The organism is Enterobacter cloacae complex sp.6700776 (genome assembly GCF_048284255.1).
GTDB lineage: Bacteria > Pseudomonadota > Gammaproteobacteria > Enterobacterales > Enterobacteriaceae > Enterobacter > Enterobacter intestinihominis.
Genome location: NZ_JBLVYK010000013.1, coordinates 1 through 57,671 on the forward strand (window position 1 = coordinate 1; position 57,671 = coordinate 57,671).

Sequence of the window (57,671 nt, forward strand, 5' to 3'; positions counted from 1 at the left end):
CAGCAAAGCAGCAAGCTGCTTCCTGTTACCGTTCGACTTGCATGTGTTAGGCCTGCCGCCAGCGTTCAATCTGAGCCATGATCAAACTCTTCAATTTAAGTTTGATGCTCGTGAATTAAACTTCGTAATGAATTACGTGTTCACTCAGAGACTTGGTATTCATTTAGTGTCCGAAGACATTAAGAATCCATGTCACTTTGAGTGCCCACACAGATTGTCTGATAAATTGTTAAAGAGCAGTTGCAACGCGGCTTTCAGCTCATCGTTGCGAGGTCCCGTATATTACGTTTTCCTCATTCAGAGTCAAGCAATTATTTTCACTTTTCTCTGTTGGCGTTCATCTCTGAACCCCGCTGTCCCGGCGGCTTGTAAGCCGTTGTTCCGTGTCAGTGGAGGCGCATTATAGGGAGTTCTCAGACGTTGACAACCCCTCTTTGAAAAAAAACGTTCAACCGTCTCTTTTTTGCTCAAAACCGTGCTACAGCGCCAGTTTTTCGAGCGTTTCGAAGCCATAACGACGTAAAACGGGCAAAAGTTGTTCGGTTTCTTTTGTTATCGCCATACAGAAAGCGATGTTCGCATCCGCTGATTTCGCATCCGGCGCCTCGTGCTCCAGTAGCCAGGCCGTCCGACGCGCAATCGCAGCACCGGAATCCACCAGCCGGGTCCCTTCAGGCAAAACCTTTAACAGCTCTTCCTGTAATAGCGGGAAATGGGTGCAGCCGAGAACAACCGTATCCGGTGGTTCCTGCATCCGCAGCCATGGACGCAGAATGCGACGCAGCTCTTCAAGCGATACCGTCTCGCCGTGCAGTTTCGCTTCCGCCATTTCCACCAGCTCCGCGGAGCCGAGCATGGCGATCTGGCATTCATTGGCAAAGCGCTCAATAAGCTCACGCGTATAAGGACGTTTTACCGTACCGCGTGTCGCCAGCAACCCCACGATACCGTTCGCCGTCAGACGCGCCGCAGGTTTGATTGCCGGGACAACGCCCACAACCGGGAACGGGAATTTTTCGCGCAGGGCAGGAAGAGAGACCGTGCTTGCCGTATTACAGGCAATAACCGCCAGCGCCAGGGGATAGCGCTTTTGTACCGCAGTGACGATTTCAATCACACGCTCAACGATAAAGTCTTCACTCTTTTCCCCATACGGGAACGCGACGTTATCGAAGGCGTAGATGTAATGGAGATCCGGCAGGAGCTGCCGAATCTCATCATAGACCGAAAGCCCACCGACGCCGGAATCAAACACCAGCACGGTGGGACGCGGATCAGAAGGTGTAGCTGCCAGACAAGGTGTATTCCCGTCCTGCAGTTTGGTAGCCATAAACTGTCTCGTAATCTTTATCGAACAGGTTGGCTATTTTACCACGAACTGTGAGATGTGAGGTGACAGGATATGAAACCGCGACGTCCCACAGGCTGACGCCGCCCATTTTAACTTTCTCTGACGGATAGGTTCCAAAGTCGGTGTCGTAGCGCGTGCCGAGATAGTGATACGTCAGGCTCCAGTCAACATCATAGATCTGCGTATCAAGCTGATATTTCACCTGCTGTTTAGCACGACGGTCCAGAAGTTGATTGGTTGCCGCATTGCGGGCATCCACATAGTCGTAGCCCACAGTATGCGTCAACGGACCCGTATCAAACGACGCTGTCGCTTCTACACCTTTAATGCGTGCTTTGCCGACGTTGTAATATTGCTGCAGGTTATTGCTGAAGTCGATGAGATTATCAACGTCATTACGATAGCCGGATACGCGCCAGCTTACGCCTGCCGTCAGGCCTTCAAACGCCCCTTCCCACTGCTTGCTCTCTTCAGGATCAAGATGGGTATTGCCGTAGAAGCCATAGAGCTGACCCAGATTCGGCGCTTTATAGGCCGTGCCATAAGAGGCTATGAAGCGGTAACCGTCAACGAACTCCCAGGCTGCGCTACTTTGCCAGGTACCATGGCGACCAAACTGAGAGTTGTCATCGCTGCGGGCCGCCGCCTCCAGAGTGAAATCTCCAAACTGCTGCAACCCAGTCAGGTAGACGCCAGTGTTACGCAGGTCATAGGCGTTGGTTACGTAGTTGGTACCCGGCTCGGTGCTCTGTTTCTGCCAGTCAACGCCCGCGCCGATGTTGCCATGCCCCACGTCAACTGAGTTGGTCCACTGAACATTGTACTGTTTGATTTCATCCAGGGTTGCTGTGGAGTCATAGCGTCCAAGGTGCGGATCGTAATTGTAGTCTTTGCTGTGACTGTAGCTGGAGAGCAACTGTGAATGGAAAACATCCCGGTTAAACCGCAATCCGGCATCCCAGGTCTGGCTATAGAGTTGGCGGGTATCAACCAGCACATCAGGGGTGAATGAACTGTAATAGCCGTCATAGGCGGTACGGTTGCTGTAACCATAGCCGCGAACGAAACCGCTCCATTGCTCAGAGAAAGCATGCTCCAGTGCGCCGTAGAGCGTTTTATTCATAAAGCCGTCGCGATCGGTCTGGGCAAGGCCGCCGTTATTACCGTCAGCAACGACGTCAAAGCCTTTTGTGTAGGTGTAATCCCCCGCCAGCGTAACGCGCGTACTTTCACCCAATGTTTGCTGGGTGCTGCCACCATAATTCTGGAAGCCGTGTGTCCCAACGCCAGCATTCAGCGTTGTGCCATCCTTCGCACGCGTAGTGATAATGTTGACTACACCACCGATCGCATCCGAGCCGTACACCGCCGAACGCGGTCCACGAAGATATTCGATGCGCTGCACCAGGGAGATCGGAAACTGGCTGAGATCGGACGACCCCGTGACGCCCGCCTGGTTAAGGCGGATCCCATCGACGAGAATCAGGACATGGCTGGAGTTCGTACCGCGTATAAAGAGAGAAGAGAGCTGCCCCATCCCGCCATTTTGTGCCGTATCTACGCCAGGCAGGCGACGCATGACATCCAGAACCGTGGTGGATTGCCAGCGGTCGATATCGGCCCGCGTCACGACAGAAGTCGCAGCCAGAACAGATTTTTCAGGTTGTTCGAAACGGTTTGCTGTCACCACCAACGAGTCGGCGCTTTCCTGCGCCCAGCCCGAAAATGCCGTGACGGAAAACGCCGTCAACAGCGATACTTTTTTAATCATTGTTAAAGCATCCACAATATAAGAAGGATGCCGCAGGCCTCATCGATAGCACGCGATGATGAAACCAAATGCGACGTGATCCCGGCAGGTCTTCGGGCTGGGTGGCGTTATACGGATGAAGACTTCCCGTTTTCACAGTGTCTACAACTCTCATCCCGCCAGTCTTTACCGCTGCGCGTCAGCTCCAGATTTGCACTGGATTCCCTTTTCACTCTCAGGAGACCGGAAACAGAATGCTACAATTAGACACGTATAGATGTCCAGATAGCTATTAGCCATTAAATCTGGACATCCACTGCACAATCCCTACAATCCCCGCGTAATTCTTTATCACTCAGGACGCATCATGACCCCCGAACACCTCCCGACAGAACAGTACGACGCACAGCTGGCAGAAAAAGTTGTCCGCCTGCAAAGTATGATGACGCCTTTCAACGCGCCCGTTCCCGAGGTGTTTCGTTCTCCGGTCAGCCACTACCGTATGCGCGCTGAGTTTCGCATCTGGCACGATGGCGATGACCTGTACCACATCATTTTCGATCAGCAGACGAAATCCCGGATTCGCGTAGACAGTTTCCCGGCGGCGAGTGAGCTTATCAACCAGCTAATGACGCTGATGATCGACGGTGTGCGCACTAATCCGGTGCTGCGCAACAAGCTGTTCCAGATTGACTACCTGACCACCCAAAGCAATCAGGCCATTGTCTCTCTGCTCTATCACAAAGCGCTGACCGACGAGTGGCGCGAGCAGGCAGAAGCCCTGCGCGATGCGCTGCGCGCGCAGAACATCAACGTGCACCTGATTGGCCGCGCGACCAAAACCAAAATCATGCTGGACCAGGATTACATCGACGAGCGTTTGCCGGTGGCAGGAAAAGAGATGGTTTACCGTCAGGTGGAGAACAGCTTCACCCAGCCGAATGCGGCAATGAACGTGCAGATGCTGGAGTGGGCGCTGAATGCGACGGAAGGGTCGACGGGCGATCTGCTGGAGCTCTACTGCGGTAACGGCAACTTCTCGCTGGCGCTGGCGCGTAACTTCGAACGCGTGCTGGCGACGGAAATCGCCAAACCGTCGGTGGCCGCCGCGCAGTACAACATCGCCGCTAACCATATTGATAATGTGCAGATCATTCGTATGGCGGCAGAAGAGTTTACCCAGGCGATGAACGGCGTACGTGAGTTTAACCGCCTGCAAGGGATTGATTTGAAGAGCTACCAGTGTGAGACAATTTTTGTCGATCCGCCGCGCAGTGGCCTGGACAGCGAAACCGAGAAGATGGTGCAGGCGTACCCGCGTATTTTGTACATCTCCTGTAACCCGGAGACGCTGTGCAAGAATCTGGAAACATTAAGCCAGACGCACAAGGTTGAACGTCTGGCGCTGTTCGATCAGTTCCCATATACGCACCATATGGAGTGCGGCGTACTGCTCACGGCGAAGTAATGTGGGCCTTGTAGGGCAGGTAAGCGAAGCGCCACCTGCCAAAAAAGCCGGATGGCGCTTCGCTTATCCGGCCTACAATGACAAAACCCTTTACTCTGGTAACTGGCTCTTGCGGCTACGCATGCGCGAGCCAATCCAGAACACCAGCGCCACAGACAGCACCGCAGGCAGGAAGTTAGAACCGATATCCGGATACTCTGCACGCACCACGGTGCTGTACAACAGTACACCCAGAATAAAACAGGCTGCGGCCAGCCCCGGTAACCCAACCGGCATGGTGCGGTTCAGATAACGTTGATGCAGGCAATACACCGTCAGCACCAGCGCGATAATCGGGAAAATCGAGAACGGTACAATTGAGCTGAAAACCGCCGCAAACGTACCATTGATGGATAAGCCAGCGATCAATGCCAGCAACAGCGTTCCTTTATCCTGACCTGACTGTTTCATTACTCACCTTCACTCATCGTTTTGATGTGCCAACTTCTCTTGTTCACGGCGATACCAGTAGTACGCACCTTTAGAAATCATTCGCAGCTGCAATACCAGTCGCTCTTCGAGTTGCTTACGTTGCTCAATGCTGACATCCAGCGCTTCGGCACCCGCGCTGAAAACAATGGTCACCATCGCCTCGGCCTGTGCTTCCGTAAACGCACGCGGCATATGGTTTTCGAGTTCAAGATAGTCGGCAAGTTCCGCGATGAAATGCTGAATTTCACGCGCGACGGCGGCACGAAACGCCGCCGACGTGCCAGAGCGCTCGCGCAGCAAAAGGCGAAACGCGTTAGGGTTATTGCCGATAAATTCCATAAATGTCGACACGGAGGTGCGGATCACGCTGCCGCCTTTGGCAATACGCTGACGCGCCTGACGCATAAGCTGGCGCAGCATCAAACCGCTCTCGTCGACCATGGTCAGGCCCAGTTCATCCACATCACGGAAATGACGATAGAAGGACGTTGGCGCAATCCCGGCCTCGCGCGCCACTTCGCGCAGGCTTAAACTGGCAAAACTCCGCTCAGCACTCAGTTGACTGAATGCGGCTTCCACCAGCGAACGCCGGGTTTTCTCTTTTTGTTGTGCTCTTACGCCCATCACGATAGTTGAATCCTTCCAAAGGCCCGTTGGCACTATACCAGAGAATAAAATTAATCTGTTTACCTGGCTTTGTGAATGATTGTTTACGCGCGGTTTGTGCTCCACTGCCCGAAAAAAGCACAACGATAATTGGGTTACCCAGGCAATGATGTTATGATTCTGTTGCTTTTATGTATAAGAACAGGTAAGCCTTGCCATGCCACATTCCTACGATTACGACGCAATAGTTATTGGTTCCGGCCCCGGCGGCGAAGGTGCTGCTATGGGTCTGGTAAAACAGGGAGCCAGAGTAGCGGTTATTGAGCGCTACCATAATGTCGGCGGCGGTTGCACCCACTGGGGCACCATCCCTTCGAAAGCCCTCCGCCACGCCGTTAGCCGCATTATCGAATTTAACCAGAACCCTCTTTACAGCGACCACTCCCGACTTCTTCGTTCTTCTTTTGCCGATATCCTGAATCACGCAGACACGGTCATTAACCAGCAGACGCGCATGCGTCAGGGTTTCTATGAGCGCAACCACTGTGAAATTCTGCAGGGTAACGCGCATTTTGTGGATGAACACACCCTGGCGCTGGAGTGCCACGACGGTTCGGTTGAGACGCTCACCGCTGAAAAATTTGTGATTGCCTGCGGATCGCGCCCATATCATCCGGCAGACGTGGACTTCTCTCATCCACGCATTTACGACAGCGACTCCATCCTCAGCCTGCACCACGAGCCACGCCATGTGATCATCTATGGCGCGGGCGTGATTGGCTGTGAATATGCGTCGATTTTCCGGGGAATGGAGGTCAAAGTTGATTTGATCAACACCCGCGACCGGCTGCTGGCGTTCCTCGATCAGGAGATGTCAGATTCCCTCTCCTACCACTTCTGGAACAGTGGCGTGGTGATTCGCCACAACGAAGAGTACGAGAAAATCGAAGGCTGCGACGACGGTGTGATCATGCACCTGAAATCTGGTAAGAAGCTGAAGGCGGACTGCCTGCTGTATGCCAACGGCCGTACCGGCAACACGGATTCATTGCAGCTGGAGAATATCGGGCTTGAAACCGACAGCCGCGGTCAGCTCAAGGTCAACAGCATGTACCAGACTGCGCTGCCGCACGTTTACGCGGTCGGCGACGTTATTGGTTACCCAAGTCTGGCCTCCGCTGCTTACGATCAGGGCCGCATCGCCGCACAGGCGCTGGTGAAAGGTGAAGCGACGGCGCATCTGATCGAGGACATCCCGACGGGCATCTACACCATCCCGGAAATCAGTTCTGTCGGCAAAACCGAGCAGCAGTTGACGGCCATGAAGGTGCCTTACGAGGTGGGTCGTGCCCAGTTTAAACACCTGGCGCGCGCACAAATTGTGGGGATGAGCGTGGGTACGCTGAAGATCCTGTTCCATCGCGAGACGAAAGAGATCCTCGGTATTCACTGCTTTGGTGAACGTGCCGCGGAAATCATTCATATCGGCCAGGCGATCATGGAGCAAAAAGGTGGTGGCAACACCATCGAGTACTTCGTTAACACCACCTTTAACTACCCGACCATGGCGGAAGCCTATCGGGTAGCTGCGCTGAACGGCTTAAACCGCCTGTTTTAACGCGTTGTCGAAATGGCCATCCATTGCACCACGGATGGCCTCTGCCAGCTGCTCATAGCGGCTGCGCAGCGGTGAACCCGGACGATAAACCAGGCCGATCGTGCGACGCGGCTCTGGCTTAATACACGGCAGATAGACCACGCCATCACGCTTACGCTCGCGCGGCACGGCCAGCGCAGGCAGCAGCGTAATGCCACTTCCCGCCGCGACCATGTTACGCAGAGTTTCCAGGCTGGTTGCGCGGAAATGGGTATCTTCATCTGCACCCGCTTCGAAGCAGAAGCCCATCGCCTGATCGCGCAGACAGTGGCCGTCTTCCAGCATCAGCAGCTTTTCTCCGGCCAGATCGGCCATCGGCACGCGATCGCGGTTCGCCCACGGGTGATCTTCATAGATCGCCAGCATCATCGGCTCATCGAACAGCGGTACTTCAATAAACGCTTCACTCTCTTTAACGAGCGCCAGAATCGCACAGTCGAGCTTACCGCTGTCTAACTGCGCCAGCAGCTGATGGGTTTGCGCTTCATGCAGGTACATTTCGAGTTTCGGGAACGTCTGGTGCAGCAGCGGAATGATTTGCGGCAACAGATACGGGCCAACGGTTGGGATCAGGCCAATATGCAGCGGGCCGGACATCGCCTCCCCCTGCTGGCTTGCCATTTCCTTGAGCACTTTGACCTCGCGCAGTACGGTGCGCGCCTGATCCACCAGCAGCAGACCTGCCTGCGTGAACAGTACCTTACGACTGGTGCGCTCCAGCAGCATCACGCCCAGCTCATCTTCCAGCTTGCGGATCTGACCGCTCAGCGTTGGCTGGCTGACATGGCAGGAGTCTGCCGCGCGGCGAAAATGGCGATGCTCAGCTAACGCTACCAGGTATTCAAGATCACGAATATTCATTATTCATCCTCCGTCGCCACGATAGTTCATGGCGATAGATAGCATAGCAACGAACGATTATCCCTATCAAGCATTCTGTTGAATAATACATCACATAGACGAGGCGGCACGTGTTTGACCCAAAACGACCCCGCACCGTCAGCGAGTTTCTCTCAAAACTCGAAAAACTAAAGCCAACGTGAACTTTTGCGGACCCCGTGGTCCGCTTTTTTTTGCGTAAAAAAAAGCCCGGCACTAAGCCAGGCTCCGTTTTTCTCCCTCTCCCTGTGGGAGAGGGCCGGGGTGAGGGCATCAGCCCGCACTATTCAAACCAACCGGTTTTTCGCATCCGCAATCGCCTGCGCTACCTGCTTCGGTGACACGCCGCCTTTCGCTGCACGCTTATCCAGGCAGGATTGCAGGGCCAGAATCGGGTAGACATCATCCCCGATAACCGCGCTGAATTTTTGCAGGTCGGCAAGCGCCAGCTCTTCAAGGGCTTTACCCTGACGAATCGCTTCCACTACCGCTTCACCCACAATATGGTGTGCCTCGCGGAACGGTACGCCTTTCGCCACCAGGTAGTCCGCCAGCTCGGTAGAGTTAGCATACCCCTGCTGCGCCGCTTCCTGGCAGCGCGGACGCTTCACCTGAATGCCGTCCAGCACCAGCGCGCCCATATGCAGACAGTCGAGCCAGGTGTCGAGCGCGTCGAACAGCCCCTCTTTGTCTTCCTGCATATCTTTGTTGTACGCCAGCGGCAGCCCTTTCAGGGTCATCATCATGCCGGTCAGCGCGCCCTGCACGCGGCCACATTTCCCGCGGATCAGCTCCAGCGCGTCCGGGTTTTTCTTCTGCGGCATCAGGGATGAGCCGGACGTCACGCGGTCGGACAGCTCGACGAAGCCCGCTTCGCCAGAGTTAAAGAAGATCAGGTCTTCGGCAAAGCGCGACAGGTGCACCATCCCGATAGAGGCATTCGACAGCAGCTCCAGCACGTGGTCACGGTCAGAGACGCTGTCCAGGCTGTTGCGGGTGGCGGAAGCAAAGCCCAGCCAGCCTGCCAGCTGCTCACGGTCGATTTCATAAGCCGTACCGGCCAGCGCGCCGCTGCCCAGCGGGCTGACGTCCAGACGCGTTAAGGTATCCTGTAAACGGCTCTCATCACGCGCTAGCATCTCAACGTAGGCCAGACACCAGTGCGCAAAGGTCACCGGCTGTGCGCGTTGCAGGTGGGTATAACCCGGCATCACCGCATCCTGATTGTTCTGCGCAGTGTCCACCAGCGCGCTCTGCAGCTGACGATTCGCCGCCAGCAGTTCGCCGACGGTCTCTTTACACCACAGCTTCAGGTCGGTCGCCACCTGGTCATTACGGCTACGCCCGGTATGGAGCTTTTTACCCAGCTGGCCGACTTTGTCGATAAGTTTGCCTTCCACCCAACTGTGAATATCTTCGGCATCGCTCTGGAGGATTTGCTGCGGATCCAGACGCACCTCTTCCAGCAGATTATTCAGCGCCTCTTCCAGCTGCTGCTGTTCCTCTGCGGTCAGCACGCCCACGGTCACCAGCGCTTTGGACCAGGCCACAGAGCCGACAATATCCTGTTCGGCCAGGCGGTAGTCGAAGCGCAAAGAGTCGTTGAACTGTTTGAACCGCTGATCCGCTGCCTGTGTAAAACGCCCACCCCAAAGTGCCATAACGAATTTCCTTAATGATGATATTTTTGCCCGGTGGCGCTGCGCTTACCGGGCCTACAAAATTCCCGTAGGCCGGATAAGCGAAGCGCCATCCGGCACAGAATCTTAAGCCAGAATACGCGTACCAATCGGCGTACCGTTAAACAGCGCCGGGAGTTGCTCCGCGTGACGCCAGGAGGCGATATCCACCGGACGACCCAGCGTGCGCGCGGCATCCAGCGCCGCGTTCACCTTAACGATCATGCCGTCGGTGATAATGCCCTGATCGATCAGCTGTTCGGCTTTTGCGGCGGTCATTTCCGCAATGCGCTGGCCTTTGCCGTCCAGAATGCCGCTCACGTCGGAGAGCAGGATCAGGTCTGCGCCCAGCGTAGCAGCCAGCGCGGTTGCCGCCTGGTCCGCATTGACGTTCATCAGCTCGCCCTCTTCGGTCACGCCGATTGAGCTCACCACCGGCAGAAAACCACCTTCCAGCAGGGTGTTAATCAGCTTAGGCGAACCTGGCTGCGCCAGTCCAACATGGCCAAGCGCTTCGTCGAGCTGGGTCACTTTCACGCTATCGCCATCGCCCAGACAGAGACCAACGGACGCGATGTGGTGCTTCTTCGCCCACGCCAGCAGCGTTTTGTTCGCCGTCCCCGCCAGCGCACCAGTAATAATGTCAATCTGGTCGGCAGGCGTGACGCGCAGGCCATTTTTCTTAATCACCGGCAGGTTGAGCCCTTTCATCAGCTCGTCCACCACACAGCCGCCGCCGTGGACAATCACCAGCGGACGTTGATGTGATTCACGATAGTTCACCAGCGCGGTAAACAGGCGCTCCAGCGCTTCTTCGCTGTCCAGCAGTACACCACCGAGTTTGATAATTAATGGGTTCATCATCACACCTTAAATAAGAGCCTGCGTTTCAGGGAAGCCGAAACGAATATTTGCACACTGCATTGCCTGTGCGGCAGCGCCTTTGAGTAAGTTATCTTCCGCGGCGACCACAATCAGGTGCTCGCCCTGCACGGCAAAGCCGATGTCGCAGAACGGCAGGCCGACCACGTTTTTCAGCGCTGGTACGCCTTTGTCATACAGACGCACCAGTGGTTTATCCGCATACGCCTGCGTGAAGACTTCGCTCACCTGGTCTTTGGTCACGCCCGGCTTCAGGCGACAGGTAATGGTTTCAAGGATCCCGCGCGGGAAGCTACCGAGGTGCGGGGTGAAGATCACCTCCGCGCCCAGATGGGTGGTGATTTCAGGGTGATGACGGTGATTAAACACGCCATACGGCTGAAGGCTCACTTCGCAGAAGCTGTTGGAGATCGCGGCCTTGCGCCCGGCGCCGCTCACGCCGCTGGTGGCGTTGATCACCGGCCACTGGTCAAGATCCAGCAGACCCGCGTCGATCAGCGGCTTAAGGGAGAGCTGCGCCGCCGTCGGGTAACAGCCAGGCACGGCAATCAGATTCGCTTCTTTCAGTTTATCTGCGCTCCACTCCGCCAGGCCGTACACCGCTTTTTCGAGCAGATCCGGGTGCTGATGGGTGAAGCCGTAATATTTTTCGTAGAACGCGCTGTCGTTAACGCGAAACGCGCCGGAGAGATCGAAGACCACGCAACCGGCTGCCAGAAACTGCGGCGCCAGGTCGTGACTGACCTCGTGTGCGGTGGCTAAAAACACCACGTCAACGCCGTCGGTAAACTCGCTGATGTCAGACATAGCCTGCAAAGGCAAATCAACCACGCCCTTAAGTTGTGGATGCAAATCGGAAATTAACTTTCCGGCATCATTGCTTTGCGCTGACACGGTCAAAGCGGTTATGGTCATATGTGGGTGGCGATTCACGTAGCTTACCAGCTCTGCGCCCGCATAACCGCTAGCGCCTACAATCAGCGTATTCAACATCGGGTTCCTTTATGCTCAACGTTAATGTATTTTTATTCACATTTATTGCATGAATATTGATACTATCACGACCTAAGGTGTGTCAACAATGAAAATGAACTTACCGCCATTTATCGAGATTTACCGCGCCCTGATTGCCACACCGTCCATCAGCGCAACGGAAGAAGCGCTGGATCAGAGCAATGAGTCTTTAATCAATCTGCTGGCGGGTTGGTTTAGCGATCTTGGGTTTAACGTTGAGGTTCAGCCCGTCCCCGGAACACGTCACAAATTTAACCTGCTCGCCAGCACCGGACATGGCGCTGGCGGCCTGCTGCTGGCTGGTCACACTGACACCGTGCCGTTTGACGATGGCCGCTGGACCCGCGATCCGTTCACCCTGACAGAGCACGACAACAAGCTCTACGGTCTCGGCACGGCGGACATGAAAGGCTTCTTTGCTTTTATCCTCGACGCGCTGCGTGACGTGGACGTGACAACGCTGAAAAAGCCGCTCTACATTCTGGCGACCGCCGATGAAGAGACCAGCATGGCGGGCGCACGGTATTTCTCTGAAAACACGTCGATTCGCCCGGACTGCGCGATCATCGGTGAACCTACCTCTCTGCAACCGATTCGGGCGCACAAAGGCCATATTTCTACCGCAGTGCGCGTGCTGGGCCAGTCTGGTCACTCCAGCGATCCGGCGCGCGGCGTGAACGCCATTGAGCTGATGCATGACGCGATTGGCCGCATCATGACCCTGCGCGACGATCTGAAAGAGCGCTATCACTACGAGGCGTTCACCGTGCCGTATCCGACGCTGAATCTCGGCAGCCTGCACGGCGGTGATGCGTCCAACCGTATCTGCGCCTGCTGCGAACTGCATATGGATATCCGTCCTCTGCCGGGTATGACGCTGAGCGATCTGGATGGCTTACTGAACGAAGCGCTGGCCCCGGTCAGCGAGCGCTGGCCGGGACGTCTGACGGTCTCCGAACTGCATCCGCCGATTCCAGGCTACGAATGCCCGCCTGACCACCAGCTGGTTCAGGTGGTGGAAAAACTGCTCGGAGAGAAAACCGACGTGGTGAACTACTGCACCGAAGCGCCGTTTATTCAGACCCTGTGCCCGACGCTGGTTCTGGGCCCTGGCTCCATCAACCAGGCCCACCAGCCGGACGAATATCTCGAAACCCGCTTCATCAAGCCCACCCGCGAACTCATTACCCAGGTTGTGCATCACTTCTGCTGGCATTAAAACGGCCCCTCACCCTGCCCTCTCCCCAAAGGGGAGAGGGTTAGGGTGAGGGGAGTAAATCCCGCGATCTCCGTCACATTCCCATAAGCATCTCTTATCTGACGCAATACGAATTAAATTTCGTAAATTGCCCGCATTTATTCATCTGCTGAACCGTTTTCGCAGCAATTGACGACGGGGGTTTTACGTGGCTTTATAAAGGGAGATGACAAAATAATGTCCAGAAAATTTTCGCCTGGGCATAAACAAAAATGATGGGGTGACTGGGTTTTTATGAACGAACAATATTCCGCGTTGCGTAGTAATGTCAGTATGCTCGGCAAAGTGCTTGGAGATACCATCAAAGATGCGTTGGGGGAGAACATCCTCGACCGTGTTGAAACCATCCGCAAGCTGTCCAAATCTTCCCGCGCCGGTAACGAGGCCAATCGTCAGGAGCTGCTCACCACCTTGCAGAACCTCTCTAATGATGAGCTACTGCCCGTTGCCCGCGCCTTCAGCCAGTTTCTGAACCTGGCAAACACCGCTGAGCAATACCACAGCATTTCGCCAAAAGGCGAAGCGGCCAGCAACCCGGAAGTCATTGCCCGCACCCTTCGTAAACTCAAAGATCAGCCCAACCTCAACGAAGCGACCATCAAAAAAGCGGTGGAATCCCTTTCGCTGGAGCTGGTGCTGACCGCACACCCAACCGAAATCACACGTCGTACGCTGATCCACAAAATGGTGGAAGTGAACAACTGTCTGAAGCAGTTGGATAACAAAGACATTGCCGACTACGAACGTAACCAGCTTATGCGCCGCCTGCGCCAGCTGATTGCTCAGTCCTGGCACACCGATGAAATTCGTAAGCATCGCCCAAGCCCGGTCGACGAAGCCAAATGGGGCTTTGCGGTGGTGGAAAACAGCCTGTGGGAAGGGGTGCCAAATTACCTGCGCGAGCTGAACGAACAGCTGGAAGAAAATCTGGGCTATCGCCTGCCGGTCGACTTTGTGCCGGTTCGCTTCACTTCCTGGATGGGCGGCGACCGCGACGGCAACCCGAACGTGACGGCGGAAATCACCCGTCACGTCCTGTTGTTGAGCCGCTGGAAAGCAACCGATCTGTTCCTGAAAGATATTCAGGTGCTGATCTCCGAGCTGTCGATGGTAGAAGCGACGCCGGAACTGCGCGCGCTGGCCGGTGAAGAAGGTGCCAGTGAGCCGTACCGTTTCCTGATGAAAAAACTGCGCGGTCAGCTGATGGCCACGCAGGCCTGGCTGGAAGCGCGCCTGAAAGGCCAGCGCCTGCCGAAGCCGGAAGGTCTGCTGAGCCAGAACGAACAGCTCTGGGAACCTCTGTACGCCTGTTATAAATCGCTTCAGGCCTGCGGGATGGGCATCATTGCCAATGGCGAGCTGCTCGACACCCTGCGCCGCGTGAAGTGTTTCGGCGTGCCGCTGGTGCGTATCGACGTCCGTCAGGAAAGCACCCGTCATACCGAAGCGCTGGGCGAGCTGACCCGCTATCTCGGCATTGGCGACTATGAAAGCTGGTCCGAAGCCGACAAACAGGCGTTCCTGATCCGCGAGCTGAACTCCAAGCGCCCGCTGCTGCCGCGCAATTGGGAGCCAAGCAATGACACCCGCGAAGTGCTCAACACCTGTAAAGCGATCGTGGATGCGCCGAAAGGATCGGTGGCCGCCTATGTGATCTCCATGGCGAAGACCCCGTCCGACGTGCTGGGCGTTCACCTTCTGCTGAAAGAAGCGGGCATCGACTACGCTCTGCCGGTAGCACCGCTGTTTGAGACTCTCGACGACCTGAACAACGCCAACGACGTGATGACCCAGTTGCTGAACATCGACTGGTATCGCGGCTTTATTCAGGGCAAGCAGATGGTGATGATTGGCTATTCCGACTCCGCGAAAGATGCGGGCGTGATGGCAGCCTCCTGGGCGCAGTATCAGGCGCAGGATGCGCTAATTAAAACCTGCGAAAAAGCCGGTATTGAACTGACCCTGTTCCACGGACGCGGCGGTTCAATTGGTCGTGGCGGTGCGCCTGCACACGCGGCGCTGCTCTCCCAACCACCAGGAAGCCTGAAAGGCGGACTGCGCGTGACCGAGCAGGGCGAGATGATCCGCTTCAAGTACGGCCTGCCGGAAGTGACCATCAGCAGCCTGTCGCTCTATACCAGTGCGATCCTGGAAGCCAACCTGCTGCCGCCGCCGGAGCCAAAAGAATCCTGGTGCCGGATTATGGACGAGCTGTCTGACATCTCCTGCGATCTGTATCGCGGCTACGTGCGTGAAAACAAAGACTTTGTGCCTTACTTCCGCTCAGCCACGCCTGAGCAGGAGCTGGGTAAACTGCCGCTCGGCTCGCGCCCGGCCAAGCGTCGTCCTACTGGCGGCGTTGAATCCCTGCGCGCCATTCCGTGGATCTTTGCCTGGACGCAAAACCGTCTGATGCTGCCAGCCTGGCTGGGTGCCGGTGCGGCGCTGCAAAAAGTGGTGGAAGACGGTAAGCAGAGCGAACTGGAAACCATGTGCCGCGACTGGCCATTCTTCTCTACCCGTCTGGGCATGCTGGAGATGGTCTTCTCGAAAGCCGACCTGTGGCTGGCGGAATACTACGATCAGCGTCTGGTGAAACCCGAGCTGTGGGCGCTGGGTAAAGAGCTACGCGAGCTGCTGGAAGGCGACATCAAAGTGGTGCTGGATATCGCTAACGACTCCCACCTGATGGAAGACCTGCCGTGGATTGCCGAGTCTATCCAACTGCGTAACATCTACACCGACCCGCTGAACGTTTTACAGGCTGAACTGCTGCACCGTTCGCGTCTGGCGGAAGAGGAAGGTAAAGAGCCGGATCCGCGCGTTGAACAGGCGCTGATGGTGACGATTGCGGGCGTTGCGGCGGGGATGCGTAACACCGGTTGATCGGTTTTGCCGGGTGGCGCTTACGCTTACCCGGCCTACAATAGGCTTTTCGTAGGCCCGGCAAGCGCCAGCGTCGCCGGGCAATACCCTGGTATCCACACCATGCACCACGATATCCCCCACATCCTGAATGACCTGATCAACGGCACCTTGCCGCTGCGTCAGGTGCATTTCCCCCCTTCGGCTAAACCGCTCCCCCGAACGTCACCTTGCCTCGTGCTTAGCTTTGATACGGCCTGCGAAGCGTTATTTTTTTCATCCGGTAATATTCCGCTTCAACCCGCCTTTTCGCTCAACATCAGCTTCGGCAAGCAACAACTGACTCTTCAGCTCGAGCGCGACAACACGCTTTTGCAACAGCAACAGGTTGCCAGACGCGGGCCGCGAGTGGGCGCATTCCTTTTGCAGACGCTCGCTGAATTGCAAATGCAGCCAGACGATCGGGAAACGGCCAGACTGGTGGTATTAAGTTTGCTCAGCCACTGTCGCGATCTGCTGGGCAGCGATATCCATACCGCCAGCCGCAGCCGTGCATTATTTGAAGCGATTCGTCACTACATCGAAGAACATCACGCCTCTGCACTGACCCGTGAATCGGTGGCGCAGGCGTTTTATATTTCACCGAACTACCTTTCTCATCTTTTTCAAAAAACAGGCAGCGTGGGGTTCAACGAATATCTTACGCAAACACGCCTCGAGCACGCGCGTCAGCTTCTTAAAGGCTACGAGTTCAAAATCAAAGATATCGCTGCAAGCTGCGGATTTACGGACAGTAACTACTTTTGCCGTCTCTTTCGCAAGCACACTGAACGTTCCCCTTCCGAATATCGACGCCAGTATCACAGCCAGCTGATCGCCAAAAAGTAGCATTGTGATCGCTCTCTCACTTCGCCAGGGACATTACATTTATCCAGTATTTGGCAAAATTGACCTGTATTCGCCGCGACTGGGTGCGCCGTATCCTTTATTCAACCTTTCTGACTTAAGGAAAAATAATGGAACTGTACCTGGATACCGCCAACGTGGCAGAAGTTGAACGCCTGGCGCGCATTTTTCCCATTGCGGGCGTGACCACCAACCCAAGCATCGTAGCCGCCAGCGGCGAATCTGTCTGGGAGGTGTTGCCGCGCCTGCAGCATGCTATCGGCCCGGAGGGCAGGCTGTTTGCCCAAACCATGAGCCGCGACGCCGAAGGAATGGTGGCGGAAGCAAAACGGCTGAACAATGCCCTGCCGGACATCGTGGTAAAAATTCCCGTCACTGCACAGGGGCTCATCGCGATTAAAGCGCTGAAGAAAGAGGGAATTACCACGCTGGGAACCGCCGTTTACAGCGCCGCTCAGGGGTTACTGGCCGCGCTGGCAGGAGCGAAATATGTCGCACCGTATGTAAACCGCGTCGATGCGCAGGGCGGTGACGGCATTCGCACGGTACAGGAACTGCAATCCCTGCTGGAACAGCATGCGCCAGAGAGCATGGTGCTGGCTGCCAGCTTTAAAACGCCGCGCCAGGCGCTGGATTGCCTGTTGGCAGGATGTGAGGCAATCACGCTTCCCTTAGACGTAGCGCAACAAATGCTCGGCACGCCAGCGGTAGAGTCAGCCATAGAGAAGTTCGAGCAGGACTGGAAAAACGCGTTTGGTAACCTCAACCTCTAAGGGAGAAATGTTATGGACCGTATCATTCAATCGCCGGGGAAGTACATCCAGGGCGCTGATGTTCTCACTCGTCTCGGCGACTACCTGAAGCCGCTGGCGGCTCGCTGGCTGGTGGTAGGCGATAAATTTGTGCTGGGTTTTGCCGAAGAAACCCTGCGTCAGAGTTTTAAAAAAGCCGGACTCCATGCCGAAATTGCACCGTTTGGCGGCGAATGTTCGCAAAATGAAATCGATCGCCTGAAAAAACTGGCCGACAGTACCGACTGCCTGGCGGTGCTGGGTATCGGGGGCGGAAAAACGCTGGATACCGCCAAAGCGCTGGCGCACTTTATGGACGTGCCGGTGGCTATTGCCCCGACCATTGCCTCCACCGATGCGCCGTGCAGTGCCCTTTCCGTGATTTATACCGACAGCGGCGAGTTCGATCGCTACCTGATGCTGCCGCACAACCCGAACATGGTGATTGTCGATACCAGGGTGGTGGCGGGCGCACCTGCGCGCCTGCTGGCCGCCGGGATTGGCGATGCCCTGGCAACCTGGTTTGAAGCGCGCGCCTGTTCGCGCAGCGGCGCCACGACCATGGCGGGTGGCAAGTGCACGCAAGCAGCGTTAGCGCTGGCTGAGCTGTGCTACAACACGCTGGTTGAAGAGGGCGAGAAAGCGATGCTGGCGGCGGAACAACACGTGGTGACGCCTGCTCTGGAACGCATTATTGAAGCCAACACCTATCTGAGCGGCGTGGGCTTTGAAAGTGGCGGGCTGGCGGCGGCACACGCCATTCACAATGGCATGACGGCGGTGCCGGATGCGCACCATTTCTACCACGGTGAAAAAGTGGCATTTGGTACGCTGACGCAACTGGTACTGGAGAACGCGCCGGTAGAAGAAATCGAAACCGTTGCGGCGCTGTGCCATAGCGTCGGGCTGCCAATTACGCTGGCGCAGCTGAATATCAAAGAGGATATTCCGGCTAAAATGCGGCTGATCGCGGAGGCGTCCTGTGCCGAAGGGGAAACCATTCACAACATGCCTGGCGGCGTAACGCCGGATCAGGTCTATGCGGCGCTGCTGGTGGCGGACCAGTATGGACAGCGATTCTTGCAGGAGTGGGAGTAATAGAAAAGCCGGGTGGCGCTGCGCTTACCCGGCCTACATGGCACTTTAATTTGTAGGCCGGGTAAGGCGTAGCCGCCACCCGGCACAAGGGTTACTTCACGTCAAACCGATCCAAATCCATCACTCGCGCCCATGCGGCAACGAAGTCGCGGATGAACTTCTCTTGTGCATCGCTGCTGGCGTAAACTTCGGCCAGCGCGCGGAGGACAGCGTTGGAACCGAAGACCAGATCGGCGCGGGTGGCGGTATATTTCACTTCCCCGCTGGCGCGATCGCTACCGGCAAACAGCTCGTTTGAGTCGTCGGTCGCTTTCCACTGGGTGTTCATATCCAGCAGATTGACGAAGAAGTCGTTGCTCAGCACGCCCTCGCGGTTAGTAAACACGCCATTCTTGCTGCCATCGAAGTTTGCACCCAGCACGCGCAAACCGCCGATCAATACCGTCAGTTCCGGCGCGGTCAGGGTCAACTGCTGGGCTTTGTCGATCAGCAGCGACTCCGTGGTGGACACATCCACCTGTGCGCGATAGTTACGGAAACCGTCGGCAATCGGTTCGAGCAGGTTAAACATCTCGATATCCGTCTGATCCTGACGCGCATCCACACGACCTGGAGTGAACGGTACGTTGACGTAAACGCCTGCCGCTTTCGCCGCCTGCTCAACGCCCACGACACCCGCCAGCACAATGATATCGGCCAGTGACGCTTTGTTGGTGGTGCGCTGGATCGCTTCCAGAGCCGGTAATGCCCGCACCGCCGCGGCGTTAACGTCCCAGTCGCGCTGAGGTGCCAGCGCCAGACGCGCGCCGTTAGCGCCGCCACGCTTGTCGCCGCCGCGGAAGGTCGATGCCGACGCCCAGGCCACGGAAACCAGCTCGCTCACGGAGAGACCAGAGGCCGCGATTTCCGCTTTCAGGCTTTCAATATCTTCCTGCGTCGGATGGAACACCGGCTGAGGCAGCGGATCCTGCCAAATCAGATCTTCTTTCGGTACTTCCGGGCCGATGTACCGCGCTTTTGGCCCCATATCGCGGTGGGTCAGCTTGAACCACGCGCGCGCAAAGGCTTCGTTGAAGGCCTGCGGATCGTTCAGGAAACGATGGGAAATTTTCTCGAATTCCGGATCAAAACGCAGCGTCAGGTCGGTGACCAGCATGGTTGGCTTGCGTTTTTTCGACGGGTCGAACGGGTCAGGCATAATTTCCGGCGCATCCACGGCTTCAAACTGAATTGCGCCCGCCGGGCTACGCGTCTGCACCCATTCGTATTTGAACAGGTTCTCGAAGAAATAGTTGCTCCACTGGGTTGGGGTTTGAGACCAGATAACTTCCAGCCCGGAGGTGATGGCGTCAGCGCCAATACCGGTGCCGTGCGTGCTGGCCCAGCCCAGGCCCTGCGCTTCAATAGGCGACGCTTCAGGGTCAGTGCCCACGTGCGTGGCTTCGCCTGCACCGTGCGTTTTACCGAGCGTATGGCCGCCTGCAATAAGCGCAACGGTCTCTTCGTCATTCATGCCCATGTTGCCAAAGGTAGCGCGGATCGCCGCCGCCGCAGACAGCGGTTCACCACTGGCGTTTGGCCCTTCCGGGTTAACGTAAATCAGGCCCATTTCTGTGGCGGCCAGCGGGCGCTTCGCCAGCGCTTCCGGGTCACGGTGAGTCAGCCAGGCTTTTTCATCGCCCCAGTTCACGTCCAGATCCGGTTCCCAGACGTCTTCACGCCCGGCACCGAAACCAAAGGTGCGGAAGCCGGAGTTCTCCAGCGCCACGTTACCCGCGAGGATAAACAGGTCGGCCCAGGAGATTTTTTGTCCGTATTTTTGCTTAATTGGCCACAGCAGACGGCGAGCCTTATCCAGGCTGACGTTGTCAGGCCAGGAGTTCAGCGGCGCAAAACGCTGCTGACCGCGACCGGCACCGCCGCGACCATCAACGGAGCGATAGGTACCCGCACCGTGCCAGGCCATACGGATAAACAGACCCGCATAGCTGCCCCAGTCGGCAGGCCACCACGGTTGTGAGTCGGTTAACAGTGCTTTGAGATCGCCCTTTAGGGCGGAATAGTCGAGCTTACTGAATTCTTTGCGGTAGTCGAAGTCTTCACCCAGAGGGTTTGAACGGCTGGAGTGTTGATTAAGTAAATCGATGCGGAGTTGTTTAGGCCACCACTCTTTGCTGCCGGTACCTGCACCCGCGCTGTGATCGACGCCGCCCTGGTGGAACGGACATTTGCCGGCGGATGCCGCGTTATTGGTCTCGTCTGACATGCTCATCGCTATGCTCCCTTTACAGTGTTACCGTTACGATATACACCACTAGCGATAAGAGATAGTTGAATTAATCCACAGATTCGATAGCTAATACCTTTTAACTTTCTGTTCGAGTAAAAAACCCTCACTTTATGAGGGTTTTTTACTTTATAACGCCGGGCGGACACCCAGCGTATGGCAAATGGCGTAACTCATCTCCGCGCGGTTAAGCGTATAGAAGTGGAAATCCTTCACCCCTTCACGGCTTAAAATCTTCACCATATCCATCGCGATATTGGCCCCCACCAGCTTGCGTGTTTCCGAGTCATCGTCCAAACCTTCGTACATTTTGGACATCCACAGCGGAATGCGCACGTTGGTCATATCCGCGAATTTCTTCGCCTGTTTGAAGTTCGAGACCGGCAGAATGCCAGGGATGATTTCGACATCAATACCCGCCGAGACGCAGCGGTCGCGAAAGCGTAAATAGCTTTCCACATCAAAGAAGAACTGAGTAATGGCGCGATTGGCACCTGCGTCCACCTTACGCTTCAGGTTAAGCAGATCCGCCTGGGCGCTTTTCGCTTCCGGGTGAACTTCCGGGTAAGCGGCAACGGAAATATCAAAGTCAGCAACGTCTTTCAGCAGGGCAACCAGATCGGTGGCGTACATGTCCGGCTTACCGCTCCCCGGCGGCAGGTCGCCGCGCAGGGCAACGATATGACGAATGCCGTTGTTCCAGTAGTCCTGAGCAATCGCGCGCAGTTCATCAGGGGTGGCGTCGATACAGGTGAGGTGCGGTGCCGCTTCCAGACCGGTTCTATCTTTAATGCCCTTAATGATGCTGTGCGTGCGGTCTCGCTCACCGGAGTTGGCGCCGTAGGTTACGGAGACGAACTTCGGCTTCAGGCTGCTCAGGCGATCGATAGAGCTCCACAGGGTTTGCTCCATTTCACTGGTGCGCGGCGGGAAAAATTCAAAAGAGACGTTAATCTGGCCGTTTACTTCGGCCAGGCTCTGATTCAGGGCTTCCCGCTGGTTGGCGTGAAAAAAGCTCATACCTTACCTCTATCTTTCGCGTGTCATTGTTTGTTGTGTTGTGAACTTCTATACGTTTAGACGTCCAGATGTAAAAATGACGGAAAAGCGGGATGACGTCAACAGAAATAATCAACATTAACGGTGAGGTTTGTTCAGGGAAGATGAAGGGGATTCATGATGGGGGGTGAGAAGGCCCCTCACCCCAGCCCTCTCCCCTAAGGGGAGAGGGTTAGGGTGAGGGGTTACAGTAGCTTAGCCAGGCGATTAATGTCGGACTGAATGGCTCCGGCGGTCACATCGCGCCCCGCACCCGGGCCACGGATCACCAGCGGGTTATCGCGGTACCAGCGGCTTTCGATGGCGAAGACGTTATCGCACGGCAGCAGCGCCGCCAGCGGATGTTCAGGACGTACCGCCTCCACGCCCACGCGCGCTTTACCGTTCGCCTCGAAGCGCGCCACGTAACGCAGCACCAGGCCCATCTCGTTTGCCGCTTCCAGACGTTGCACCATCTGCTCGTTCAGCTCGTCGCCGTTCTCAAAGAAGTGATCGACAGATCCTTCCTCGCAGCCCGCAGGCACCAGAGACTCAACGCGTACCTGACCCGGCTCAATGTCGTAGCCTGCTTCACGCGCCAGGATCACCAGCTTGCGCATCACGTCTTTACCGGCAAGGTCAACGCGCGGATCCGGCTCGGTTAAGCCCTGCTGCCACGCCTGATCCACCAGGTCGGTGAACGGCACGGTACCGTCAAATTGCAGGAACAGCCAGGAGAGCGTGCCGGAGAAGATCCCGCTCAGCGCCAGAATGCTGTCGCCGCTATCAATCAGATCGCGCACGGTATGGTTAACCGGCAGACCTGCGCCAACGGTGGCGTTATACAGCCAGTGACGACCCGTTTTTTCGAACGCGTCGTGGATCTGGCGATATTTGTCAGTGCTGCTCGCGCCTGCCAGCTTGTTGGCGCTGATGACGTGGAACCCGTGGCTGGCAAAATCCAGATACTGATCGGCCAGTTGCTCGCTGGCGGTAACGTCCAGCACCACCAGATCGTCGTACGGGTGCGCGCGCATCCACAGGAACAGCGACTCTTCGTCCTGCTCAACCGCTTCATCGTTAAAGAAGGCCAGCGCCCGACTGGCGTCCAGCCCTTCGTAGTTCAACAGGCTGCGGCGGCTGTCCACCACGCCTGCCAGAATAAACTCAAATCCGGTACGCGCCGAAAGCGTCACCTGCTCGCGGGCGAACAGCTCCAGCCAGCGGGAACCGATGTTCCCTTTCCCGAACAGTACCAGGCCGATGCGTTTTTCCGCGCGGAACAGGGAGGTGTGCAGGCCCTGAATCAGGCTTTCGGTTGGCCCCTTGCGCAGAACGGCAACCAGGCTGATGCCCTCTTCCGACTGCCAGGTGAACTCCACCGGCTGCCCTTTCAGCTGCTGCCAGAAGCGGTGGCAGTGCAGCGGGTTACGGGTGACGCCCGCGCCCACCATTGCCACCAGCGCCAGTCCCTGACGCAGGCGAAGCTCGCCCGGCAGTCCCGCTTCATCCAGAATCTTCAGGGCGCTGTCCACCACTTCAGCGGTATAGCAGAACTGCAACAGCTGGCGATCGTTATGCACGCCAACGGCCAGCGGACGCACCTGGGCACGTTTCAGGATGGTGTCGATATCTTTGTGCGCCAGTTTGAAATCCTGGCCCGCAGGCACCTGGAACTCAATCAGGCAGATGTCATCGTGGCTGGTGACAATGCGCGCGCCCGTACCGGATGCCAGCACGCGCTCGATGCGAGTGGAACCCTGATCCGGCGTGTAGCTACAGCGTAGTTGCAGGTCGATGTCGCTGCCGGAAACCGGCTGTAGCGTGCGCGCGTGCAGCACTGGTGCCGCCAGACGCGCCAGCTCGCTCGCTTCGTCGAGACGCAGCAGCGGCAGCAGGCAGGCATCTTTTACTTTGCGCGGGTCCGCGCTGTAGACACCGGCCACGTCGCTCCAGATGGTGACGCGGGACACGCCCGCCAGGGCGCCAATCTGCGTTGCCGAGTAGTCAGAGCCGTTACGGCCCAGCAGTACGGTTTCACCTGCGTTGCTGCGACTGATAAAGCCGGTCACTACAATACGTTTACCCGGATGTTGCACCAGCAGCTGTTGCAGCAGCGGGTAGGACAACCCTTCGTCTACCTGCGGCTGTGCGGCGCGTTCGGCACGCAGGAAATCACGCGCGTCGAGCCAGGCGGCTTCCACGCCAAGATGTTGCAGCACGGCGGCCATCAGGCGCGCAGACCACACTTCACCATGGCCAACCACTTCCGCATACACCGCATCGGTAATGCCGCTGTCCAGCAGAGCTGCCAGACGCTCAAGGTCGTGCGTAAAAGCGCTTATCAGTCCGTCCGCCACGTCTGCAGGCAGCAAACCGGCAATCAGTTCACTCTGGTAACGACGTAAGGACTGTTGCACCTGATGCGCAGAGAGGCGATCGGTCTGGCTCAGTTTCAGCCAGCTAATCAGCTGGTTGGTGGTGCTGCCCGCCGCAGAGACAACCATCATGTCCCCCGGCTGTGAATACTCGGTCATGATCCCTGCGACACGCAGATAACATTTCACATCAGCAAGACTACTACCACCAAACTTGTGCAGCTGACGACCCTTCGCCCCTGCCTGCGCTATCACACTCATGATTACCCCTTGGCTGCGACCCGGAAGCCATTTTCCAGATCGGCAATTAAATCTTCAGAATCTTCAATACCGGTCGAGATACGCAGCAGCGTCTCGGAAATCCCGGCGGCGGCACGTGCTTCGGGTGCCATACCTGCGTGCGTCATGGTTGCGGCGTGGGAGATCAAGCTTTCTACTCCCCCTAAGGATTCCGCCAGCGTAAACAATGACAACCCGCTCAGGAAGCGACGCAGCGTTTGCTCGTCACCGTCCAGTTCAAAACTTAACATCGCGCCAAATCCTTTCTGTTGGTGCGCGGCAATCTCGTGCCCCTGGTTTTCCGGCAGCGACGGGTGATAAAGCTTCTTCACCAGCGGCTGGGTTTTCAGGAAATCCACGATCGCCTGGGCATTACGCTGCGCCACGTCCATACGCGGTGACAGGGTGCGGATACCACGCAGCAGCAAATAGCTGTCGAACGCGCCCGCGGTGACGCCAATGTTATTGGCCCACCATGCCAGTTCAGTGACAACATCAGGATCTTTGGCAATCACCACACCCGCTACCACGTCAGAATGGCCGTTCAGATATTTCGTGCATGAATGCAACACCAGATCGGCACCCAGTGCCAGTGGGTTCTGAAGGGCCGGACTGAGGAACGTATTATCCACTACACTTATCGCTCCCGCATCCCTTGCGAGCTGACAAATTTTCGCAATATCGACTACGCGCAACAATGGATTGCTTGGACTTTCCACCAGAACCAGCTTCGGCTGTTCGGCTAACGCCTGTTTCAGCGCCTGTTCGTCGTTTTGATCGACAAACAACACGCGGTAGCAGCCACGTTTCGCCAGGCTATCAAACAGACGATAGCTGCCGCCGTAGCAGTCGTGCGGCGCCACCAGCAGATCGCCAGGTTTCAGGAACACCGTGGTTACCAGGTGAATGGCAGACATGCCGGTATTGGTTAATACCGCCCCTGCGCCGCCTTCCAGTTCCGCCAGCGCGCGCTGGGTAACGTCACGCGTAGGATTGCCGCGACGCGAGTAGTCATGCGCGCGAGGTTCATTAAATCCGGTGAAATTATAGGTGCTGGAGAGATGAATTGGCGGGACAACGCAGCCGTACTGCTCGTCATCATTCAATCCGCTACGCACTGCGATGGTGGCCTGTTTACGCGTCATGGTGAGGCTTCCTGGCGAATGAGGTGAAAAGTCAGGCACCAGAGTAAACATTGAAAGTATGGACGTCAATACATCTGGACATCTAAACTTCTTTGCGTATAGATTGAGCAATGCGCAAATAGCCGTTAAAATTATATGCTTTAGGACACGCTACAGCGGCAATATCCGTGCCTCGGTATCGTCTCTACGGTAAACTACGCAAGATTACGGTTCAAAACTGATGGTTACCGGTTTTGCACCTTTAGATTAATGACTGAGAGGATTAAAGGTATCTCATGGCTGAATGGAGCGGCGAATATATCAGCCCATACGCTGAGCACGGTAAGAAGAGTGAGCAAGTCAAGAAAATCACGGTGTCCATTCCTCTGAAGGTGTTGAAGATCCTCACCGATGAACGTACGCGTCGTCAGGTGAACAACCTGCGTCACGCCACTAACAGCGAACTGCTGTGCGAAGCGTTCCTGCATGCGTTTACCGGCCAACCGTTGCCGAACGATGACGATCTGCGCAAAGAGCGCAGTGACGAAATTCCAGAAGAGGCGAAGGTGATCATGCGTGAACTGGGTATCGACCCGGATACGTGGGAATACTGATAAGCGGATACAAAAAAGGCACCTTGCGGTGCCTTTTTTTCGGGAAACTTATTTAGCGCCCGGGATGCTGAAACGCTTGTTGAAGCGGTCAACACGGCCACCGGTTGCAACATCACGCTGCTTACCAGTGTAGAACGGGTGGCATTTGCCGCACACGTCCAGGTTCAGATCGTGACCCACGGTAGAGCGGATCTGGATAGAGTTACCGCAAGAGCAGTTTGCAGTAATCATTTCGTATTTCGGGTGAATATCTTTTTTCATGGGAGAACCTCAGTTAAGGCCGCGTCGCTCTTCCAGCCCTAACGCCAGACACCACGCGATGTTGAATGTAAGTTCTTTGGCGTAAAGTACACCAAAGGCGGCGAATCATACAGAATTTAACCAACGTATGCAAACTGATCCGCACGCCGCTTTCACTAATGTGTATACTAACGCGCCACTTTTCAAGTCAGGAAGATTCGATGCCCGTCGCTCACGTTGCCCTGCCCGTTCCGCTTCCCCGCACCTTTGACTACCTGCTGCCCGACAGCATGAGCGCCAAAGCGGGCTGTCGCGTGACCGTGCCGTTCGGTAAACAGCAGCGCGTGGGGATCGTCGTCTCCGTCAGCGATAAAAGCGAGCTGCCGCTTACCGAGCTGAAATCGATCGTTGAAGTGCTGGACGATGAACCTGTTTACTCTCAAAGCACCTGGCGACTGCTGTTGTGGGCGGCAGATTATTATCACCATCCTATTGGCGACGTATTGTTCCACGCCCTGCCGATTATGCTGCGTCAGGGTAAGCGCGCCAGCCATGCGCCAATGTGGTACTGGTTTGCCACCGAGCAGGGTCAGGCGGTCGACATTAACAGCCTGAAGCGCTCGCAAAAACAACAGCAGGCGTTGGCCGCGCTACGCCAGGGGAAAATCTGGCGCCATCAGGTCGACGAGCTCGAGGTGAGCGAAACCGCGTTGCAGGCATTAAGGAAGAAAGGGCTGAGCGAGCTGGCCAGCGAAGCACCTGCCCTTCACGACTGGCGCGACGGCTTTTCCGTCTCGGGCGATCGCCTGCGTCTGAATACCGAACAGGCCACCGCCGTGGGCGCGATTCACAGCGCCGCCGATCGTTTCTCCGCCTGGCTGCTGGCGGGCGTCACCGGCTCCGGTAAAACCGAAGTGTATCTGAGCGTACTGGAAAATGTGCTCGCGCAGGGTAAACAGGCGCTGGTAATGGTGCCGGAAATCGGCCTGACGCCGCAAACCATCGCCCGTTTCCGTGAACGCTTTAATGCGCCCGTTGAGGTTCTGCACTCCGGCCTGAACGACAGCGAGCGCCTCAGCGCCTGGCTGAAAGCGAAAAACGGCGAAGCGGCGATTGTGATTGGCACCCGTTCCTCACTCTTTACGCCGTTTAAAAATCTCGGCGTTATCGTGATCGATGAAGAGCATGACAGCTCCTATAAACAGCAGGAAGGCTGGCGCTATCACGCCCGCGACTTAGCCGTGTACCGCGCCCACAGCGAGCAAATCCCCATTATTCTGGGGTCCGCCACCCCCGCGCTTGAAACGCTGCACAACGTTCGCCAGCGTAAATACCACATGCTGCGCCTGACGCGCCGCGCGGGAAATGCCCGTCCGGCCATTCAGCATGTGCTGGATCTGAAAGGCCAGCAGGTGCAGGCCGGGTTAGCGCCTGCGCTGATTAACCGCATGCGCCAACATTTGCAGGCGGGCAACCAGGTGATCCTGTTCCTGAACCGCCGCGGCTTCGCGCCTGCGTTGCTGTGCCACGACTGCGGCTGGATTGCCGAGTGCCCGCGCTGCGATCACTACTACACCTTCCACCAGGCTCAGCGCCATTTACGCTGCCACCACTGCGACAGCCAGCGTCCGGTACCCCGTCAGTGCCCGTCCTGCGGCTCAACGCACATCGTGCCGGTGGGTCTGGGGACGGAGCAGCTCGAACAGGCGCTGGCGCCGTTCTTCCCTGATGTGCCCATTTCGCGTATCGACAGGGATACCACCAGCCGCAAAGGGGCACTGGAGCAGCAGCTGGCGGAAGTGCATCGCGGCGGCGCGCGCATCCTGATTGGTACTCAAATGCTGGCGAAAGGGCATCACTTCCCGGACGTGACGCTGGTCGCCCTGCTGGACGTCGACGGCGCGCTGTTCTCCGCGGATTTTCGCTCCGCCGAGCGTTTCGCACAGCTTTATACCCAGGTTGCTGGTCGCGCCGGTCGAGCGGGTAAGCAGGGCGAAGTAGTGCTGCAAACGCACCATCCTGAGCACCCGCTGCTGCAAACGCTGCTGCACAAAGGCTATGACGCCTTCGCGGACCAGGCGCTGGCCGAACGTCAGACGATGCAGCTTCCTCCGTGGACCAGCCACGTCATCATCCGTGCGGAAGATCATAACAACCAGCAGGCGCCGCTATTCCTGCAACAGCTGAGAAATCTCCTGCAGGCCAGCCCACTGGTGGATAATCAGCTGTGGATTTTAGGCCCGGTACCCGCGCTCGCCCCGAAACGCGGCGGCCGTTTCCGCTGGCAACTCTTACTTCAGCACCCTTCGCGTATCCGTTTACAGCAGATCGTCAGCGGCACGCTGGCGCTGATTAATACCCTGCCGGAAGCGCGAAAAGTGAAGTGGGTTCTGGACGTCGATCCGATTGAAGGCTGAAGACGGATCGAAAAATTTAATGCGCCTCACACTTTTTATGAAAATTCTGTAACCGATTCCATTAACTATCTGTAAAAATGGTGCGGTCCGCAGTTCGGTGTTCAGGCGAGGAGAAGACGTTGAAGTCCAGGAAAGAGGTTGCCTCGGCGACCATGAAAGACGTTGCCGAGAAAGCACAAGTCTCAACAGCAACCGTGTCCCGCGCATTGATGAACCCTGACAAAGTCTCGCAGGCGACCCGAAACCGGGTTGAAAAGGCGGCGCTTGAGGTCGGTTATTTCCCGCAAGCCATGGGGCGCAACGTTAAACGCAACGAATCCCGCACCATCCTGGTGATCGTGCCGGACATCTGCGATCCCTTCTTCAGCGAAATCATCCGCGGCATTGAGGTCACGGCCGCCGCCCAGGGCTATCTGGTGCTGATTGGTGATTGTGCCCACCAGAACCAGCAGGAAAAAACGTTCATCGACCTGATCATCACCAAGCAGATTGATGGCATGCTGCTGCTTGGCTCACGCCTGCCGTTTGATGCCAGCATTGAAGAACAGCGCAATTTACCGCCAATGGTCATGGCGAACGAATTCGCGCCGGAGCTGGAGCTGCCGACCGTTCATATCGATAACCTCACCGCTGCGTTCAACGCCGTGAACTATCTTCAGGAGCTGGGGCATAAGCGTATCGGTTGTATTGCCGGACCAGAAGAGATGCCGCTGTGTCATTACCGGTTGCAGGGCTACGTTCAGGCGCTTCGCCGTACCGGGGCTGTTGTCGATCCGCACTACATTGCGCGCGGTGATTTCACCTTTGAAGCGGGCGGGCAGGCGCTGCAAAAATTGCTTGCCTTGCCAGAACCGCCTACCGCGGTCTTCTGCCACAGCGACGTGATGGCGCTGGGGGCGTTATCCTACGCCAAACGTCACGGCCTGCGCGTGCCAAAGGACCTGTCGATAATCGGTTTTGATAATATTTCGCTTTCGGAGTTTTGCGATCCGCCGCTTTCGACTGTTTCGCAGCCGCGGTATGACATTGGCCGGGAAGCGATGCTGCTTTTGCTGGATCAGCTGCACGGTCAAACAGTTAGCAGTGGGTCACGACTACTGGATTGTGAGCTGATTGTGCGCGGCTCTACCCAGGCATTAACTTAAAGTAAATACCTTTCGACACCCTTATCTGGTCAAAGCCCCGTCGCTTAAGTAACATGGCGGGCTGACGAACGAATAAATACAGCGAAACGATAGTGGCACAACGAGATTATGTACGTCGCGGCCAGCCGGCACCTTCGCGACGCAAAAAGAGTAGTTCAAAAAGCAAGCAACGTAGCCTGTCTGCTGTCTCCCCAGCCATGGTCGCCATTGCTGCGGCTGTGCTGGTGGCCTTTATTGGCGGCCTCTACTTCATTACGCATCATAAAAAAGAAGAGTCTGAAGCCCTTCAGGGTAACAAGGTCGTCGGCAACGGCCTTCCTCCGAAGCCTGAAGAGCGCTGGCGCTACATTAAAGAGCTGGAAAGCCGCCAGCCTGGCGTACGTGCGCCTACCGAGCCTTCTGCCGGGGGTGAAGTGAAGAATGCCGATCAGCTGACGGACGAACAGCGCCAGTTGCTCGCTCAGATGCAGGCGGACATGCGCCAGCAGCCTACGCAGCTGAACGAAGTACCGTGGAACGAACAAACCCCGGCGCAGCGTCAGCAAACGTTGCAGCGCCAGCGTCAGGCACAGCAGCAAACGCAACAGCAGCAGTGGACGCAGACGCAGCCGGTACAACAGCCGCGTACACAACCGCAGCAGCAGACGCGTACTGTACAAACGCAGCCTGTTCAGCAGCAGCCGAAAGCCCAGCTGCAGAAGCAAACAGCACAGCCGTATCAGGATCTGTTGCAGACGCCTGCACATACCACTGCGCAACAGCCAAAAACGCAGCAGGCTGCGCCGGTCACTAAAGAGACCGAGGCACCAAAGCAGACGGCTGAGAAAAAAGATGAACGCCGCTGGATGGTTCAGTGCGGTTCGTTTAAAGGCGCTGAGCAGGCAGAAACGGTGCGAGCTCAGCTGGCATTTGAAGGATTTGACTCACGCATTACCACCAATAACGGCTGGAATCGCGTGGTGATTGGACCGGTCAAAGGCAAAGAAAACGCAGACGGCACCATTTCCCGTTTGAAAGTGGCTGGCCACACAAACTGCATTCGACTCGCCTCCGGGGGTTGAAACCCCCAAAATCCCCCCCATCTATCATTTAATTCAGCCCTGAGCACAGGCTCAGGGCTTCTGTTTCCCGAATCTGTAACCAGGGGGTCTGCTCGTGACAACAATAGTAAGTGTACGCCGTAACGGCCAGGTGGTAATTGCCGGTGATGGCCAGGCCACGCTGGGTAATACCGTCATGAAAGGCAACGTGAAGAAAGTACGTCGTCTTTATAACGACAAAGTGATCGCCGGTTTCGCAGGCGGCACGGCTGATGCCTTCACGCTGTTTGAACTGTTTGAACGCAAACTGGAAATGCATCAGGGTCATCTGGTGAAAGCCGCCGTTGAGCTGGCAAAAGACTGGCGTACCGACCGCATGCTGCGCAAGCTCGAAGCGCTGCTGGCCGTGGCTGACGAAAACGCCTCGCTGATCATCACCGGTAACGGCGACGTGGTTCAGCCTGAAAACGACCTGATTGCCATCGGCTCTGGCGGCCCGTACGCCCAGGCCGCAGCCCGTGCGCTGTTGGAAAATACCGACATGAACGCGCGCGATATCGCGGTGAAAGCGTTGGATATTGCAGGTGATATCTGCATCTATACCAACCACAATCACACCATCGAAGAATTGACCTCCAAAGCGTAAGGATCGCCCATGTCTGAAATGACCCCACGCGAAATTGTCAGCGAACTGAACAAACACATTATCGGCCAGGACAACGCCAAGCGCTCCGTGGCTATCGCACTACGTAACCGCTGGCGTCGCATGCAGCTCGACGAAGAGCTTCGCCACGAAGTGACACCAAAAAATATTCTGATGATCGGCCCGACCGGGGTGGGTAAAACCGAAATCGCCCGTCGTCTGGCCAAACTGGCTAACGCGCCGTTCATCAAAGTTGAAGCCACCAAGTTCACCGAAGTGGGCTATGTGGGTAAAGAAGTGGACTCCATCATCCGCGACCTGACCGATTCAGCGATTAAGATGGTGCGTGTCCAGGCGATTGAGAAAAACCGCTATCGCGCCGAAGAGATGGCCGAAGAGCGTATTCTCGACGTGCTAATCCCACCGGCAAAAAATAACTGGGGACAGGCTGAACAGCAGCCTGAACCTTCTGCTGCGCGTCAGGCATTCCGCAAAAAACTGCGTGAAGGCGAGCTGGACGACAAAGAGATTGAGATCGATCTCGCTGCCGCGCCAATGGGCGTTGAAATCATGGCCCCTCCGGGCATGGAAGAGATGACCAGCCAGTTGCAGTCCATGTTCCAGAACCTGGGCGGGCAGAAGCAGAAAGCGCGTAAGCTGAAAATCAAAGACGCGATGAAGCTGCTGATTGAAGAAGAAGCCGCGAAGCTGGTTAACCCGGAAGAGCTGAAACAGGACGCTATCGACGCGGTTGAGCAGCACGGTATCGTGTTTATCGACGAAATCGACAAAATCTGTAAGCGCGGCGGCAACAGCTCCGGCCCGGATGTTTCCCGCGAAGGCGTTCAGCGCGACCTGCTGCCGCTGGTGGAAGGTTGCACCGTCTCTACCAAGCACGGCATGGTGAAAACTGACCACATTCTGTTTATCGCGTCAGGTGCGTTTCAGGTTGCCAGCCCATCCGATCTCATTCCGGAACTGCAGGGTCGTCTGCCAATCCGCGTTGAGCTGCAGGCGCTGACCACTGAAGATTTCGAACGTATCCTGACTGAGCCAAACGCTTCTGTGACCGTACAGTACAAAGCGTTGATGGCGACCGAAGGCGTGAATATCGAGTTCACCGACGATGGGATCAAACGCATCGCTCAGGCCGCATGGCAGGTCAACGAAACCACCGAAAACATCGGTGCGCGTCGTCTGCACACCGTGCTGGAACGCCTGGTGGAAGATATCTCTTACGATGCGAGCGACCTTAACGGTCAAACCATTACCATTGACGCAGAGTATGTGGGCAAACACCTGGATGCGTTAGTGGCAGATGAAGATCTGAGCCGTTTTATTCTATAATCGCGTTCAATGCATTTTCATCACTGTTGATGGGGGCTATGGCCCCCATTTTTATTGGCTAAATAACTATGACTGATATCAGCCGTACGCAGGCGTGGCTCGAAAGTCTGCGTCCAAAAACGCTTCCTCTGGCTTTTGCCGCCATTATCGTCGGTACCGCACTTGCCTGGTGGCAGGGGCATTTCGATCCCCTGGTGGCTGGTCTGGCGCTTGTCACCGCCGGGCTACTGCAAATCCTCTCTAATCTCGCCAATGATTACGGCGATGCGGTAAAAGGCAGCGATAAACCTGATCGTATCGGGCCGCTGCGCGGGATGCAAAAAGGGGTAATTACCCAGGCACAGATGAAGCGGGCGCTGATTATCACCGTGGTGTTGATTTGCCTGTCCGGCCTGGCGCTGGTGACGGTCGCCTCGAAAACCACCAGCGATTTCATTGGCTTCCTGGTGCTGGGCTTGCTCGCCATTATTGCAGCAATTACCTATACCGTCGGGACGCGTCCTTACGGGTATATTGGTCTGGGCGACATCTCCGTACTGGTGTTCTTCGGCTGGCTGAGCGTCATGGGAAGCTGGTACTTGCAGGCGCATACGGTGATCCCCGCCCTGTTCCTGCCCGCGACCGCCTGCGGTCTGCTGGCGACGGCGGTGCTGAATATCAATAACCTGCGCGACATCGACAGCGACCGTGAGAACGGTAAGAACACGCTGGCCGTGCGTCTGGGCCCGGTGAATGCCCGCCGCTATCACGCCTGCCTGCTCATCGGCGCGCTGGTCTGCCTGGCGCTGTTCAATCTGATCTCTCTGCACAGCCTGTGGGGCTGGCTGTTTGTGCTCGCCGCACCGCTGCTGGTCAAGCAGGCCCGCTATGTCATGCGTGAACTCAGCCCGGCTGCCATGCCGCCGATGCTGGAGCGCACGGTAAAAGGCGCGTTGCTGACTAACCTGCTGTTCGTCATCGGGATTGTCTTAAGCCAGACGCTGAGTTAGCTGACAAATATCAATTAACAATTGATGATTTTGCCAACAAGGCATTTCGCACGATATACTGAACACATTCGCAGCAACAGAGCGTTAAACCTATGAAATACGATACCTCCGAGCTTTGTGACATCTACCAGGAAGATGTCAACGTCGTTGAACCCCTGTTCTCCAACTTTGGTGGACGGTCGTCGTTTGGCGGACAAATCATCACGGTGAAATGTTTCGAGGACAACGGGTTGCTGTACGATCTGCTCGAAGAGAACGGCCGTGGCCGCGTTCTGGTGGTCGACGGCGGCGGTTCCGTGCGCCGTGCATTGATTGATGCTGAACTGGCGGGAATTGCCGTCCAGAACGAGTGGGAAGGCATTGTGGTGTACGGCTCCGTGCGTCAGGTGGACGATCTCGAAGACATGGATATCGGGATTCAGGCCATCGCGGCCATACCGGTAGGCGCAGCGGGCGACGGCATCGGCGAAAGCGACGTGCGCGTCAATTTCGGCGGCGTGACCTTCTTCTCGGGCGACCACCTTTATGCTGACAATACCGGCATTATCCTTTCTGAGGATGCGCTGGATATTGAGTAGTTAATCGGTAAGCGAGATGCATAAAAAAACCGCCAACAGCAATGTGGCGGTTTTTTTGTCCCTCGGGATTCGCGGTCCGTTGGGTGATATTGCAACCTTTAACCAGGATTTTTATCTTACCCTGATTCATTCCTCAGGTAACCCCTGTCGACCCTTTATGAATTCCTAATTATGTGTGGGAACCTTAACTCCGCAGGTGTTGCTCATTATGATGCTGTGTCCCTTTCCGCCATCTCGCAAATGGGCGCCGGTCCAGGGAAAGGTGTATTCACAACCGTAAAGCAACCTTTAACCGGGCTTGTGTCCACCGACTTATCACCGGTGGTGAACGGTGGAGCGGTAAGCAGCAGGGACCGCATAATGAAACGCTATTTATGTATCGCGTTCATTGTCGCCAGCGTACTCGTTGTAAAGAGTGATGAACCGAGTGGGTTTGTTGCTTATGCTATGACAGCGCAGGACAAGTAGCGTTAAGGCCGCCTCTGGCGGCCTTTTTTATGGTTGAAATCCGTGAGCAATAACCATAAAAAAGCCGGGTGGCGGCTTCGCCTTACCCGGCCTACTCAATTCATTCCCAAAGGAAATCAGACTTCTTCCATACGTCCCAGCAGTGCCTGCAGGCGATCCTGCCAGCCGTTCTGCTGTTCGCGCAGCTGGTTGTTTTCGCGCTCCAGTTCTTCACGGCTGTGCTGAGCATTCTGAACTTCCTGGGACAGGGAGTTGTTTTTCTCTTTCAGCTCTTCAATTTCCATCTGCAGCAGGGTGATGGTGTCGATCGCCTGCTGTACTTTCGATTCCAGTTTCTCAAACACTTCTAAAGACATGATGCTACCTCTCCTGAATTGCAAGGCGACGCTTTAACGTAAACGCGCACGACATATACCGTCGATTGTATGGAGCGCGGCGCTCTGTGTCCAGCGACACACCGCGCAGATCGCGGTTTGCAACACTTTTAGGTCTGGTCCTGGTGCGTTCGCGGTATATACCCCTAAATTGTTAACTCTTTAGTTAATGAAATGATTCAGCTCACATTATACCGTTGATGCAAAAACGCGCTTTATGGCGCGAAAACGCTCATTTTATTGACACAGACCACACATTTTGATTTCGATATTTCTCGTTTGTGCTCGTTAACGATAAATTAACACTATGTCTACAGGGCATCGTGGCTGTCACGGGCGGTCACGCAAACAATAAACATTACTCTTTTGCAGGATTCCGATTATGAGTCAGACATCAACCTTAAAAGGCCAGTGCATTGCCGAGTTCCTGGGTACCGGGTTGTTGATATTCTTCGGAGTAGGCTGTGTCGCTGCACTGAAAGTGGCAGGTGCCAGTTTTGGTCAGTGGGAAATCAGTATTATCTGGGGTTTGGGCGTGGCGATGGCCATCTACCTGACCGCAGGGGTTTCCGGCGCACATCTTAACCCGGCGGTGACCATCGCGTTGTGGCTATTCGCGTGCTTTGACGGACGCAAAGTTGTCCCTTTCATCATTTCACAATTTGCCGGCGCCTTTTGCGCAGCGGCGTTAGTTTACGGGCTTTATTACAATCTTTTCACCGACTTCGAACAGACGCATCATATAGTGCGTGGCAGTGTCGAAAGTCTGGATCTGGCAGGCATTTTCTCAACGTATCCGAATCCGCATATTAATTTTGTGCAGGCGTTCGCAGTTGAAATGGTGATTACCGCTATTCTGATGGGCGTCATTATGGCGCTGGGCGACGACGGAAACGGCATTCCGCGCGGCCCGCTGGCACCACTTTTGATTGGCCTTCTGATTGCGGTAATTGGCGCATCCATGGGTCCGCTGACCGGCTTTGCGATGAATCCGGCGCGTGACCTGGGTCCAAAAACCTTCGCCTTCTTTGCAGGATGGGGCGATGTCGCCTTTACCGGCGGCAAAGACATTCCTTACTTCCTGGTTCCGCTGTTCGGGCCAATCGTAGGGGCGGCGCTGGGCGCATTCGGCTATCGCAAATTAATTGGTCGCCACTTACCGTGCGACACCTGTGTGGAAGAGGAAAAAGAGTCGACTTCCACCACACAACAAAAAGCTTCGCTGTAATCTGACTACGGGACACATACCATGACCGAAAAAAAATATATCGTTGCGCTCGACCAGGGCACTACCAGCTCCCGCGCTGTCGTAATGGATCATGACGCGAACATTGTCAGCGTGTCTCAACGCGAATTTGAGCAAATCTATCCGCGTCCAGGCTGGGTTGAACACGACCCGATGGAGATCTGGGCGTCACAAAGCTCCACGCTGGTGGAAGTGCTGGCGAAAGCCGACATCAGTTCTGACGAGATTGCCGCTATCGGTATCACCAACCAGCGTGAAACCACCGTTGTCTGGGAGCGCGAAACCGGTAAGCCCATCTACAACGCCATTGTCTGGCAGTGCCGCCGCACCTCAGAGATCTGCGAAAAACTGAAGCGCGACGGAATGGAAGAGTACGTGCGCAGTACAACCGGTCTGGTCATTGACCCGTATTTCTCCGGCACCAAAGTGAAGTGGATCCTCGATCACGTGGAAGGTTCACGCGAACGTGCACGACGCGGCGAGCTGCTGTTTGGCACCGTCGATACCTGGCTTATCTGGAAGATGACTCAGGGACGCGTTCACGTCACCGACTACACCAACGCCTCGCGCACCATGCTGTTCAACATCAACACTCTGGAGTGGGATGACAAGATGCTGGACGCGCTGGACATTCCGCGTGCGATGCTGCCAGACGTGCGCAAATCTTCAGAAGTATACGGCCAGACCAACATCGGCGGTAAAGGCGGCACCCGTATTCCTATCGCCGGTATTGCCGGTGACCAGCAGGCGGCGCTGTTCGGCCAGCTGTGCGTCAAGGAAGGGATGGCGAAGAACACTTACGGCACCGGCTGCTTTATGCTCATGAACACCGGCGAGAAAGCGGTGAAATCAGAAAACGGTCTGCTGACCACCATCGCCTGCGGCCCACGCGGTGAAGTGAACTATGCCCTGGAAGGGGCGGTATTCATGGCAGGCGCCTCCATTCAGTGGCTGCGCGACGAGATGAAGCTGATCAGCGATGCGTTTGACTCCGAATACTTCGCGACCAAAGTGAAAGACACCAACGGCGTATACGTGGTGCCAGCGTTTACCGGTCTGGGCGCACCGTACTGGGATCCGTACGCCCGCGGCGCGATTTTCGGCCTGACGCGCGGTGTGAACTCAAACCACATTATTCGTGCGACCCTGGAATCCATCGCCTACCAGACGCGCGACGTGCTGGAAGCGATGCAGGCGGACTCCGGCATTCGTCTGCACGCCCTGCGCGTGGACGGCGGTGCGGTAGCCAACAACTTCCTGATGCAGTTCCAGTCCGACATTCTGGGTACCCGCGTTGAACGTCCTGAGGTGCGAGAAGTAACGGCGCTGGGCGCGGCGTATCTGGCAGGTCTGGCGGTTGGCTTCTGGCAAAACCTTGACGAGCTTCAGGAAAAAGCGGTGATCGAACGCGAATTCCGTCCAGGCATCGAAACCACCGAGCGCAACTACCGCTACAGCGGCTGGAAGAAAGCGGTGAAACGTGCCCTGGCATGGGAAGAGCACGACGAGTAAGACAGACTCACCCCTCACCCTAACCCTCTCCCCTTTGGGGAGAGGGCCGGGGTGAGGGGCTCAGACCGCACCACCCCTCCCCCTCCCCACTCTGTGATAAACTTCGTGCAATTCCTTTTGATTGTACGAGTACCTCATGAAACGTGAACTTGCTATCGAGTTTTCCCGCGTCACCGAAGCTGCCGCCCTCGCAGGCTACAAGTGGCTGGGCCGTGGCGACAAAAATACCGCAGACGGCGCAGCCGTCCACGCCATGCGCATTGTGCTTAATCAGGTCAATATCGATGGCACTATCGTCATTGGCGAAGGCGAAATCGACGAAGCCCCGATGCTCTACATCGGTGAAAAAGTCGGGACAGGCAAAGGCGATGCGGTGGATATCGCGGTCGACCCGATCGAAGGCACGCGCATGACGGCGATGGGCCAGGCCAACGCGCTGGCGGTGCTGGCGGTGGGCGATAAGGGCTGCTTCCTCAACGCGCCAGATATGTACATGGAAAAGCTGATTGTCGGTCCTGGTGCTAAAGGCGCTATCGACCTTAGCCTGCCGCTGGATGCCAACCTGCGCAATATCGCAGCGGCGCTGGGTAAACCGCTCAACGAACTCACCGTGACCATCCTGGCGAAACCGCGCCACGACGCCACCATCGCTTATCTGCAAGCACTCGGCGTGCGCGTATTTGCCATTCCTGATGGCGACGTTGCCGCCTCTATTCTGACCTGCATGCCGGACAGCGAGGTCGACGTGCTTTACGGCATCGGCGGCGCGCCGGAAGGTGTGGTCTCTGCGGCAGTGATCCGCGCGCTGGACGGCGATATGCAGGCGCGTCTGCTGCCACGCCATGAGGTCAAAGGCGACAGCGACGAGAACCTTCGCATTGGTGAAGACGAACTGGCGCGCTGTGCGGCGATGGGCATCGAGGCCTATAAAGTGCTCGCGCTGAACGAGATGGCTCGCAGCGATAACGTGGTCTTCTCCGCAACCGGCATCACCAAAGGCGATCTGCTGGATGGCATCACCCGCAAGGGAAACATGGCCACCACTGAAACCCTGCTGATCCGCGGCAAATCCCGCACCATTCGCCGCATTCAGTCCATTCATTATCTCGACCGCAAAGACCCGGACGTACAGACGTACATTCTGTAAAACCGTTTGATCGATAGAGCTTTCCGGCCCGAATGGGCTGGAAATGTTTCCCACAAGTACGGAAGATAGAAGAGAGAAACAGCACAGGAGAAGATCATGGCGGACTGGGTAACAGGTAAAGTCACAAAGGTACAGTTCTGGACCGATGCGCTATTTAGCCTCACGCTGCACGCTCCCGTTCATCCGTTTACCGCCGGGCAGTTTGCCAAGCTCGGGCTGGATATCGACGGTGAACGCGTACAGCGCGCCTACTCTTACGTTAACGCGCCTGATAACCCGGATCTCGAGTTCTATCTGGTCACCGTTCCGGACGGTAAGCTCAGCCCGCGCCTCGCCGCGCTGAAGCCGGGCGATGAGGTGCAGATTGTCTCCGACGCGGCGGGGTTCTTCGTGCTGGATGAAATCCCCGACTGTGACACGCTCTGGATGCTGGCGACCGGCACGGCCATCGGCCCGTATCTCTCTATCCTGGAGTACGGCAAAGATCTGGAGCGCTTTAAGAATATCGTGCTGGTTCACGCCGCGCGCTACGCCGCAGACCTGAGCTATTTGCCGCAGATGCAGGCGCTGGAACAGCGATATGGCGGGAAGTTAAAAATTCAGACGGTGGTCAGCCGCGAAACCGCAGCTGGCTCGTTAACCGGCCGCGTTCCGGCGTTGATTGAAAGCGGCGCGCTGGAAGAGGCGGTGGGTTTACCGATGAATACCGAAACCAGCCACGTGATGCTGTGCGGTAACCCGCAAATGGTGCGCGATACGCAGCAACTGCTGAAGGATACCCGGCAGATGACGAAACACCTTCGCCGCCGACCGGGCCATATGACCGCCGAACACTACTGGTGATCAGCGGTACTTCACCTCAAGGGTATCTTTTCCGTATTTGTTCTCGCTCTGGGTGCCAATAAACGCACCCAGTTCGACAACCATCATCACAAAGATAACCGTCGGCAGCAGTCTGCCCACCACCCACGGGAGGATGGAGGGCAGCATTGACCAGTTCCCCGCCACCAGCATCCACGCCAGAATAATCAGAAAAGCCCAAGCGCCGGAGCGACCGCGATCGTGCAGACGTTTCACCACCACGGCGGCGGTTGGCCACAGTAAACAGACCAGCGCAAAAGCCGCAGTTTGCGTGCTCAGCCAGGCGTTATAGGCAACAAAAAACAGAAGCAGCATGGCGACAACCCACGCTGCCATCCAGATCCAGAAGTCACGGCGTCCAATACGCCCTTTGAATGAAAACAACCACTGCTGTATGGTCATGTAAGGTTCCTTATTATTGTTTAGCCCGCATTTTACCCTGGAGTTGTGACCTTTTGACAAGCCGACCAGATATCGTTTTAATCATGGGCAATGACGGCCAGGGGCAAAGTTGATGAAAAGTTCGGCACACTCTCTTTATTTGTGTTTAGCGATGCTGAGCGCCATTTTTTCTCTGCACGCCGCGGAACCGGCCTCCCCGGTCACCGCCCCCTACCTTCTGGCGGGCGCCCCCTCTTTCGATCAATCTATCAGCCAGTTCCGCGAAGCCTTCAATAAAGAAAACCCCTCGCTTGCGCTGGGAGAGTTCCGTGCGATTGACGGTGCCCGCGATACGCCAACCCTGACCCGCGCTGCCAGCAAAATTAACGAGAATCTATATGCTTCCACTGCCCTTGAGCGCGGAACGTTAAAAATCAAAAGTATGCAGATCACCTGGCTGCCGATTCAGGGCCCAGAGCAGAAAGCAGCGAAAGCGAAAGCGCTGGAGTATATGAGTGCTATTTTGCGCGCCTTTACCCCCACCTTCACGAAAGCGCAAAGCCAGCAAAAGCTGCAAAAACTGCTTACCGCCGGGAAAAACAAACGCTATTACGCCGATACGGAAGGTGCCGTTCGCTATGTTGTCGCAGATAACGGCGAAAAGGGGCTGACCTTCGCGGTTGAACCGATTAAGCTGGCCCTATCAGACGCACTCGAGGGGGCGAATTAATGACAAAAAGCAAAGCCTTTCGAGGGAAAATCTCTATACTGATTCACAGACCATGCTGCCCTTAAGGGTGGCCATATTCCTTAATTCGCTTATTGAGCGTGGAGAATTGAAATGCGACATCCTTTAGTGATGGGTAACTGGAAACTGAACGGCAGCCGCCACATGGTAAACGAACTGGTTGCTAACCTGCGTAAAGAGCTGGCTGGCGTGACCGGCTGCGCGGTTGCTATCGCTCCGCCGGATATGTACCTGGATCTGGCTAAACGTGCCGCTGACGGCAGCCACATCATTCTGGGCGCGCAGAACGTTGACGTTAACCTGTCTGGCGCGTTTACCGGTGAAACCTCCGCTGAAATGCTGAAAGACATCGGCGCGAAATACATCATCATCGGCCACTCTGAGCGTCGCACCTACCACAAAGAATCTGACGAGTTCATCGCGAAGAAATTCGCTGTGCTGAAAGAGCAGGGTCTGATCCCGGTTCTGTGCATCGGTGAAACCGAAGCAGAAAACGAAGCGGGTAAAACCGAAGAAGTGTGCGCACGTCAGATCGACGCTGTGCTGAAAACCCAGGGCGCGGCAGCGTTCGAAGGCGCGGTTATCGCTTACGAGCCAGTCTGGGCGATCGGTACCGGCAAATCTGCAACTCCAGCGCAGGCACAGGCGGTGCACAAGTTCATCCGTGACCACATTGCAAAAGCAGACGCGAAAGTGGCTGAGCAGGTCATCATCCAGTACGGCGGTTCCGTTAACGCATCAAACGCAGCTGAGCTGTTCACCCAGCCAGACATCGATGGCGCGCTGGTTGGCGGCGCATCCCTGAAAGCAGACGCTTTCGCGGTGATCGTTAAAGCGGCAGAAGCGGCTAAGCAGGCGTAATTGCCTTTGGGGCGGGTGGCGCTTCGCTAACCCGCCCTACAAAACCACTACAAACGTCCTAATACGCTAAACCACAAATAATCCAGCGGCAGCAGTACCAGATACGTCGCAATCGCCAGCGCCAGGCAGAGCAGCATCCCCGCCTTCGCAGGCACTTTCCCTAAGCCCATCGCCACCACAATCGGCGACGCCTGATACGGCAGCAGCGGCGTGGAATACCCCAGCACCTGAATCATGATCACCGACAGCAGCGGGAAGCCGGTCGCGTCGGAGAAGCTCTGCGCCAGCGTGGTGTACAGCGCCGGAACGCCGTTGGCGGTCATAATGAAGTTGAGCGCCGTGGTGATCCCCGTCAGCGCCAGGAAGCTGGTAAACGGGCGGTCTGTATCCAGCGGCATGATATGGAGCAACGCTTCACCTACGGCCGCACCGATACCGGTCTGCGTCACCGTAATGGCCAGCCCGAGTATACCCGCGACGTAAATACAGGTGCGCATATTCACCCCCGCCGAGAACTCCTCACCGGTGATAAAACCAATGCGCGGGAGCAGGACGATGACCGAGGCCGCCAGCCCTGTCCACGCTGGGCCCACGCCGTGCCAGCTCTCCGTTACCCACATCGTCAACACCACCGCCAGCAGCCAGGCGAGTCGTTTTTCGTCACGCCCCATCGGTTCAGACGGCGTCAGATCCTTCGCCGGTTTTGGGTTGCCGGGAAACAGCCAGCAGATCAGGCCAATCAGAATCAGGCCTTTGAGAATACCCAGCACCGGCGTGTGCAGCAGCAGATACGGGACATAGTTGAGGTGGATGCCGTATGAGCCCTCCGCCGCGCCGCTCATCACAAGGTTTGGCACGTTAGCGGGCAAAATAGTGGCCGAGAGCTGGAAGGTGCCAAACCCGACCGCCAGCGCCAGGCCAAACCAGGCCCGCGAGCCATCAGGAATGCCGGCCCGCTTCGCCATCGCGGCGACAATCGGCATCAGCAGCGCAATACGTCCCATGTTCGACGGCATCACGAATGCCAGGGCATAGCTCAGCAGCACAACGCTTGCCACCATCAGCACCCAGGAGTCGGTAAGCTTTGCCGACAGCGCCCGGGCGGCCCTGTCCGCCAGGCCGGTTTTCCGAATCGCCACGCCCAGCACAAAGCCGCTGAACACCAGCCAGAAGGCAGACGAGGCGAAGCCGCCAAAGATCACTTCCGGCGGGGCGATTCTGGCGGTCATCGCCGCCGTAAAGAACAGCAGCGCGGTGATAAATTCCGGCAACAGCGACGTCGCCCACAGCACGATGGTGACGCCGACGATCAGCGAGGGAAGCAGCAGAGGATGCGTTAACCAGAGCGACATACCTGTCTCCTGTAGAATTTTTCAGCAAGTCTACGGCGACAGGCAGGGCGAGTAAACGCTATTTATGGTGGGGTCACTTCAGGATATCGCATTGATGATCCTGCAATTCCTCAGCCGACGCACGGTTAAAGATAAGCAGGTTACGCTCTGTCGCCAGCAGTACAAACGAGCCGTCTGACTGCTGCGCCATCGCCAGCGCGAAGCGTCCCATATGGTCGCGCGCTTCCGGCAGCTCTTCCGCCAGCATCATAAACGGGCTGCGCTGCACCAGTTCGTTCTCCGTCATCCGACGGGCAAGGTACTCATGCCCTTCCAGCCCGCCCGGAAGCGGTAGCCACTGGGTGCTGATTTGCCCCTGCGCCGCGTTCAGCTTCTCGCGCACGTCCGGGCGCAGGCAGGAGATGTGGATATGAAAATGGTTCTGCGTGCGCCCGGTCGGGGAGTTGATGGTCAGAGAAACAGCGCTGTCAGGCACGTCGGCTCCCCGTTTCATGCTCATAAAATGACGAGACTGCCATGCCAGCCAGAAGAAATTCGGTGTCTGAGGCTCAGTCAGCAGCGGGCTTTCGGTGCCGTTGATACGGTACGTGGGCATCAGCAGGTATTGCAGCGGTCCGTTGCGGTCCTTGAACACCACGTAGCCCGCATCTGGCATCACCTGCGCACACGGTGCCGGGTTACGGTTATGCAGCTGGTTGGGCACACACTGGTCGAGCACGATATGGCGCAACGCATTCGGATTACCCGCTTTCATCCAGTACACGCCGCCTGCGGCAAGGGCGATAACGATCAGAATCAGTAAGATAATTTTTTTCACAACGCGTTCCCTGTTTTCAATAGAGGCAAAAGAGTAACGCAAAATGATGACCAAATAAAAAACCCGGTGGATTTCTCACACCGGGTTACCGTGTCGTTCTTTGTAAAACGCTTAGCGCTTGCTGATCTGGTCGAAGGTGCCGCCGTTAGAGAAGTGCTCTTTTTGCGCTTTGGTCCAGCCGCCAAAAACATCATCGATAGTGAACAGCTTCAGTTTCGGGAAGGCATTTTCGTATTTCTTCGCGACGGCCTCATCGCGCGGGCGGTAGAAGTTTTTCGCCGCAATTTCCTGCCCTTCCGGTGAGTAGAGGTACTTCAGGTAGGCTTCCGCCACCGCTTTGGTGCCCTTCTTATCAACAACCTTATCGACGACGGAGACGGTCGGCTCAGCCAGGATGGATTCGCTCGGGGTCACGATCTCGAATTTGTCTTTACCCAGCTCGTTGGTCGCCAGCAGGGCTTCGTTTTCCCAGGCAATCAGCACGTCGCCGATGCCGCGCTCGACGAAGGTGTTAGTTGCGCCGCGCGCGCCGGAGTCCAGCACTTCGACATTTTTAAACAGCGCTTTCACGAATTCCTGCGCTTTAGCCTGGTCACCGTTGTTGTGGTGCAGGGCGTAGCCCCAGGCCGCCAGGTAGTTCCAGCGTGCGCCGCCGGAGCTTTTCGGGTTCGGCGTGATGACAGACACGCCCGGCTTAATCAGGTCGTTCCAGTCTTTAATCTGTTTCGGGTTGCCTTTGCGCACCAGGAAGACGATGGTCGAAGTGTATGGCGCAGAGTTGTCCGGCAGGCGCTTGATCCAGTTTTTGTCGATACGGCCACGCTCCGCGATCGCGTCCACGTCATAAGCCAGCGCCAGGGTAACCACATCGGCTTCAATGCCGTTGATCACCGATGTCGCCTGCTTACCTGAACCGCCGTGAGACTGGCGAACCACCACGTTATCGCCGGTTTCCTGTTTCCAGTGCGCCGCAAAAGCTTTGTTGTACTGGTCGTACAGTTCACGCGTCGGATCGTACGACACGTTCAGTAACTGAATGTCCTTTGCCAGAACGCTGGTCGATGCCAGCAATAATGTTAACCCCACGCCCCATTTATTCATCGCCCGGCTCTCTTGTGTAGTGTTTTGATGAATGCAGCGTGCCAGAAAGCTAACCGATGATTAAAGAATAAAAAAAGATTGGCTATAACGTGAAGGAATAAAAAAAGGATGGGCACAAAAAAGCCGGGTGGCGGCTACGCCTTACCCGGCCTACGATCCGTGCTTTTGTAGACCCGGTAAGCGCAGCGCCACCGGACAACAGAGCCGATCAGTACAGTTTTTTCGCGCAGTCCAGCCAGTCACCTTTGAACGGACGCTTCATGTTTTCAATGGCGTCGATGATGTCATGGTGAACCAGTTTCTCGTTCTGAATACCGACGCAGCGGCCGCCGTGGCCCTGTAGCAGCAGCTCGATCGCGTACGCACCCATGCGGGACGCCAGGATACGGTCGTACGGGCCTGGGGAACCGCCACGCTGAATGTGACCCAGAACGGTCGCGCGGGTTTCGCGTTTGGTTTCGGTTTCGATGTACTTCGCCAGCTCGTCAACGTCACAGATGTGCTCGGTGATAGCAACGATGGCGTGTTTCTTACCTTTCGCGATGCCGGCTTTGATCTCTGCGACCAGATCTTCACGGCTGAACTCTACTTCCGGAACTACCACGAACTCACAGCCACCGGCAATGGCCGCTGCCAGGGTCAGGTCACCGCAGTAACGGCCCATCACTTCAACAATGGAAATACGCTGGTGAGAGGAAGAGGTGTCACGCAGGCGGTCAATCGCTTCCACAACGGTACCCAGCGCGGTGAAGTAACCGATGGTGTAATCAGTGCCTTTGATGTCGTTGTCGATAGTGCCAGGCAGGCCGATGCACGGGAAGCCCATTTCAGTCAGACGTTTTGCACCCATGTACGAGCCGTCGCCGCCGATAACCACCAGCGCATCCAGACCCCGTTTTTTCATGTTTTCGATAGCCACTTCACGGATGTGTTCGTCACGGAATTCCGGGAAGCGCGCGGAACCGAGGAAAGTACCGCCACGGTTGATCATGTCAGACACGCTGTAGCGGTCGAGCTGAACCATGCGGTCTTCATACAGACCCAGGTAACCGTCATAGATACCAAAAACTTCCAGACCTTCCGTCAGCGCTGCACGGACAACCCCACGGATTGCCGCGTTCATGCCCGGCGCATCACCGCCGCTTGTCAACACACCGATTTTCTTAATCATGACTACCTCTGAACTTAGGAATGCAAAATTGAAATCTGCTGCCGGAAGAAACTGTTCAACCGTCGAATACTGCAAATAGTATATCAATCCCTTCCAGCTGAATTGATTCAGGTCAGGCCATATGGTGGTAATTTATCCACAAAATGCTGGTCTGGCTCACTTTTTTACAACGAATTACGAAAGCTCAAAACGCCCTGGGGACGACAGAGCACGGATCCTGGTGAATAATGACGTCTGACCCAGGGAAACGCTGCAAAATCGCCTGCTCCACCTGTTCAGCGACCATATGCGCCTGAACCAGTGGCAGGTTGTCTTCCATTTCCAAATGAATCTGAATAAAGCGGGTCGGCCCTGACTGCCGCGTACGAAGATCGTGAGCACCACTGACGCCAGGCCAGTGGGTCACGATGGCATAAATTTCATCACGTTCTGCATCCGGAAGCGCACGGTCAAGAAGCGACTGTACCGCGTCATACCCCATCCGCAACGCGCTGTATAAAATATAGATCCCTATCCCTAACGCAAACAACGCATCGGCACGATGCCAGCCATACCAGGCCAGACCGAGCGCAATAAGAATAGCCCCATTCATCATAACATCAGACTGATAATGAAGCATATCGGCCCGTACAGCCTGGCTTTGTGTTTTGCGTACAACCCAGCGCTGGAACGTTACAAGAACAAGTGTGCTTATAAGTGCAACTACGGTTACGACCACACCAACGCCCGGATCGTTCATCGGAGAAGGCGAAATAAGATGCTGAATACCGGTCAAAAACAGGAAAAGCGCGGAGCCAGAAATAAACATACTTTGTGCCAGCGCGGCCAGCGATTCCGCTTTGCCGTGGCCAAACGTATGCTCTTCATCCGCCGGTTGCAGCGAATAGCGCACCACCAGCAGGTTGGTCAGCGAGGCGGCAATATCCACCAGTGAATCCACCAGCGCCGCCAGAATACTGACCGACCCGGTGTACCACCACGCGAAAATTTTAATGATCAGCAAACACGACGCCGTCACCGTCGCGGCTATTGCGGCCCGGCTTACCAGCCGTCCATAGGATTGATTCATAAACACTCCTGTCATGCCATGGCGCTAGTATAACGGATGGCGGTGGAGTGAAAGGATGAATAAAGCGTTAACAACACTGAACGATGGGCAAAAAAAACCCCCACATCATGTGGGGGAAGACAGGGATGGTGTCTATGGCAAGGAAAACAGGGTTTACTGGTTACTACGGGTACTGCTATTGCTACTGAAAAGCGTCATATCTGAGCTTCGCTGCATCCGTGCAACCTCACGCAACTGGTTCATACGTTGCTGATGTTTGGTATTCAAAACCGCTTGCTGCTCGGGCGTTAGCAGGTGGAACATCTGGTTGCGAACCTTCGCCATTTCTACCTGGCGGGCAACCTGTTCCTGCGCCATTTTTTCTGCCTGAGCGCGTACAGCGCTTTCGTCAAAATTTTCTGCGGTGACAAGGCGATGCATTGTCTCCATTTCGCTAACATTAACAGGGGGCTGGTCGTGTCGTGCCCTCTGCATCAGATCTCGCATCTGTTGACGCTGATGTTCGGTTAAACTTATGCCGTCAAACATATGGCTTTGGCTGCTGTGCTGCGTTGCGCCCTCTGCTGAGGAACCGTTATCGCTGTTGATAGCTACAGCAGCCTGGCTAAACGCACAGAAGGCCAGCGTTGAGGCCATGACGGCAGCGGTAACTTTGCGCATCACTTGCTCCCAAAATCTTTCGTGTCGCGATTCAACGAGAGACAGTCTACGATTCAGGCTGCAAACATGCGTCAGGGGGTGTAAAACAACGTAAAGTCATGGATTAGATAGCCTTGATGTCGTAATTTCTGCCTCGGAGGTATTTAAACAATGAATAAAATCCTGTTAGTTGATGATGACCGAGAGCTCACATCTCTTTTAAAGGAGTTGCTCGACATGGAAGGTTTCAACGTCCTGGTTGCCCACGATGGGGAACAGGCGCTGAGTCTCCTTGACGACAGCATCGATTTACTTTTGCTCGACGTCATGATGCCGAAGAAAAACGGCATTGATACGTTGAAAGAGCTTCGCCAGACACACCAGACCCCCGTCATTATGCTGACCGCGCGCGGCAGCGAGCTTGACCGCGTACTCGGCCTTGAGCTGGGTGCGGATGACTATTTACCTAAGCCGTTCAACGACCGTGAACTGGTGGCCCGTATTCGCGCGATCCTGCGCCGCTCTCACTGGAGCGAGCAGCAGCAGAATACCGACAACAGCTCACCTACGCTGGAAGTGGACTCCCTGAGCCTGAACCCGGGCCGCCAGGAAGCGAGCTTCGACGGTGAAACGCTGGAGCTAACCGGCACCGAGTTCACCCTGCTGTATCTGCTGGCGCAGCATCTCGGCCAGGTGGTGTCGCGTGAACACTTGAGCCAGGAAGTGCTGGGCAAACGCCTCACCCCGTTTGACCGCGCCATCGATATGCATATCTCGAACCTGCGCCGTAAGCTGCCGGAGCGTAAAGACGGTCACCCCTGGTTTAAAACCCTGCGTGGTCGCGGTTATCTGATGGTTTCCGCTTCATGATAGGCAGCTTAACCGCCCGCATCTTCGCCATCTTCTGGCTGACGCTGGCACTGGTTTTAATGCTCGTTTTGATGTTGCCAAAACTCGACTCACGCCAGATGACGGAGCTGCTCGACAGCGAGCAACGTCAGGGCGTGATGATCGAGCAGCACGTGGAAGCGGAGCTGGCAAACGATCCGCCGAACGATTTAATGTGGTGGCGCAGGCTGTTTCGCGCTATCGACAAGTGGGCGCCCCCCGGACAACGTCTTTTACTGGTCACTAGTGAAGGCCGCGTGATTGGGGCCGATCGCAATGAAATGCAGATTATCCGCAACTTTATTGGCCAGGCGGATAACGCCGATCACCCGCAGAAAAAGAAATATGGTCGGGTAGAAATGGTGGGCCCTTTCTCGGTGCGGGATGGGGAAGATAACTACCAGCTCTACCTGATTCGCCCCGCGAGCAGTTCCCAGTCCGACTTCATCAACCTGCTGTTTGACCGTCCGCTGTTGCTGTTGATTGTCACCATGCTGGTTAGTTCCCCACTGCTGTTATGGCTGGCGTGGAGCCTGGCGAAACCGGCGCGTAAGCTGAAAAACGCGGCGGACGAAGTGGCGCAGGGCAACCTGAGGCAGCATCCGGAGCTGGAATCCGGGCCGCAGGAGTTCCTGGCCGCCGGAACCAGTTTTAACCAGATGGTGAGCGCGCTTGATCGAATGATGACGGCCCAGCAACGTCTGCTGTCGGATATCTCCCACGAGCTGCGGACGCCGCTCACGCGTTTACAGCTGGGTACCGCCCTGCTGCGCCGTCGCAGCGGTGAGAGCAAAGAGCTGGAGCGTATTGAGACGGAAGCGCATCGCCTGGACAGCATGATCAACGATCTGCTGGTGATGTCGCGCAATCAGCAGAAAAACGCGCTGGTGAGCGAAACGGTGAAAGCCAATCACCTCTGGCATGAGGTGCTGGACAACGCGGCCTTCGAAGCGGAACAGATGGGCAAATCCTTCACCGTCAATTTCCCGCCGGGCCCGTGGCCGCTGTACGGTAACCCCAACACGCTGGAAAGCGCGCTGGAGAATATCGTGCGTAACGCCCTGCGCTACTCGCACACGAAGATTGAAGTGGCGTTTTCGGTGGATAAAGACGGGATCACTATCATCGTGGACGACGACGGTCCAGGCGTCAGCCCGGAAGATCGCGAGCAGATTTTCCGTCCGTTCTACCGTACCGACGAGGCGCGCGACCGTGAATCTGGCGGTACGGGGCTGGGTCTGGCGATTGTTGAAACCGCCATGCAGCAGCACCGTGGCTGGGTGAAAGCCGATGACAGCCCGCTGGGCGGTCTGCGGTTAACGCTGTGGCTGCCGCTGTATAAGCGTTCGTAATTCCCTCACCCTAACCCTCTCCCCATAGGGGAGAGGGGACGGCTCGGTGCGGTCTTTTCACCCTCGCCCCTTTGGGGAGAGGGCCGGGGTGAGGGGCAATTATTTCCCCCACAATCTCCGCGAACTGCTCTCGATCTTGCCGCTTATCCGCCGCTTCTGCATCGTTCTGGTCCAGCTGGTGGATAATCCTGCCGCTGACAGCAGGCGGTGAAACTGTTCATCGTCGAACGGCATATGCCAGGCAATGGCACAGGCCTCGAATACCGACACCTCACTCAGGCGCGAAGCCAGCTCAAGCGGCGCATCCGCCGAAATCTGTCCCGCCTGCACAACGCGATACAGCCAGCCGGTTTTACCCGCGTTTTGCAGCTGGGCCGACATATCCTGAATGCCAAAATGGTAGTTAAGTTTGAAGCACGGCGAGCGCGGCTGGGTGACCTGAATCAGAGCATCGCCCCAGCGATAAATATCGCCAATAAAGACGTCCTTCTCCGTCAGCCCTTCCGTTGAGAGATTTTCGCCAAACGCGGGGGCGACGAAAAGGTCCGCCTGTTCAGGAAATTCGGTTTTCCAGTGCTGATAGTGCTCGCGCGGATAGTGGCACAGCGCGCGATCGGGCCCGCCGTGGATTTTCTTTTCGGCCTGCTGGTCACCCGCCAGACCAAGCTCGGTAAGCGTCAGCTCACCGTCGACCTGCACTTTGGCGATAGCGCTCGGGCGACTGCCTTCGTACTCCCTTACCTTGCCTGTAAACACATTCACCGGGTAATGCATCTCCACTCCTTCAGATACAAAAAAAGCGAGTCATCAGACTCGCTTCTCACAGGCGTCAATGCAACCTTATTTTTTAGCGGCGAAACGCGCTGCTGCTTCGTCCCAGTTCACTACATCCCAGAAGGCTTTGATGTAGTCAGGGCGACGGTTCTGGAACTTCAGGTAGTAAGCGTGTTCCCACACGTCCAGACCCAGAATTGGGAAGCCGGATGCGCCAGAGATAGCTTCACCCATCAGCGGGGAGTCCTGGTTTGCGGTTGAAACGACCGCCAGTTTGTCACCTTTCAGGACCAGCCACGCCCAGCCAGAGCCGAAACGGGTTGCAGCGGCTTTTTCGAATTCCGCTTTGAAGTTGTCAACGGAACCGAAGTCACGCTCGATAGCCGCTTTCAGGTCGCCCTGAAGGGTGGTGCCGGTTTTCAGGCCTTTCCAGAACAGGCTGTGGTTAGCGTGACCGCCCGCGTTGTTGCGCAGCACGGTTTTCTTGTCTGCTGGCAGCTGGTCCAGTTTGGTGATCAGCTCTTCAACAGGCAGATTAGCGAACTCTGGCAGGCTTTCCAGCGCAGCATTCGCGTTATTCACGTAGGTCTGGTGGTGTTTAGTGTGATGGATTTCCATCGTCTGCTTGTCGAAATGCGGTTCCAGTGCGTCGTAGGCATACGGCAGGGATGGCAGTGTATAACTCATAATCCTCTCCATTATTGTCGGGCGGCACAGCTGTTAATGCCGCGTAAGCAGTTGGTTCATTATAGTTAATTAAATGATATTGAAAATGATTATCAATGCCGTAGTTTTTATAAGGTTATTCGGTTTTTAAGAAATGAAGGAATTGTGAGTCTGCTCACGCGGTTAACGTGCTGATTGCCATTCAAAACAAAAGTGCGGCAACCTTCTGAAGGTTCCCAAACCGCCTAATTTTTACACTCATCAAGTCGGCGGGAAGCCTCCGGCTATAAAAACGATGAGGATGTAAAAATGAATCATGCGATTACGATGGGTATCTTCTGGCATTTGATAGGCGCGGCCAGTGCAGCCTGTTTCTATGCCCCGTTTAAAAAGGTGAAAGGCTGGTCATGGGAAACCATGTGGTCCGTTGGCGGTACCGTGTCCTGGCTGATTTTGCCGTGGACAATCAGCGCCATGCTGCTGCCCGATTTCTGGGGCTACTTCTCCTCCTTCAACGCCTCCACCCTGCTGCCGGTATTCCTGTTCGGCGCGATGTGGGGTATCGGTAATATCAACTACGGCCTCACCATGCGCTACCTCGGCATGTCGATGGGGATTGGCATCGCGATCGGCATTACGCTGATTGTTGGCACCCTGATGACGCCAATCCTCAACGGCAACTTCGATGTGCTGATCAACACCCAGGGTGGGCGAATGACGCTGCTGGGCGTGCTGGTAGCGGTGATCGGCGTGGGAATTGTCACCCGCGCGGGCCAGTTGAAAGAACGCAAGATGGGCATCAAAGCCGAAGAGTTCAACCTGAAGAAAGGGCTGCTACTGGCGGTGATGTGCGGCGTCTTCTCGGCGGGCATGTCGTTCGCGATGAACGCCGCCAAACCGATGCACGACGCCGCTGCAGCGCTGGGCGTCGACCCGCTGTACGTTGCCCTGCCAAGCTACGTGGTGATCATGGGCGGCGGCGCGCTGGTAAACCTCGGCTTTTGCTTCATTCGTTTGGCAAAAGTGAAGAAACTGTCGGTAAAAGCCGACTTCTCGCTGGCAAAACCGCTGATCGTCACCAACGTCCTGCTTTCCGCCCTCGGCGGTCTGATGTGGTATCTGCAATTCTTCTTTTACGCCTGGGGTCACGCCAGTATTCCAGCGCAGTATGACTACATGAGCTGGATGCTGCACATGAGCTTCTACGTGCTGTGCGGCGGGCTGGTTGGGCTGGTGCTGAAAGAGTGGAACAACGCCGGGCGTCGTCCGGTTGGCGTGCTGAGCCTGGGCTGCGTGGTGATAATTATTGCGGCCAATATCGTCGGCCTCGGCATGGCGAACTGATTACGCTGCCTTTCGACTGCGATGACGCCACTGAACCGGCGTCATCCCCACCTCACGGTTAAACACCACCGAAAAGTAGTTACTGTCCTCAAAGCCGCAGCGCATCGCCACTTCACTCACCATCAGCTCAGTATGCTGTAACAGATACTGAGCGTGGCAGATGCGCAGCTGGCGCAGATAGTGGTTTACCGTCATCCCCGTCTGGGTGCGGAACTGCTGGCGCAGCGCGCGCTCGCTGCACTGCTCCTGCTCGCAGAATTTTTCCAGCACGAAACTCTTGTTAAGACTGCCCGCAAGCCGGGTGATGAGCTTATCCAGCAGCGCTTCCTGCGTGGTGGCAGAGGGATTATCCGTAGCGTAACGATGGCGCTTCAGGGTCATCACCAGCTGGGCAAAAAGCAGCTCCGACATCTGGTTTGCCACCGGATCGCTCTTCTGGCTCTCCTGCTCCAGCTGGGAAATCGTCTGGCGCACCTGAGCCATGCCGTTGCTGCTTAAGCGCCAGTGCGGTTCGCCTCTGGCATCATGTAAACCGGGGATATTGCCCGACCAGTCGACATTCAGTTTAAGCCTGTCAGGGCAGTAGATGACGTTCTGCAACACCAGATCGTTAACCGAGGCGTAAGAGTGTTTATCTTCGGCGCGGATGTAGAACAGGTCTCCGCGCGTGATGCGGTAGGGACGGTCGTTGAGGACGTGCAGGCCGTTGCCCCGCCACACCAGCACCAGCTCGCAGAACTCGTGGGTATGCTCGGCAAAGACGTTTTGCGGATAGCGGTCCGCCACCGCGACGGCCTGACTCGCGGAGGCAAAAAAATCATCTTTACGAAGAATTAACTGAGCAGCCACACCACAACCTCGACGGCGAATAACCGGATATTATTAGCCTTTCTGCGGTAAAAAAACGGTGACTGCCCTCGCGTTACTGAAGCAACGCGTCTTTCCCCTGACGGATATCGCGCGGCGACCAGCTAAATTCCCGACGAAACAGCGTTGAAAAGTGGTTACTGTCGCCGAAACCGCAGCGATAGGCGATATCGGTGACGCTTTCATCCGTGTGCCTTAAAAGGTGACGCGCTTTGATCAGGCGCAGACGGTTGAGGTAGCGCTGCGGCGTCAGCCCGGTATGCTGCTTGAGCTGACGATGCAGCGTGCGCAGCGAGAGCGAAAAGTCATCCGCCAGCGTTTCCCAGCAGACATCTTCGGCAAAATGATCTTCCAGCCAGGCCATCAGCTGATTCAGGCGCACGTCGTTATTTTCCAGCCCTTCCACCAGGCTGCTGCGCCGCAGCAGCACCAGCAGCTGCATAAACAGCATCTCGCGGGTAGCAATGGCGTGCGTCTCCTGTCCATCCTCGCTCTGCTCCATCTGGCTTACCAGCTGACGCACCTGCTGCAACGTGGACTGATTCACCCGCCAGTGCGACGGATAATGGCCGTCCTTCTCCTGCGGCAACAGCTGATTCAGCCCGGAGAGAAACTGAAACGCATCCGGAGAACGATAGAGCACATTGGTCAGGCACAGGTTATCGGTATGTTCATACAGGTGCCTGTCGTGATCGCGCACGAAGCACACCGTACCGCCGCTGATGGTATACGGCTGACCATTAAACACGTGGATGCCCGTTCCGTGCTCAACAATCACAATTTCATGAAAATCATGATGATGCTCCGGGAACGCAGCCTGAGGCAGCCGTGGCTCAATCGCAACCGGCGAAGCCCCCGAAGGAAAAAAATCGACGCTGTGCAGTACGGTCATAACGGCCTCTACCAATGAGAAAAGTTCTCAAAATAGTAATTAAGGCCTTCCCCGCTCACCTTAAATTTTTGACAGCAAACCGCGCAAAAGCTGCCGGTTTTTCAAGAAACAGGCGGAAAGATCGGGAAATGCGGTCAGCGTCACACTGCCTGCAAACCCCGCGATTACTGGAAACTGTGAACTCCCTCACGTTCATCTTTGCTTTCTTGCCAGCGCGAGATTTGGGCTGTCAGTGGCGAGAAGGTGGCTATTTCTTCCCTTTCTTACACTCCTCGGTAATGACTTAAGAAAGGACCCGACCATGACTTTTCGCCATTGTGTGGCTGTCGATTTAGGCGCATCCAGCGGCCGTGTAATGCTCGCCACCTGGGACTGCGACCTGCACACCCTTACGCTTCGCGAAATGCACCGTTTCGCCAATTGCCTGCAAAAACAGGACGGTTTTGTTACCTGGGATATCGACGCCCTGGAAGCAGAGATCCGCACCGGACTTCACAACGTCTGCGAAGACGGTATTCGCATCGACAGTATCGGCATTGATACCTGGGGTGTGGATTACGTGCTGCTGGACAGTCACGGCGAACGCGTCGGCCTGCCGGTCTCCTACCGCGACAGCCGCACCGATGGGCTGATGGCGCACGCCTTCGCGCAGCTTGGCAAGGAGCACATCTATGGTCGCAGTGGCATCCAGTTTCTGCCGTTTAACACGCTGTATCAGCTACGTGCGCTGGTTGAGCAACAGCCTGAGCTGGTCGAAAAGGTGGCGCATGCGCTGCTGATCCCGGACTACTTAAGCTACCGTCTGACCGGCAATATGAACTGGGAATACACCAACGCCACCACCACGCAGCTGGTCAACATCAACACCGATAACTGGGATGAACATCTGCTGGCCTGGACGGGCGCCTCGCCGTCCTGGTTCGGCGCGCCAACCCATCCGGGCAATGTAATCGGTCACTGGCTTTGCCCGCAGGGGAATGAAATCCCTGTTGTCGCCGTCGCCAGTCACGACACCGCGAGTGCGGTCATTGCCTCGCCGCTCGCCGACAAAGATGCGGCCTATCTCTCTTCCGGCACCTGGTCGCTGATGGGCTTCGAGAGCAAAACCCCGTACACCAGCGATGCCGCGATGGCGGCGAACATCACCAACGAAGGCGGTGCCGAAGGCCGCTACCGGGTACTGAAGAACATTATGGGGCTGTGGCTGCTCCAGCGGGTGCTGAAAGAGCAGAACATCACCGACCTGCCCGCGCTTATCGCGGAAACCGAAACGCTGAAGGCCTGCACCTTCCTGATCAACCCGAACGACGATCGCTTTATCAACCCGGTGCACATGAGCGCCGAAATCCAGGCCGCCTGTTTTGAAGCGGGGCAGCCGGTACCTTCCCGCCCCGCCGAGCTGGCACGCTGCATTTTTGACAGCCTCGCCCTGCTGTATGCCGACATCCTGAGCGAGCTGGCTGACCTTCGCGGCAAACCGTTCACACAACTGCATATCGTGGGCGGCGGCTGCCAGAACCAGCTGCTGAACCAGCTCTGCGCGGATGCCTGCGGCATTACCGTGGTGGCAGGTCCGATTGAAGCCTCCACGCTCGGCAATATCGGCATTCAGCTGATGACCCTGGACGAACTTTCAAACGTCGACGATTTCCGTTCGGTGGTGACGGCGAATAACAGCCTGACCACCTTCACCCCCCATCCCTGCCATGAAATTGCCCGCTATCGGGCGCAGTTTCAGCAAAAACGACTGACTAAGGAGCTTTGCGCATGACCACTCAACTTGAACAAGCCTGGGACCTGGCTAAACAGCGTTTCGCCGCCGTCGGCGTGGATGTCGAAGAGGCGCTGCGCCAGCTCGACCGTCTGCCCGTCTCCATGCACTGCTGGCAGGGTGATGACGTCGCCGGTTTCGAGAACCCGGGCGGTTCCCTGACGGGGGGTATTCAGGCCACGGGTAACTACCCGGGCAAAGCGCGCAACGCCACCGAACTGCGTGCGGATCTGGAACTGGCGCTGAGCCTGATCCCCGGGCCAAAGCGCCTGAACCTGCACGCCATTTATCTCGAATCCGACGAGCCGGTCGCGCGTAACGAAATCAAACCGGAACACTTTAAGAACTGGGTGGAGTGGGCGAAGACCAACCGGCTGGGTCTGGATTTTAACCCGTCCTGCTTCTCGCACCCGCTGAGCGCGGACGGCTTTACCCTTGCGCACGCCAACGACGAAATCCGCCAGTTCTGGATCGACCATGTCAAAGCCAGCCGCCGCGTCTCGGCGTATTTCGGCGAGCAGCTTGGCACGCCATCGGTAATGAATATCTGGATCCCGGACGGCATGAAGGACATCA

At 56.3% G+C, this 57,671-nt stretch carries 51 protein-coding genes, 1 rRNA gene and 1 riboswitch (1 of these 53 running past the window's edge); of the genes, 26 read left to right on the forward strand and 26 right to left on the reverse strand.

Features of this window, described 5'->3' with window-relative positions:
- From ACNQ0T_RS16850 to btuB, 3 genes are all read right to left on the reverse strand, one after another.
- Positions 1–97, reverse strand: a 16S ribosomal RNA gene (locus ACNQ0T_RS16850); the annotation flags it as partial.
- 381 nt (positions 98–478) lie between these two features.
- Positions 479–1,330: a glutamate racemase gene (murI, locus tag ACNQ0T_RS16855; RefSeq protein ID WP_023298885.1), complete on the reverse strand. Its 852-nt coding sequence runs from the start codon at positions 1,328–1,330 to the stop codon at positions 479–481.
- Positions 1,275–3,122, reverse strand: coding sequence for a TonB-dependent vitamin B12 receptor BtuB (gene btuB / locus ACNQ0T_RS16860; protein WP_417930256.1), 1,848 nt, complete (start codon positions 3,120–3,122; stop codon positions 1,275–1,277). The genes murI and btuB overlap by 56 nt, the downstream gene beginning before the upstream one ends.
- 65 nt (positions 3,123–3,187) lie before the next feature.
- Positions 3,188–3,364: riboswitch (cobalamin riboswitch) on the reverse strand.
- 104 nt (positions 3,365–3,468) lie between these two features.
- Here btuB and trmA point away from each other — a divergent pair.
- On the forward strand, positions 3,469–4,569 hold the full coding sequence (gene trmA, locus ACNQ0T_RS16865; protein ID WP_023298887.1) for a tRNA (uridine(54)-C5)-methyltransferase TrmA: 1,101 nt from the start codon (positions 3,469–3,471) through the stop codon (positions 4,567–4,569).
- Positions 4,570–4,659: 90 nt separating this feature from the next.
- On the opposite strand, the gene ACNQ0T_RS16870 is transcribed toward trmA, so the two are convergent.
- Entirely contained in the window at positions 4,660–5,019 is a 360-nt protein-coding gene (locus tag ACNQ0T_RS16870) for a YijD family membrane protein (protein WP_017383113.1), read from the reverse strand.
- 9 nt (positions 5,020–5,028) lie between these two features.
- Positions 5,029–5,667, reverse strand: coding sequence for an HTH-type transcriptional repressor FabR (gene fabR / locus ACNQ0T_RS16875; protein ID WP_003862059.1), 639 nt, complete (start codon positions 5,665–5,667; stop codon positions 5,029–5,031).
- Between the two features lie 196 nt (positions 5,668–5,863).
- Between fabR and sthA the strand changes: the two genes are divergently transcribed.
- Entirely contained in the window at positions 5,864–7,264 is a 1,401-nt protein-coding gene (sthA, locus tag ACNQ0T_RS16880; protein WP_003862057.1) for a Si-specific NAD(P)(+) transhydrogenase, read from the forward strand.
- On the opposite strand, the gene oxyR is transcribed toward sthA, so the two are convergent.
- The 4 genes from oxyR to argC all read right to left on the reverse strand — a co-directional run bounded on the left by oxyR (position 7,247) and on the right by argC (position 11,736).
- A complete protein-coding gene (oxyR, locus tag ACNQ0T_RS16885; protein ID WP_022649783.1) occupies positions 7,247–8,164 on the reverse strand; it encodes a DNA-binding transcriptional regulator OxyR in 918 nt (305 codons plus the stop codon). The genes sthA and oxyR overlap by 18 nt on opposite strands.
- Before the next feature lie 305 nt (positions 8,165–8,469).
- Entirely contained in the window at positions 8,470–9,843 is a 1,374-nt protein-coding gene (gene argH, locus ACNQ0T_RS16890) for an argininosuccinate lyase (RefSeq protein ID WP_126490455.1), read from the reverse strand.
- Positions 9,844–9,948: 105 nt separating this feature from the next.
- Positions 9,949–10,725 (reverse strand): acetylglutamate kinase, encoded by a 777-nt coding sequence (argB, locus tag ACNQ0T_RS16895; protein WP_094948456.1) that lies wholly within the window; start codon positions 10,723–10,725, stop codon positions 9,949–9,951.
- Between the two features lie 6 nt (positions 10,726–10,731).
- A complete protein-coding gene (argC, locus tag ACNQ0T_RS16900; protein ID WP_023298889.1) occupies positions 10,732–11,736 on the reverse strand; it encodes an N-acetyl-gamma-glutamyl-phosphate reductase in 1,005 nt (334 codons plus the stop codon).
- Between the two features lie 88 nt (positions 11,737–11,824).
- On the opposite strand from argC, the gene argE reads away from it, so the two are divergent.
- From argE to gldA, 5 genes are all read left to right on the forward strand, one after another.
- Complete coding sequence (gene argE / locus ACNQ0T_RS16905; protein ID WP_015569956.1) at positions 11,825–12,976, forward strand: acetylornithine deacetylase; 1,152 nt, start codon at positions 11,825–11,827, stop codon at positions 12,974–12,976.
- A 273-nt stretch (positions 12,977–13,249) separates the two neighbouring features.
- Entirely contained in the window at positions 13,250–15,901 is a 2,652-nt protein-coding gene (ppc, locus tag ACNQ0T_RS16910) for a phosphoenolpyruvate carboxylase (RefSeq protein WP_022649787.1), read from the forward strand.
- A gap of 102 nt (positions 15,902–16,003) precedes the next feature.
- A complete protein-coding gene (locus ACNQ0T_RS16915; protein ID WP_023298892.1) occupies positions 16,004–16,768 on the forward strand; it encodes a helix-turn-helix transcriptional regulator in 765 nt (254 codons plus the stop codon).
- A gap of 128 nt (positions 16,769–16,896) precedes the next feature.
- Positions 16,897–17,559 (forward strand): fructose-6-phosphate aldolase, encoded by a 663-nt coding sequence (gene fsa, locus ACNQ0T_RS16920; RefSeq protein WP_058646047.1) that lies wholly within the window; start codon positions 16,897–16,899, stop codon positions 17,557–17,559.
- Between the two features lie 12 nt (positions 17,560–17,571).
- The gene (gene gldA, locus ACNQ0T_RS16925; RefSeq protein WP_023298894.1) at positions 17,572–18,675 is read left to right on the forward strand and encodes a bifunctional L-1,2-propanediol dehydrogenase/glycerol dehydrogenase; all 1,104 of its coding nucleotides are present in this window, start codon (positions 17,572–17,574) and stop codon (positions 18,673–18,675) included.
- Positions 18,676–18,766: 91 nt separating this feature from the next.
- Here the strand turns inward: gldA and katG are convergent, their stop codons facing one another.
- From katG to metB, 4 genes are all read right to left on the reverse strand, one after another.
- Positions 18,767–20,947 carry a catalase/peroxidase HPI gene (gene katG / locus ACNQ0T_RS16930; protein ID WP_063148352.1) on the reverse strand — a complete coding sequence of 727 codons (2,181 nt, stop codon included), beginning with the start codon at positions 20,945–20,947 and terminating at the stop codon, positions 18,767–18,769.
- 144 nt (positions 20,948–21,091) lie between these two features.
- Positions 21,092–21,982: a methylenetetrahydrofolate reductase gene (metF, locus tag ACNQ0T_RS16935; protein ID WP_045308711.1), complete on the reverse strand. Its 891-nt coding sequence runs from the start codon at positions 21,980–21,982 to the stop codon at positions 21,092–21,094.
- A 224-nt stretch (positions 21,983–22,206) separates the two neighbouring features.
- Positions 22,207–24,639 (reverse strand): bifunctional aspartate kinase/homoserine dehydrogenase II, encoded by a 2,433-nt coding sequence (locus tag ACNQ0T_RS16940; RefSeq protein ID WP_023298896.1) that lies wholly within the window; start codon positions 24,637–24,639, stop codon positions 22,207–22,209.
- Positions 24,640–24,641: 2 nt separating this feature from the next.
- On the reverse strand, positions 24,642–25,802 hold the full coding sequence (metB, locus tag ACNQ0T_RS16945; RefSeq protein WP_417930257.1) for a cystathionine gamma-synthase: 1,161 nt from the start codon (positions 25,800–25,802) through the stop codon (positions 24,642–24,644).
- Positions 25,803–26,077: 275 nt separating this feature from the next.
- Between metB and metJ the strand changes: the two genes are divergently transcribed.
- Positions 26,078–26,395 carry a met regulon transcriptional regulator MetJ gene (metJ, locus tag ACNQ0T_RS16950; RefSeq protein ID WP_006179183.1) on the forward strand — a complete coding sequence of 106 codons (318 nt, stop codon included), beginning with the start codon at positions 26,078–26,080 and terminating at the stop codon, positions 26,393–26,395.
- Between the two features lie 48 nt (positions 26,396–26,443).
- On the opposite strand, the gene rpmE is transcribed toward metJ, so the two are convergent.
- Positions 26,444–26,656 (reverse strand): 50S ribosomal protein L31, encoded by a 213-nt coding sequence (rpmE, locus tag ACNQ0T_RS16955; RefSeq protein ID WP_003862040.1) that lies wholly within the window; start codon positions 26,654–26,656, stop codon positions 26,444–26,446.
- A 200-nt stretch (positions 26,657–26,856) separates the two neighbouring features.
- Between rpmE and priA the strand changes: the two genes are divergently transcribed.
- The 7 genes from priA (at position 26,857) to rraA (ending at position 34,794) form a co-directional block, all read left to right on the forward strand.
- The gene (gene priA, locus ACNQ0T_RS16960) at positions 26,857–29,052 is read left to right on the forward strand and encodes a primosomal protein N' (protein WP_048966387.1); all 2,196 of its coding nucleotides are present in this window, start codon (positions 26,857–26,859) and stop codon (positions 29,050–29,052) included.
- A gap of 119 nt (positions 29,053–29,171) precedes the next feature.
- On the forward strand, positions 29,172–30,197 hold the full coding sequence (gene cytR, locus ACNQ0T_RS16965) for a DNA-binding transcriptional regulator CytR (RefSeq protein ID WP_063146860.1): 1,026 nt from the start codon (positions 29,172–29,174) through the stop codon (positions 30,195–30,197).
- Between the two features lie 92 nt (positions 30,198–30,289).
- Positions 30,290–31,258, forward strand: coding sequence for a cell division protein FtsN (gene ftsN / locus ACNQ0T_RS16970; RefSeq protein WP_252066437.1), 969 nt, complete (start codon positions 30,290–30,292; stop codon positions 31,256–31,258).
- Between the two features lie 94 nt (positions 31,259–31,352).
- Entirely contained in the window at positions 31,353–31,883 is a 531-nt protein-coding gene (gene hslV / locus ACNQ0T_RS16975) for an ATP-dependent protease subunit HslV (RefSeq protein ID WP_022649795.1), read from the forward strand.
- A 9-nt stretch (positions 31,884–31,892) separates the two neighbouring features.
- A complete protein-coding gene (gene hslU, locus ACNQ0T_RS16980; RefSeq protein ID WP_022649796.1) occupies positions 31,893–33,227 on the forward strand; it encodes an HslU--HslV peptidase ATPase subunit in 1,335 nt (444 codons plus the stop codon).
- A 62-nt stretch (positions 33,228–33,289) separates the two neighbouring features.
- A complete protein-coding gene (gene menA / locus ACNQ0T_RS16985; protein WP_088581795.1) occupies positions 33,290–34,216 on the forward strand; it encodes a 1,4-dihydroxy-2-naphthoate polyprenyltransferase in 927 nt (308 codons plus the stop codon).
- A 92-nt stretch (positions 34,217–34,308) separates the two neighbouring features.
- Positions 34,309–34,794, forward strand: coding sequence for a ribonuclease E activity regulator RraA (gene rraA, locus ACNQ0T_RS16990; protein WP_022649798.1), 486 nt, complete (start codon positions 34,309–34,311; stop codon positions 34,792–34,794).
- Positions 34,795–35,378: 584 nt separating this feature from the next.
- Here the strand turns inward: rraA and zapB are convergent.
- Positions 35,379–35,618, reverse strand: coding sequence for a septal ring assembly protein ZapB (gene zapB / locus ACNQ0T_RS16995; protein WP_022649799.1), 240 nt, complete (start codon positions 35,616–35,618; stop codon positions 35,379–35,381).
- A gap of 400 nt (positions 35,619–36,018) precedes the next feature.
- Between zapB and ACNQ0T_RS17000 the strand changes: the two genes are divergently transcribed.
- The 4 genes from ACNQ0T_RS17000 to fpr all read left to right on the forward strand — a co-directional run bounded on the left by ACNQ0T_RS17000 (position 36,019) and on the right by fpr (position 40,384).
- Complete coding sequence (locus tag ACNQ0T_RS17000) at positions 36,019–36,864, forward strand: MIP/aquaporin family protein (RefSeq protein ID WP_284098312.1); 846 nt, start codon at positions 36,019–36,021, stop codon at positions 36,862–36,864.
- A 21-nt stretch (positions 36,865–36,885) separates the two neighbouring features.
- The gene (glpK, locus tag ACNQ0T_RS17005) at positions 36,886–38,394 is read left to right on the forward strand and encodes a glycerol kinase GlpK (RefSeq protein WP_022649801.1); all 1,509 of its coding nucleotides are present in this window, start codon (positions 36,886–36,888) and stop codon (positions 38,392–38,394) included.
- A 136-nt stretch (positions 38,395–38,530) separates the two neighbouring features.
- On the forward strand, positions 38,531–39,541 hold the full coding sequence (gene glpX / locus ACNQ0T_RS17010; protein ID WP_022649802.1) for a class II fructose-bisphosphatase: 1,011 nt from the start codon (positions 38,531–38,533) through the stop codon (positions 39,539–39,541).
- Between the two features lie 96 nt (positions 39,542–39,637).
- The gene (gene fpr / locus ACNQ0T_RS17015) at positions 39,638–40,384 is read left to right on the forward strand and encodes a ferredoxin--NADP(+) reductase (protein ID WP_022649803.1); all 747 of its coding nucleotides are present in this window, start codon (positions 39,638–39,640) and stop codon (positions 40,382–40,384) included.
- Here fpr and ACNQ0T_RS17020 read toward each other — a convergent pair whose 3' ends face one another.
- Positions 40,385–40,804 (reverse strand): DUF805 domain-containing protein, encoded by a 420-nt coding sequence (locus tag ACNQ0T_RS17020; RefSeq protein ID WP_022649804.1) that lies wholly within the window; start codon positions 40,802–40,804, stop codon positions 40,385–40,387.
- Between the two features lie 112 nt (positions 40,805–40,916).
- Between ACNQ0T_RS17020 and ACNQ0T_RS17025 the strand changes: the two genes are divergently transcribed.
- Together ACNQ0T_RS17025 and tpiA are read left to right on the forward strand one after the other, a co-directional pair.
- On the forward strand, positions 40,917–41,513 hold the full coding sequence (locus tag ACNQ0T_RS17025) for a DUF1454 family protein (RefSeq protein WP_199126144.1): 597 nt from the start codon (positions 40,917–40,919) through the stop codon (positions 41,511–41,513).
- A gap of 111 nt (positions 41,514–41,624) precedes the next feature.
- Positions 41,625–42,392: a triose-phosphate isomerase gene (gene tpiA, locus ACNQ0T_RS17030; RefSeq protein WP_003862019.1), complete on the forward strand. Its 768-nt coding sequence runs from the start codon at positions 41,625–41,627 to the stop codon at positions 42,390–42,392.
- A 47-nt stretch (positions 42,393–42,439) separates the two neighbouring features.
- Here the strand turns inward: tpiA and ACNQ0T_RS17035 are convergent, their stop codons facing one another.
- From ACNQ0T_RS17035 to cpxP, 6 genes are all read right to left on the reverse strand, one after another.
- Positions 42,440–43,744: an SLC13 family permease gene (locus tag ACNQ0T_RS17035; protein WP_417930258.1), complete on the reverse strand. Its 1,305-nt coding sequence runs from the start codon at positions 43,742–43,744 to the stop codon at positions 42,440–42,442.
- A 73-nt stretch (positions 43,745–43,817) separates the two neighbouring features.
- Complete coding sequence (locus tag ACNQ0T_RS17040; protein ID WP_417930259.1) at positions 43,818–44,561, reverse strand: CDP-diacylglycerol diphosphatase; 744 nt, start codon at positions 44,559–44,561, stop codon at positions 43,818–43,820.
- 111 nt (positions 44,562–44,672) lie between these two features.
- Positions 44,673–45,662 carry a sulfate ABC transporter substrate-binding protein gene (locus ACNQ0T_RS17045; RefSeq protein ID WP_023298902.1) on the reverse strand — a complete coding sequence of 330 codons (990 nt, stop codon included), beginning with the start codon at positions 45,660–45,662 and terminating at the stop codon, positions 44,673–44,675.
- A gap of 208 nt (positions 45,663–45,870) precedes the next feature.
- A complete protein-coding gene (gene pfkA, locus ACNQ0T_RS17050; RefSeq protein WP_003862009.1) occupies positions 45,871–46,833 on the reverse strand; it encodes a 6-phosphofructokinase in 963 nt (320 codons plus the stop codon).
- Between the two features lie 184 nt (positions 46,834–47,017).
- Positions 47,018–47,902, reverse strand: a complete 885-nt coding sequence (gene fieF / locus ACNQ0T_RS17055; protein WP_023298903.1) for a CDF family cation-efflux transporter FieF — start codon at positions 47,900–47,902, stop codon at positions 47,018–47,020.
- 153 nt (positions 47,903–48,055) lie between these two features.
- Positions 48,056–48,562, reverse strand: coding sequence for a cell-envelope stress modulator CpxP (gene cpxP, locus ACNQ0T_RS17060; protein ID WP_023305089.1), 507 nt, complete (start codon positions 48,560–48,562; stop codon positions 48,056–48,058).
- A gap of 150 nt (positions 48,563–48,712) precedes the next feature.
- Between cpxP and cpxR the strand changes: the two genes are divergently transcribed.
- Both cpxR and cpxA read left to right on the forward strand, forming a co-directional pair.
- Entirely contained in the window at positions 48,713–49,411 is a 699-nt protein-coding gene (gene cpxR, locus ACNQ0T_RS17065) for an envelope stress response regulator transcription factor CpxR (RefSeq protein WP_003862004.1), read from the forward strand.
- Positions 49,408–50,781, forward strand: a complete 1,374-nt coding sequence (gene cpxA, locus ACNQ0T_RS17070) for an envelope stress sensor histidine kinase CpxA (RefSeq protein WP_022649811.1) — start codon at positions 49,408–49,410, stop codon at positions 50,779–50,781. Before cpxR ends, cpxA begins: the two co-directional genes overlap by 4 nt.
- Positions 50,782–50,880: 99 nt before the next feature.
- On the opposite strand, the gene yiiM is transcribed toward cpxA, so the two are convergent.
- Together yiiM and sodA are read right to left on the reverse strand one after the other, a co-directional pair.
- A complete protein-coding gene (gene yiiM, locus ACNQ0T_RS17075; RefSeq protein WP_417930260.1) occupies positions 50,881–51,555 on the reverse strand; it encodes a 6-hydroxyaminopurine reductase in 675 nt (224 codons plus the stop codon).
- Positions 51,556–51,621: 66 nt separating this feature from the next.
- Complete coding sequence (gene sodA / locus ACNQ0T_RS17080) at positions 51,622–52,242, reverse strand: superoxide dismutase [Mn] (RefSeq protein ID WP_003861999.1); 621 nt, start codon at positions 52,240–52,242, stop codon at positions 51,622–51,624.
- A gap of 288 nt (positions 52,243–52,530) precedes the next feature.
- Here sodA and rhaT point away from each other — a divergent pair, with 288 nt between their 5' ends.
- Positions 52,531–53,565: an L-rhamnose/proton symporter RhaT gene (gene rhaT, locus ACNQ0T_RS17085; protein ID WP_275062419.1), complete on the forward strand. Its 1,035-nt coding sequence runs from the start codon at positions 52,531–52,533 to the stop codon at positions 53,563–53,565.
- Here rhaT and rhaR read toward each other — a convergent pair whose 3' ends face one another.
- Positions 53,566–54,414, reverse strand: coding sequence for an HTH-type transcriptional activator RhaR (rhaR, locus tag ACNQ0T_RS17090; protein ID WP_032676783.1), 849 nt, complete (start codon positions 54,412–54,414; stop codon positions 53,566–53,568). It abuts the gene before it with no gap.
- Between the two features lie 73 nt (positions 54,415–54,487).
- Positions 54,488–55,324, reverse strand: a complete 837-nt coding sequence (gene rhaS / locus ACNQ0T_RS17095; protein ID WP_417930261.1) for an HTH-type transcriptional activator RhaS — start codon at positions 55,322–55,324, stop codon at positions 54,488–54,490.
- A 301-nt stretch (positions 55,325–55,625) separates the two neighbouring features.
- Between rhaS and rhaB the strand changes: the two genes are divergently transcribed.
- Positions 55,626–57,095, forward strand: coding sequence for a rhamnulokinase (gene rhaB, locus ACNQ0T_RS17100; RefSeq protein ID WP_417930262.1), 1,470 nt, complete (start codon positions 55,626–55,628; stop codon positions 57,093–57,095).
- Positions 57,092–57,671: the start of an L-rhamnose isomerase gene (rhaA, locus tag ACNQ0T_RS17105; RefSeq protein WP_417930263.1), read on the forward strand. It continues 680 nt past the right edge of the window; 580 of the gene's 1,260 nt are visible here — the first part of the coding sequence; the start codon lies at positions 57,092–57,094; its stop codon lies off the right edge, out of view. The genes rhaB and rhaA overlap by 4 nt, the downstream gene beginning before the upstream one ends.

Coding starts and splice junctions, on each gene's coding strand:
- murI (WP_023298885.1), bottom strand. CDS start 1,330: ATGGCTACCAAACTGCAGGACGGGAATACACCTTGTCTGGCAGCTACA.
- btuB (WP_417930256.1), bottom strand. CDS start 3,122: ATGATTAAAAAAGTATCGCTGTTGACGGCGTTTTCCGTCACGGCATTT.
- trmA (WP_023298887.1), top strand. CDS start 3,469: ATGACCCCCGAACACCTCCCGACAGAACAGTACGACGCACAGCTGGCA.
- ACNQ0T_RS16870 (WP_017383113.1), bottom strand. CDS start 5,019: ATGAAACAGTCAGGTCAGGATAAAGGAACGCTGTTGCTGGCATTGATC.
- sthA (WP_003862057.1), top strand. CDS start 5,864: ATGCCACATTCCTACGATTACGACGCAATAGTTATTGGTTCCGGCCCC.
- oxyR (WP_022649783.1), bottom strand. CDS start 8,164: ATGAATATTCGTGATCTTGAATACCTGGTAGCGTTAGCTGAGCATCGC.
- argH (WP_126490455.1), bottom strand. CDS start 9,843: ATGGCACTTTGGGGTGGGCGTTTTACACAGGCAGCGGATCAGCGGTTC.
- argB (WP_094948456.1), bottom strand. CDS start 10,725: ATGATGAACCCATTAATTATCAAACTCGGTGGTGTACTGCTGGACAGC.
- argC (WP_023298889.1), bottom strand. CDS start 11,736: ATGTTGAATACGCTGATTGTAGGCGCTAGCGGTTATGCGGGCGCAGAG.
- argE (WP_015569956.1), top strand. CDS start 11,825: ATGAAAATGAACTTACCGCCATTTATCGAGATTTACCGCGCCCTGATT.
- ppc (WP_022649787.1), top strand. CDS start 13,250: ATGAACGAACAATATTCCGCGTTGCGTAGTAATGTCAGTATGCTCGGC.
- ACNQ0T_RS16915 (WP_023298892.1), top strand. CDS start 16,004: ATGCACCACGATATCCCCCACATCCTGAATGACCTGATCAACGGCACC.
- fsa (WP_058646047.1), top strand. CDS start 16,897: ATGGAACTGTACCTGGATACCGCCAACGTGGCAGAAGTTGAACGCCTG.
- gldA (WP_023298894.1), top strand. CDS start 17,572: ATGGACCGTATCATTCAATCGCCGGGGAAGTACATCCAGGGCGCTGAT.
- katG (WP_063148352.1), bottom strand. CDS start 20,947: ATGAGCATGTCAGACGAGACCAATAACGCGGCATCCGCCGGCAAATGT.
- metF (WP_045308711.1), bottom strand. CDS start 21,982: ATGAGCTTTTTTCACGCCAACCAGCGGGAAGCCCTGAATCAGAGCCTG.
- ACNQ0T_RS16940 (WP_023298896.1), bottom strand. CDS start 24,639: ATGAGTGTGATAGCGCAGGCAGGGGCGAAGGGTCGTCAGCTGCACAAG.
- metB (WP_417930257.1), bottom strand. CDS start 25,802: ATGACGCGTAAACAGGCCACCATCGCAGTGCGTAGCGGATTGAATGAT.
- metJ (WP_006179183.1), top strand. CDS start 26,078: ATGGCTGAATGGAGCGGCGAATATATCAGCCCATACGCTGAGCACGGT.
- rpmE (WP_003862040.1), bottom strand. CDS start 26,656: ATGAAAAAAGATATTCACCCGAAATACGAAATGATTACTGCAAACTGC.
- priA (WP_048966387.1), top strand. CDS start 26,857: ATGCCCGTCGCTCACGTTGCCCTGCCCGTTCCGCTTCCCCGCACCTTT.
- hslU (WP_022649796.1), top strand. CDS start 31,893: ATGTCTGAAATGACCCCACGCGAAATTGTCAGCGAACTGAACAAACAC.
- rraA (WP_022649798.1), top strand. CDS start 34,309: ATGAAATACGATACCTCCGAGCTTTGTGACATCTACCAGGAAGATGTC.
- zapB (WP_022649799.1), bottom strand. CDS start 35,618: ATGTCTTTAGAAGTGTTTGAGAAACTGGAATCGAAAGTACAGCAGGCG.
- ACNQ0T_RS17000 (WP_284098312.1), top strand. CDS start 36,019: ATGAGTCAGACATCAACCTTAAAAGGCCAGTGCATTGCCGAGTTCCTG.
- glpK (WP_022649801.1), top strand. CDS start 36,886: ATGACCGAAAAAAAATATATCGTTGCGCTCGACCAGGGCACTACCAGC.
- glpX (WP_022649802.1), top strand. CDS start 38,531: ATGAAACGTGAACTTGCTATCGAGTTTTCCCGCGTCACCGAAGCTGCC.
- fpr (WP_022649803.1), top strand. CDS start 39,638: ATGGCGGACTGGGTAACAGGTAAAGTCACAAAGGTACAGTTCTGGACC.
- ACNQ0T_RS17020 (WP_022649804.1), bottom strand. CDS start 40,804: ATGACCATACAGCAGTGGTTGTTTTCATTCAAAGGGCGTATTGGACGC.
- ACNQ0T_RS17025 (WP_199126144.1), top strand. CDS start 40,917: ATGAAAAGTTCGGCACACTCTCTTTATTTGTGTTTAGCGATGCTGAGC.
- tpiA (WP_003862019.1), top strand. CDS start 41,625: ATGCGACATCCTTTAGTGATGGGTAACTGGAAACTGAACGGCAGCCGC.
- ACNQ0T_RS17035 (WP_417930258.1), bottom strand. CDS start 43,744: ATGTCGCTCTGGTTAACGCATCCTCTGCTGCTTCCCTCGCTGATCGTC.
- ACNQ0T_RS17045 (WP_023298902.1), bottom strand. CDS start 45,662: ATGAATAAATGGGGCGTGGGGTTAACATTATTGCTGGCATCGACCAGC.
- pfkA (WP_003862009.1), bottom strand. CDS start 46,833: ATGATTAAGAAAATCGGTGTGTTGACAAGCGGCGGTGATGCGCCGGGC.
- fieF (WP_023298903.1), bottom strand. CDS start 47,902: ATGAATCAATCCTATGGACGGCTGGTAAGCCGGGCCGCAATAGCCGCG.
- cpxP (WP_023305089.1), bottom strand. CDS start 48,562: ATGCGCAAAGTTACCGCTGCCGTCATGGCCTCAACGCTGGCCTTCTGT.
- cpxR (WP_003862004.1), top strand. CDS start 48,713: ATGAATAAAATCCTGTTAGTTGATGATGACCGAGAGCTCACATCTCTT.
- cpxA (WP_022649811.1), top strand. CDS start 49,408: ATGATAGGCAGCTTAACCGCCCGCATCTTCGCCATCTTCTGGCTGACG.
- yiiM (WP_417930260.1), bottom strand. CDS start 51,555: ATGCATTACCCGGTGAATGTGTTTACAGGCAAGGTAAGGGAGTACGAA.
- sodA (WP_003861999.1), bottom strand. CDS start 52,242: ATGAGTTATACACTGCCATCCCTGCCGTATGCCTACGACGCACTGGAA.
- rhaT (WP_275062419.1), top strand. CDS start 52,531: ATGAATCATGCGATTACGATGGGTATCTTCTGGCATTTGATAGGCGCG.
- rhaS (WP_417930261.1), bottom strand. CDS start 55,324: ATGACCGTACTGCACAGCGTCGATTTTTTTCCTTCGGGGGCTTCGCCG.
- rhaB (WP_417930262.1), top strand. CDS start 55,626: ATGACTTTTCGCCATTGTGTGGCTGTCGATTTAGGCGCATCCAGCGGC.